A 42,138-nucleotide genomic window follows, 5' to 3' on the forward strand; every position below is an offset into this window, starting at 1 on the left:
CGTCGCTGACGGCGGTGTTGTCGAAGAGCTGCTCCAGTGGCAGCGGCGCCGCCCGGTCGTCGTCCTGCTCGGCCTGCGACAGGAGACACAACCCGCCCTGGGACCACGATTCGGGTACCCGGCGTCAGAAGCTCCAGGAGATCGAGTTGTCCGCCTGCATGAACACGGCCAGGACCACCAGGTCCGCCACGCCGAGGCCGAGGCCCAGGTAGGCGCGGAAGCGGCGCTCGGTGCCGCGCCGGAGGGCGACGGCGGCCAGGACGACGGCGATGGGACCGAGGAAGAGATTGAGGACGAGGAGGCCCAGGAGTCCGAGGACGAAGGACGCGACGGCCATGCCGTCGGTGTCACGGATGCCGGTGCGGCGCTCGGCCGGTGCGGTCAGGTGCATGGTGGGCTCCCGGCGGTCAGTCGGTCGGGGTCCGGCGGCGGCCGTGACGCTCGCGAAGCGTGAAGATGCCGAGCCAGGCGGCGATCACGGCGGCCGTGACGAGGGTGAAGCCGATCGGCGCGTGGGCCACGGTGCCCATCACCACGCCGAGCAGCAGAAGTGCGGCGACCAGGAAGAGCATGGGACGAGTCCCCTCCGCTTCGGTGAACGCTTGTAGTTACAGTTGTTCACTGACTTCTCAGTCTAGCGCGTCCCATGACTTCCCCATTGCAGAGAACAGTTGTTGACTGCATGGCATGAGTCACACCCTCGGCATCCGGCAGGCCCAGAAGCAGAAGACCCGGCAGGCACTGCTGGACGCCGCGTTGGAGCTGCTGGAGGAGCAGAGCCTGAGCAGTCTGGGACTGCGCGAGGTCACCCGCGCGGTCGGTGTCGCCCCGACCGCCTTCTACCGGCACTTCCGCTCCACCGCCGATCTCGGCGTGGCCCTGGTCGAGGAGGCGCTGAGCAGCCTGCACCCGACGATCCGGACGATCGTGGCCACGACCGGCGACAGCGACGAACGCATCACGGACGCGGTGGAGTTGATCCGCCGACACGTGCGGGCGCACCCCGCCCACGTCCGCTTCATCGCCCGGGAGCAACACGGCGGGGTGCAGCCGGTGCGGGAGGCCATCCGCAGCCAACTGACGCTGTTCACCGAGGAGGTGAAGGCCGAACTGGCCAAGGACCGCGCCTCCGGCGGCTGGAGCGACGACGATCTGCTGATGCTCGCGGGCCTCTACGTCGACCAGATGCTCGTCACGGCGTCGCTCTTCCTGGAGGCGCTCGGCGCCGAGGAGGAACAGCAACGGGTCGCCCTGGTGGCGAACCGCCGGCTACGGCTGATCAGCAGGGGCCGCGCGCACTGGCAGGACTGACGGTCCCGCCACCGGCCCTGGCCACCGCGCGAGCGGCCCGGTCAGCGCAGCCGCACCCGCGCCAGCTGCCGGGACTGCGCCACCAGCCGGTCCGCGCTGTCCCAGACCTCGGCGTCCTCCTCCAGGAACCCGCCCGCCAGATTGCGCGTGGTGATGGACACCCGCAGCGGGCCCGGCGCCGGCCGGCACCGGATGTGGGCGGTCAGCTCGACCGTGGGCACCCAGCCGGAGATGCCGAGCTCAAAGGCGGTGGACGGCAGGGCGTCGACGGCCAGCAGCAGCGAGAGGGGGTCGGCGTCCCGGCCGTCCTTGAGGCCGAACCACGCCCGCATCTCCCCCTTGCCGGACGGTGCGCCCAGCGCCCAGCCCAGGGTGGCCGGGTCGAGCTTGAGCATCAGCCGCTCGGTGATCGCCGAACTGCCGTCGACGGGGGCGGGCCCGTCCTCGGGGCCGAAGCACTGCTCCATCGGCGGAATCACGGGCGGCTGCGCGGACGTACGGACGTCGTCAGGGAGGGCGCCGAGGTCGCCATAGGAGGCGAGGACGCGGATCCGCTCGACCTCGCGGCCCTGCTCGTCGTACTGGAGGAGCGAGCCCTGGCCGGTGGAGAGGGTGCGGCCGGAACGGACGACGTCCGTGCGGACGACCGCGGGGCCCGGCTGGGACGCGGTCAGGTAGTGCGCGGAGATCGTGAACGGGTCCGGGTGCGGCAGGGCGTCGGCGAGCGCCCGGCCCAGGACGGCCAGCAGGTAGCCACCGTTGACGGCGCTGATGATGGTCCAGCCCGCGGAGAGGTCGATGTCGTAGACGCCCTCGGAGCGACGGGTGACGGCCGTGTCGCGGTCGAACTCGCTGTTGCCGATGGTCGCCTGGGATGCCTGAGCCATGGCGGTACGGTACAACAACAAACTACTAAGCGGTAGCTTTGGTCGCCGGGCGCGACGGCGGCTCCTCCTCGCGGACCGTGGAGCGCCGGTTCCACGCCCGGGGCGCCCGCCAGTGGAAGCGCATCGCCAGCAGCCGCAGCACGAAGGCGGTGACGGCGGCGAGCGTGCTGGTCAGCGGGTTCAGGGCGTCGTAGCGGATGCACACGGCGACCATGATCGCGCCCACGATCGCGGGGACGGCGTACAGGTCGCGGTCCCAGCGCAGCAGCGACGGCACCTCGTTGGCGAGGACGTCGCGCAGGACGCCGCCGCCGACCGCGGTGGCGAGGCCGAGGGCCGCGGAGGCGTGCAGGCCGAGTCCGTACTCGTACGCCTTGGTGGTGCCCGCGACGCAGAAGAGGCCGAGGCCGGCGGCGTCGAAGACGTTCACGCCGGCCTGGATGCGCTCGACGTGCGGATGGAGGAAGAAGACCAGGAGTGCGGCGAGCAGCGGCGTCAGGAAGTACCCCAGGTCCGTGAAGGCGGCCGGCGGTACGGCGCCGATCATCAGGTCCCGGAACAGTCCGCCGCCCAGCGCGGTGGCCTCGGCGAGGACGGCGATGCCGAAGACGTCGAAGTTCTTGCGTACGGCGAGCAGGGCGCCGGAGATCGCGAAGACGAAGATGCCGACCAGGTCGAGGGTGTGCTGGACGGACGGGGTGAACAGTTGCTGGAGCACCCTGACATTCTTACCCAGCGGCGGGCCCTCGCCTTCCGAAGCAAGGCAAGGGCCCGGCGTGCTCTACGTGTCTTCGGTCTCCTTGGCGGGGGTCTCAGCCGGCGTGTCCTTGTGCGAGGCGGCCTCGACCTCCGCGGCCACCGCCGCGCTCGTCTGCGCGGACTCCGCCAGCACCTCGTCCGCGACCAGCTCCGCGGCCTCCTTCGCGGCGGTCAGCAGCACCGTGTCCTGCGGGGCCTGGTCCGCGAAGTTCTCCGGGTGGTGACAGGCCGCCTGCTGGCCGGGCCGCAGCTCGAGCAGCGGCGGCTCGGTGGTCCTGCAGATCTCTGTCGCCTTCCAGCACCGCGTGTGGAAGCGGCAGCCGGTAGGCGGTGAGATCGGCGAGGGCACGTCGCCCTTGAGCAGGATGCGCTCGCTCTTGGCCGACCTGCGGCCGGGGTCCGGGATCGGCACCGCCGACAGCAGGGCTTTGGTGTACGGGTGCATCGGGGAGCGATACAGCTTGTCCCGGTCGGCGAGTTCCACGATCTTGCCCAGATACATCACGGCGATCCGGTCCGAGACGTGCCGGACGACGGACAGGTCGTGCGCGATGATCACGTATGTCAGACCCAGCTCCTCCTGGAGGTCGTCCAGTAGGTTCACCACCTGGGCCTGGATGGACACGTCCAGTGCGGACACCGGTTCGTCGGCCACGACCAGCTTGGGGTGCAGCGCCAACGCGCGGGCGATGCCGATGCGCTGGCGCTGCCCGCCGGAGAACTCGTGCGGGTAGCGGTTGTAGTGCTCGGGGTTGAGACCGACCACCGACAGCAGGCGCTGGACCTCCTTCTTGACACCGCCCTCGGGCGTGACGCCCTGCAGCCGGAAGGGGGCACCCACGATGGTTCCGATGGTGTGGCGCGGGTTCAACGACGAGTACGGGTCCTGGAAGATCATCTGAACATCACGGCGCAGCGGGCGCATCCTGCCGACGCCGAGGTGCGTGATGTCCTTGCCCTCGAACTCGACCGTGCCTGCGGTCGGTTCGAGCAGCCGGGTGATCAGCCGACCCATGGTCGACTTGCCGCAGCCCGACTCACCCACGACGCCGAGCGTCTCGCCCGCCCGTACCTCGAAGTCGATGCCGTCGACCGCCCGTACCGCCCCGGCCTGCCGCTTGAGCAGGCCCTTGCGGATCGGGAAGTGCTTCTGCAGCCCGGTCACCTTCAGCAGGATCTCACCGGGGGCGGCATCCGCGGTCAGCGTGGCACCGTCGCTCTGCGCAGGGACAGTCACTGCTTTTTCCTCGCTCACAGCTTCGGCGCAATCTCTTCGGTCCAGATGCGCTCCCGCTGTTCCTGCGACATGTGGCAGGCGGCCCAGTGCCGGCTGCCGACTTCTGTCAGCTCCGGGCGGACCGTGCGGGTGACGTCATCTTTAGGAATGTCCGCGTACGGGCAACGCGGGTTGAAAGCGCATCCCGACGGGAGGTTGATCAGGGAGGGCGGGGAACCCTTCACCGGGACGAGGCGCTCCTGCTGCTCGCGGTCCAAGCGCGGCATGGAGCCGAGCAAGCCCCAGGTGTAGGGGTGGCGAGGCTCGTAGAACACCTTCTCGGCCGGCCCGCGTTCGACGCAGCGGCCGCCGTACATGACCAGGAGATCGTCCGCCAGCTCGGCGACCACGCCCAGGTCGTGCGTGATGATGATGACCGCGGAGCCGAACTCGGTCTGCAGATCGCGGATCAGGTCCAGGATCTGTGCCTGCACAGTCACGTCGAGAGCGGTGGTCGGCTCGTCGGCGATGAGCAGTTCGGGGTTGTTGACCAGCGACATGGCGATCATCGCGCGCTGGCGCATGCCGCCGGAGAACTCGTGCGGGTAGTTGTCGACCCGCTTGTCGGGCTGCGGGATGCCGACCCGGTCGAGCATCTCCACGGCGCGCCGCTTGGCGGTCTTCTTGTTGACGTCGTGGTGGATGCGGTACGCCTCCACGATCTGCTGCCCGATCGTGTAATACGGGTGCAGCGCGGACAGCGGATCCTGGAAGATCATCGACATCTCACGGCCGCGCATCCGGCGCACCTGGTCGGCGGGGGCGGACAGCAACTCGGTGCCGTTCAGCCAGATCTCACCGGAGATCTGCGCCTTGCGCTTTCCGTACTGACCGGCGGTGTGCAGGCCCATGATGCCGAGGGACGTCACCGACTTGCCGGACCCCGACTCGCCCACGATGCCGAGGGTCTTGCCCTTCTCCAACTGGAAGCTGAGCCCGTCGACGGACTTGACCAGGCCGTCGTCGGTCGGGAAATGCACCTTAAGATCGCGCACTTCGAGGAAGGCGGTGGGGGCCGCAGCGGTGGCGGGCTCGCCCAGGGCCGCTCCGGTCTTGCTGAGTTCGGTCATGCGAGCCTCACTCGGGGGTCGATCACGGCGTACAGGATGTCCACCACGAGGTTGGCCAGGAGCACCGCAAGGGAAGTGATCAGGGTGACGCCCAGGATGATGGGAAGGTCCTGCGTCTTGATGCCGTTGAGCACCGCCTGGCCAAGGCCGGGAAGGCTGAACGTGGTCTCGGTCAGGATCGCGCCGCCGATGAGGGCGCCGAGGTCCATGCCGAGCATGGTCAGGATGGGCGTCATCGTCGAGCGCATGGCGTGCTTGCCGATGACGACCTGCTCACGCAGGCCCTTCGCGCGCGCGGTGCGGATGTAGTCCTCGCCGAGGATCTCAAGCATCGTGGCGCGGGTGATACGGGCGTACATCGCCGCGTAAAGGAACGCGAGGGTGACCCACGGCAAGATCATGCCACCGAGCCAGCCGGAGAAGCTTTCCTCCAGCGGCACGAACTGCCCGTCGATCCAGCCAAGCCCGTAGGAGAAGATCGCCAGGCTCAGCAGACCGGTGAAGTAGATGGGCAGGGAGACACCGCCCAGCGCGACGACCATCGCGCCGCGGTCCCACAACGTGCCCCGCTTGAGCGCGGAGAGCACGCCGGCGGCGACACCGAAGACCAGCCACAGCAGCGCGGCGCCGAGCGCGAGACCCAGGGTCACCGGGAAGCGGTCGGTCAGTACCGGCCAGATGGCCTGCTCACTGCGGAAGGAGTAGCCGAAGCACGGCGCGGAGCAGTGCGTGACGTCCCCGCCGGCCGCGTAGGTACGGCCCGCGAAGATGCCCTTGAAGAACTCCCACACCTGGACGTAGAGCGGCTCGCCGAGCCCGAGCTTCGTCCGGACGGCCTCGACCGCCGCCGGGTCCGCCTGCTTGCCCACGAAGCTCGTGGCGATGTCGACGCCCACCCACTTGGGGACGAGGAAGAAGATGCTGAAGACCACCACCATGATGACCACAAGCATCACTGCGGCGGCGAACAGCCGCCTGATGAGGTAAGCGAGCACAGCTCTCGGCCCGCCGCGGACCGCGGGCCACCGGAGGTTGTCCGATGGCCCGCGATCACGACGCCGGCCTTCACCTGCCTTTCGTGCCGTTCGGCGGGTGTGCCGGTTACTTCGAGGACTTCAGGCCGAGGTTGACGAAGTCGTACATGCCGCTGTAACCGTCCGACGTGTAGACGTTCGCCAGCCGGCTGGAGCGCCAGTTGATGAACTTCTCGAAGACGAAGGGCAGGTAGTAACCGCCCTCCATGACCTTGTGGTTGATCTCCGCGGAGATCTTGGTCTTCTCGCCGTCCTCCAGCGTGTTGACGTAATCGTCGAACAGGCCGTCGATCGCCTTGTCCTTGATCAGGGCGTAGTTGTTGTTGCCGCTCTCAAGGATGTAGCTGCTGTCCCACAGCGGCAGACCGAAGCCCTGGACGGTCGGGAAGTCCGGACCCCAGCCCATGATGATGATGCCGTAGCCCTTCTTCTCCACGTTGGAGGGGCTGCCGATGATGCCGCTGGTCTGCGAGCCGTCGTACTGGTCGATCTCGGCCTGGATGCCGACCTTCTTCAGGGACGCCTGGAGGGACTCCGCGGTGGCCACCTCGACCGGCTTGTTGTTGCGGACCGCGATGGTGGTCTTGAAGCCGGTGGGCTTGCCGCAGGCCTTCAGCTCTTCCTTGGCCTTGGCGACGTTGCCCTTCTTGTTGGCGCCGGCGAGCTCGTACGGGTCGTACTTCTGCCCCTCGGCACCCGGGACGGACGGCGGCAGCATGTTGGTGCCGATGTCGCCACCGGCGATCGGGCCGCCGCGCGCGGTCTGCAGGGAGACGTGGTCGGCGCCGTAGATCACGGCCTTGCGGCAGTGCTCGTTGTCGAACGGCTTCACGCTCTGGGGGAAGACCGCGTAACGGATGTAACCCGAGACCGGGTTGTCCAGGTTGGCCTTGTGCTGCTTCAGGGCGGTGGTGCGGCCCTGCGGCGACATGCCGGTCTGGTTGATGTCCAGGTCGTAGTCGCCGTTGATCAGACGCTGGTCCATGTCATTGGCGTTGGAGAAGAAGTTGATCGTGATCGCGTCCGGGTAGGCCTTGCGGACGGGGTCCGAGGCCTGCTTCCAGTTCTCGTTGCGGACCAGCTTCAGCGACTTGCCGGGCTCGTAGGACTCGAACTTGTACGGGCCGGAGGAGAACGGGCGCAGGCCGTACTTGGACTTGGTGTCCTTGTCCTGGCGGACCGGCGAGGCCGAGACCAGGGCCAGCATCTCCTCGAAGTCCGAGTTGGCCTTCGGCAGCTTGAAGATGATGGTCTTGTCGTCCGGCGTCTCGATCGCCTTCAGGCCGAGCTTGTCCGGGGACTTGTCCTTGTAGGGGCCCTGGTACTCGCCCTTCGGGTCCAGGACGTCCTTCAGGTAGACCGGACCGCCGGCCAGGACGTCCTGTGCCCAGACGCGCTGGATGCCGTACTTGATGTCCTTGGAGGTGATCGGCTTGCCGTCCTCCCAGGTCACGTTGTCCCGGAGGGTGTAGGTGTAGGTCTTGCCGTCGTCGGACACCTTGGCAAGTCCGGTGGCGAGGTCCGGGGCGAGCTCGGCGCCGGCGGCCCCCGGCTCGGCCTTGTTCGTGACGAGCTGGCGGGCGTAGTAGCGGGAGAAGTTCCACATGAAGCCGTAGTAGCCACGCGTGGTGTCCCACGAGTCGGCGTCCTGGGCGCCCGCGAACTTCAGCGTGCCGCCCTTCTTGGCCTGGTCGGCCTGGGCGATCTTGTTGTTGGCGGCATCGAACCCGGCCGCGCCGTTCTTGGAACCGCCGTCGCCGTTGTCGCCGCCGCCGCCGCACGCCGCCGTGGTCAGCAGCGCGGCGACCACCGCGGCAGCGGCCATGGCCTGCTTGCGCCGCCCTGAGGTGCGTTGGGTAGTCACGATCTCGGATCCTCCGGATTAGATGAGAGACCACGTGCTTCACGGCACGGGTCGCTTGGGGTACGGCAGTTCAGCGGGAGCCCTTCGGGTCCAGCGCGTCACGCACGCCGTCACCGAAGAGGTTGAAGGCAAGAACGGTGATGAAGATCGCCACGCCGGGGACCACCATGTACATGGGATCCGAGTCGTAGTAGTCGATCGCGTTCGAGAGCATCTGCCCCCAGGAGGCCGTGGGCGGCTTGACGCCCACGCCCAGGAAGCTGAGTGCCGCTTCGGTGAGGATGTTGGTGGGGATCATCATCGTCGTGTAGACGATGATCGGCGCGACCAGGTTGGGCAGCAATTCCTTGAAGAGGATGTAGAGCCGCCCGGCGCCCAGCGACCGGGCCGCCTCGACATACTCGCGCTCCCGCAGCGAGAGTGTCTGACCGCGCACCACTCGTCCGATGTAGGGCCAGCCGAAGAAGCCGATGACCAGGATCATCACGAACAGGCGCACGCCCGTGCCGCTCAAGCCCAGCATCTCGTTCGGCATGACGGAGACCAGCGCGATGATGAACAGCAGTTGGGGGAAGGCCAGCAACCCGTCCATCACGCGGCTGATGACGGAGTCGACCCAGCCCCCGAAGAAGCCGGCGAGGATGCCCAGCACGGTGCCGAGCACCACCGCGACCACGGCGGACAGGAATCCGACAAGCAGTGAGATCTGAGCGCCGTAGACGATTCGGGCGAAGATGTCGCGGCCGCTGACCGGTTCCACGCCGAGCAGATGGTCACCGCTGATGCCGCCGAACGAGCCGATCGGAGTACCGAACAGCGGGTCGATCAGATCCTCGTGATGGGCTTCCGGGTCCTGCCCGACGAGGCCGGTGATCACTGGTGCGAGTACGGCGACCAGGATGAGGAAGAGCACCACGATGCCGCCCACCAGGGCGAGCTTGTCCCGCTTGAGACGCTCCCAGGCGATGCGCCCAAGGGACCGTCCCTGAACGGCCTTCGTGTCGCTGCTGACCAACTCCGCTTCCTCAGCCGCACTCGGGGCCGCCTCCACGGTCGGGTCGTGCAATGGTGCCGTCATCTAGCAGGGACCCCTCTCGACCGGCGGTAGCCGGGCCCGCCCTTGCCGCTGTAGCGGCATGTTCGTTCTGTATCAATCCGTCGTGCACAGGGGTGAACACCCCTGGAGCGGGAGTCTTCAACGCTTTGCCGATCTGTCGCCAGACTTGGCCGCGAAAGGATGCGTAACCGTGATGCAAGCTGCAGGAATCCGGTATCCGGACGTAAGGGTGCGGCCACCGAACGTCATGCGAACCGGACCGGAACAGCCTCGGGTCCGTCCGGATCACATGGTTGAGCGCGTCGACCAGCTCGTGCGGCGGGCACGGAGCCTGGGCGTGCTCGGCAGAATGCACCCCGGGGCTGACTTGCTCCCAACCCGGTTCGCGCAGTGGGACAGCGCCGGTTGCTCCGCGAACCCCCCTCAGTGCGGCCGGGGATACCCATACCCGCCGACGGACGGGGCCGGGGCCGCGTGGGCCTCACGGTCGTAGAAGGGCCGGGCGTTGGCACGCAGCCACAACGCGACCGGGTCGAACTCGTCGGACATCGCGACCGTCGACACCGGCAGGCCGTCCGGGACCGCGCCGATGGACTGCTGCATCATCGCGCGTACCGAGTCCACGGCGGGCGGGGAGGTGTCGTACACATCGAGACCGATGGCGAGGTACGGCGCCCCGAGCGCGGGCTGGACCCAGGCGCGGCGCAGGGAGCGGACGGCCGGGGTGCGGTGCGCGTTCTGCGACAGCAGGGCGTAGAACTGCGGGATCTGGATGCCGGGTTCGGACAGCCGCAGGGGTCCGGCGGGCTGGCGGTCGAGGCCGGTGGCGATGCGGCGCAGGTCCAGCCAGGGGATGCCGACGCCGCCGCCGGGGGCGTGCGGGTTCAGCCAGAGGCCGTAGTGGTCGGGGTAGAGGGTGCGGGCCACGTCCAGGCCGTCGACCACCTCGTACGAGCGGTTCCAGCCGCTCGCCGAGAGCTCCTGGGCGGAGGTGACGCAGGGGGCGTACCCGTAGCCGTCGACCTCCATGTTTCCGTACTGGGCGTCGGGGCTGCCGGCCTGGCCGTGCCACAGCAGCATCCAGATCTGGCCGGGGCCGGGGGTCGCGAGGGCCCGCAGGAGTGCTTCGTAGGCGTCGTAGCGCCCCGGCGTCACCTGGCGCAGCATGTGCTCGACCTGGCCGGCCGCGGCGGTGCCGCTCGCGCTCACTTGTTACCGCCCCTTCGTGCAACGCCCTCGTTTTGCGCCCTAGCTTAAGCCCGCCCGCGCTCCTGGTCGGCTGCCCCTCGGGGAGGTCTTACACGGCCCGTTGGTAGAACGGCCGGACCCTGTCCCGCAGCCACGAGACCACCGGGTCCTGGGCGACGTCCATCAGCACCAGGTTGACCGGCCACCTGACCGGGACCCGGCCCAGGGCGCGGCCGAGGGCGTCCAGCGGGGCGGCGCGCAGGTCGCCCTCCCACTGGGAGAGTTCGACGCCCACGAACATCATGGGTTCCCCCGTCTCGATCGCCGCCAGGCAGCGGCGGGCCGTGGTGACGACGCCGACGGCCTCGAACTCCGCGGACGCCGCCGTGAGGAAGTCGACCGGGTCGTCCTGCCAGTCCGGCTCGAAGAGGCGGACCCGGCCGCCGCTCGCGAGACCGTCCAGGGGGGTGCGGCCGGCGCGTCCGAGTTCGGCGACCGCCGCGGGCGGCAGCGGGAGGCCGACCACGCCGCCGGGGTTCACCACGATGCCGGCCTGCGGGGGCAGGCCGCGGGCGAACTCGACGGCGGGGGCGACGGTGAACGACATGTGGGAGCCGGCGACCTGGCGGAACTGCTCCTCGGAGCTGAAGACCGGGACGTAGGCCTGGCCGTCGATCTCCATGCCCGGCAGGTCGAGGGGGCCGCTGTCGGGGCCGCCGCCGTTGGGCAGCGGCACCCAGACGAAGCTGCGGGCGAGCACCTCGACGATGCGGCCACCGGCCGACGGCACGCCGAGGGACGCCGAGAGCACCTCCTCCAGCTCGTTGCCGGGCCATCCGCCGTGCGGATGCGGGTGCGTCTGTGCCGGAAAGTCCCCCGGGAAGTCCATCTGCCTACCGCCTGCTCCGTACCAGTGCTACCGGCTGAAAAGGCTAACCCGCCCTCCCCACCGCCGGTGCCGTCAGCCCGTGAAGCCGATTCTGCGCAGGGTGTTCGCCGCCGCCCGGTCGAGGAGGATCGCGGCGCCGCAGCCGCGCGGCAGGTCGCCGCGCTCGGAACGGCGCAGCAGGCGGGCGGCGGCGCGGCGGTGGCGCAGGAACGCGTACCGCGAGACGCCGCGGCCCCGCTCGCGCTGGCCGGCCAGGGCCTGCTCGGCGGTGACGTCGAGCAGCAGCATGTGAAGGGTGCCGCCCCGGCGGCGGGCCTCGCGGGCCAGCCAGGCGCGCACCCAGGCCTGCGTACCGCAGTCGTGGACGACGACGCCCTCGCCGGTGCGCAGGGCGCGGCGCAGCCCGGCGTAGTGGCCGAGCCGGACGAGCGGGCGGTACACCGCGTACGGCAGCCAGCCCGGGGTGCTGGTGTCCCAGCGGTCGCGGGTGTCCTGGGAGTCGATGCGCCCGGCCCGGACCGCGCGCCGCATGAGGGTGGACTTGCCGCTGCCGGGCAGGCCGGTGATCACGACGAGGTCGCGAGGGCCGAAGAGCAGGGCGTGCGGACTGCGGCCCGCCCGGTCACGCAGGTCGCGGACCACGGGGAACGGCAGCGGGCCGCACGCCTCCCGGGCCGAGGCGGTCGGCTGCTTGGGCAGTGCGAGGCCCGCGGTGGTCGCGTAGGCCGTGGTCCTGTTCACCGTGATCGTCCTCCCCTGGGGCGGTTCACGAGTTCCCGTCCCCGTCGAGTGTAAAGAGAAGGTAATGCGCGGCGTCTCGCGTTTCCGTCCGCTTCCAGCAACAAGCCTGCTACAACACACTGTGCCCGCTCGTGGACACTGCGTGCCCCCACCTGAAGGTCCCCCTGCCGCGGGCGAACGATGCGTGCAATGATGTGCCCGCCAACTGCATACCGGCCGCTTGAATCCGCGCGGGAGAGTTCCCAGGCACGTCGTGACTGGGGCGCCGAAGGAGCAAGTCCCTCCCTTGAATCTCTCAGGCCCCGTTACCGCGCGGGCGAGGCACATCTGAAAAGCGGGCCGCTGCCGCAGTGGCTCCACCCAAGGTGCAAGCCATGGTTCCCCCTTCCTGGGCGGTCATGGCGAACCTCTCAGGTTCCGATGACAGATGGGGAGGAACGACCTCGCCGTCATGCCTTGGGAGACCGACCGATGAGCAGTACCGCACTCCGTCGTACCGCGCTCGATGCGCTGCATCGCTCGCTGGGCGCGACCATGACCGACTTCGCCGGCTGGGACATGCCGCTGCGCTACGGCTCCGAGCGCGACGAGCACCTCGCGGTGCGCACGAAGGCCGGACTGTTCGACCTCTCGCACATGGGTGAGATCACGGTCACCGGACCGCAGGCGGCCCAGCTCCTGAATCACGCGCTCGTCGGCAACATCGCCTCCGTAGGCGTCGGCCGTGCCCGCTACACCATGATCTGCCAGGCCGACGGCGGCATCCTGGACGACCTGATCGTCTACCGGCTCGCCGAGACCGAGTACATGGTCGTGGCCAACGCGAGCAACGCGCAGATCGTGCTGGACGCCCTGACCGAGCGCGCGGAAGGCTTCGACGCCGCCGTCCGCGACGACCGGGACGCCTACGCCCTGCTCGCCGTGCAGGGCCCGGAGTCCCCCGGCATCCTGAGGCAGCTGACCGACGCCGACCTGGACGGGCTGAAGTACTACGCCGGGCTGCCCGGCACCGTCGCGGGCGTCCCGGCACTGATCGCGCGCACCGGGTACACCGGCGAGGACGGCTTCGAGCTGTTCGTGAAGCCGGAGCACGCCGTCGCGCTGTGGGAGGCCCTGACCGAGGCGGGCGCGGGCGTCGGCCTGATCCCGTGCGGGCTGTCCTGCCGGGACACGCTGCGCCTGGAGGCCGGCATGCCGCTGTACGGGCACGAGCTGACCACCTCCCTCACCCCCTTCGACGCCGGGCTCGGCCGGGTGGTGAAGTTCGAGAAGGAGGGCGACTTCGTCGGGCGCGAGGCGCTCACCGAGGCCGCAGCCCGCGCGGAGGCCAGTCCGCCGCGCGTTCTCGTCGGGCTGATCGCCGAGGGCCGGCGGGTGCCGCGCGCCGGGTACGCCGTCGTCGCCGGCGGCGAGGTGATCGGCGAGATCACCTCCGGCGCCCCCTCCCCCACGCTCGGCAAGCCGATCGCGATGGCGTACGTCGACGCCGCCCACGCGGCCGCCGGCACGCCGGGAGTCGGCGTGGACATCCGGGGCACCCACGAGCCGTACGAGGTCGTGGCGCTGCCCTTCTACAAGCGCCAGAAGTAGACACTGAACCCGGGTCCGCCGGGCCCGGCGCACCTTTTGCCTGCTCACACGCAGTCCCAGCGGTCCCCCCTTCAACAGCACTCCCCCGCGTACAGGAGAATTCAGGCCATGAGCAACCCCCAGCAGCTGCGCTACAGCAAGGAGCACGAGTGGCTGTCGGGCGCCGAGGACGGCGTCTCGACGGTCGGCATCACCGAGTTCGCGGCGAACGCGCTCGGCGACGTCGTCTACGCCCAGCTCCCCGAGGTCGGCTCCCAGGTGACCGCGGGCGAGACCTGCGGCGAGCTGGAGTCGACCAAGTCGGTCAGCGACCTGTACTCCCCGGTCAGCGGTGAGATCACCGAGATCAACGAGGACGTGGTGAACGACCCGTCGCTGGTGAACTCCGCGCCCTTCGAGGGCGGCTGGCTGTTCAAGGTGCGGATCGCGGAGGAGCCCGCCGACCTGCTCTCCGCCGACGAGTACGCCGCCCACACCGCCGGCTGAGGAGTCGTAGCCACATGTCCGTCCTGAACACCCCCCTGCACGAGTACGACCCGGCCGTCGCCGCCGCCGTCGACGCCGAGCTGCACCGCCAGCAGTCCACCCTCGAAATGATCGCCTCGGAGAACTTCGCCCCGGTCGCGGTCATGGAGGCCCAGGGCTCGGTCCTGACCAACAAGTACGCCGAGGGCTACCCCGGCCGGCGCTACTACGGCGGCTGCGAGCACGTCGACGTGATCGAGCAGATCGCGATCGACCGCGTCAAGGAGCTGTACGGCGCCGAGCACGCCAACGTGCAGCCGCACTCGGGCGCCCAGGCCAACGCCGCCGCGATGTTCGCGCTGCTCAAGCCCGGCGACACGATCATGGGTCTGAACCTCGCGCACGGCGGGCACCTGACCCACGGCATGAAGATCAATTTCTCCGGCAAGCTCTACGACGTGGTCGCCTACCACGTCGGCGAGGACGGCCTGGTCGACATGGACGAGGTCGAGCGCCTCGCCAAGGAGAACCAGCCGAAGCTGATCGTGGCCGGCTGGTCGGCGTACCCCCGGCAGCTGGACTTCGCGGCCTTCCGGCGGATCGCCGACGAGGTCGGCGCGTACCTCATGGTCGACATGGCCCACTTCGCCGGTCTCGTCGCGGCCGGGCTGCACCCGAACCCGGTGCCGCACGCCCATGTCGTGACCACCACCACCCACAAGACGCTGGGCGGCCCGCGCGGCGGTGTGATCCTCTCCACGGCCGAGCTGGCCAAGAAGATCAACTCTGCCGTCTTCCCCGGTCAGCAGGGTGGCCCGCTGGAGCATGTGATCGCCGCGAAGGCGGTCGCCTTCAAGGTCGCCGCCTCCGAGGACTTCAAGGAGCGCCAGCGGCGTACGCTGGAGGGCGCGCGCATCCTCGCCGAGCGGCTGGTGAAGGACGACGCCAAGGCGGTCGGCGTGGACGTGCTGTCCGGCGGCACGGACGTCCACCTGGTCCTGGTCGACCTGCGCGACTCCGAACTGGACGGCCAACAGGCCGAGGACCGGCTCCACGAGGTCGGCATCACGGTCAACCGCAACGCCGTCCCGAACGACCCTCGCCCGCCGATGGTGACGTCCGGACTGCGGATCGGTACACCCGCGCTTGCCACCCGCGGCTTCACGACCGACGACTTCACCGAGGTCGCGGACGTGATCGCCGAGGCGCTGAAGCCGTCGTACGACGCCGAGTCGCTCAAGGCCCGGGTCAAGGCCCTCGCCGACAAGCACCCGCTGTACCCCGGTCTGACGAAGTAGTTCCACCCCGTGGGCTCCACACCGGCGTGGGGCCCACCGCACCACCCCCTGCCCCAAGGAGTCACCGTGGCCATCTCGGTCTTCGACCTGTTCTCGATCGGCATCGGCCCGTCCAGCTCCCACACGGTCGGCCCCATGCGCGCGGCCCGCATCTTCGCCAGCAGGCTGCGCGGCGAGGAACTGCTGGACTCCGTGACCTCGCTGCGCGTCGAGCTGTACGGCTCCCTGGGCGCGACCGGCCACGGGCACGGCACGCCCAAGGCGGTGCTGCTCGGCCTGGAGGGCGACTCGCCGCGCTCGGTGGACGTCGAGACGGCCGACGAGCGGGTGGAGGCGATCAAGAACACCGGCCGGCTGATGCTCCTCGGCGAGCGCGAGGTCGCCTTCGACTTCGACGCGGACCTGAAACTGCACCGCCGGAAAGCCCTGCCCTACCACGCCAACGGCATGACCCTGTGGGCGTACGACGCCTCCGGGGCGGAGCTGCTGTCCAAGACGTACTACTCGGTGGGCGGCGGATTCGTCGTCGACGAGGACGCGGTCGGCGCGGACCGCATCAAGCTGGACGACACGGTCCTGAAGTACCCCTTCCGCACGGGCGACGAGCTGCTGCGCCTGACGAAGGAGACGGGCCTGTCGATCTCGGCCCTGATGCTGGAGAACGAGCGCGCCTGGCGCACCGAGGAGGAGATCCGCGCCGGACTGCTCGACATCTGGCAGGTCATGCAGGCGTGCGTCGGGCGCGGCATGACCCGGGAGGGCATCCTGCCCGGCGGACTGAAGGTGCGCCGTCGCGCCGCGAACACCGCGCGCAAGCTGCGCTCCGAGGGCGACTCGAAGGCCCTCGCCATGGAGTGGATCACGCTGTACGCGATGGCGGTGAACGAGGAGAACGCGGCCGGCGGACGGGTCGTCACGGCGCCGACCAACGGGGCCGCCGGCATCATCCCCGCGGTGCTCCACTACTACATCAACTTCGTGCCGGGCGCCGACGAGGAAGGCGTGGTCCGCTTCCTGCTGGCCGCGGGCGCGATCGGCATGCTGTTCAAGGAGAACGCCTCCATCTCCGGCGCCGAGGTCGGCTGCCAGGGCGAGGTCGGCTCCGCCTGCTCGATGGCCGCGGGCGCCCTCGCCGAGGTGCTCGGCGGCAGCCCCGAACAGGTCGAGAACGCCGCCGAGATCGGCATGGAGCACAACCTCGGCCTCACCTGCGATCCCGTCGGCGGCCTGGTCCAGATCCCCTGTATCGAGCGCAACGGCATGGCCGCGGTGAAGGCGGTCACGGCGGCCCGGATGGCGATGCGCGGCGACGGCAGCCACAAGGTCTCCCTCGACAAGGTCATCAAGACCATGAAGGACACCGGCGCCGACATGAGCGTCAAGTACAAGGAGACGGCCCGGGGCGGGCTGGCGGTGAACATCATCGAGTGCTGAGGGCGTTCGTCGGCGCCGTCAGGGGGAATCATCAACTCCCGTCCCCCACAGCCACATCCGGGAGTCCCCATGTTGCGTGGCATCGACGTCAGCTCCTACCAGTCCAGCACCTACGACACCGACGGCCTCTCCTTCGTCTTCATCAAGGCGACGGAGGGCCGTTCCTACGTCAACCCCAAACTGGCCGCCCAGACGAAACGCGGCCGGGACGCCGGCCTGGTCGTCGGCTTCTACCACTTCCTGTGGCCAGGCAACCTCACCGCCCAGGCCGAGTACTTCGTCAGCAAGGCCCCGGAACGGGCCGGCGACATCCTCGCCGTCGACTGGGAGACCACGGGCGAGGGGACGCATGCGAGCAACGCGGAGAAGGACAGGTTCATCCGCACGGTGAAGGAACTGCGGCCGAACAACCGCGTCGTGCTGTATGCGAACCGCCACTTCTGGCTGAATGTCGACACCACGTCCTACGCGGGCGACGGCCTGTGGATCGCCGACTACGTCACCGCGGGCAAGCCACGCATCAAGGCGAAGTGGCGATTCCACCAGTACACGGACGACCCGGTCGACACGAACGTGGCCGACTTCGCCGGCAAGGCGGCGTTGCGCAAGTGGGCCGACGACGCTTGAACCCGTCCCGGATCCGGAACGTGCGGGTCGGACGCCGGGCATGTCGAAGGGGTGCCCGCGGCCCCTCAGGGACGCGGGCACCCCCGTACGCCAGGCGTCACTTGTTCAGATGCGCCCAGAACTCGTCGAACGACAGGAGCTTGTCGCCGTCGAGGTCGCGGCTGGCGATGATGGCATCGGCCACCGCCTCGGTGACGTTCCAGTCGCCCCCCTGCGCCAGAGCGGTCTTGAACTCCTTGGAGGTGATCCGGCCGTCACCGTCCGTGTCGATCCGCTCGAACTGCTTGCGCGCTTCCTCGATGTCCGCCACCGATCCGCCCCTCTGTCTCGTGCTGTTCCGTCGTACTGACGCAGGTCAGATTATCCGCCCACCCGAGCCTCCAGTGCGGCGACCACCCATGCGAACTCCTCACGGTGCGCGGCGGCCGGTGCACCGCCCTTCACCACGGCGAGCAACTCGCGGTAACGGGCGACCCCGTCCTCGGTACTGGAGCGCAGCCGTTCCAGTACGTCGGCCGGGTCGGCGTCGCCGAGCAGGTCGCGCAGGACCTGTGCCGCCTCGGGCGACTCCGGGGCGATGCCGCGCCGCCGGGCCTCGGCGCCCAGCTGCACCAGCCGCCGGGCGAACCACAGCGACGCCCCCGCGGGCACGTCGGGCCCCCGGTCGGCCGCGTTGAACTCGGCCACCTTCCGCATCCGGGCCCGGAATCCCGGGTCCTGGAGCATCTCGGCGAGCTCCACCCAGGCGTCCACCTGCTCGGGAGTCGGCTCTTCCGGCAGGTCCACCGCCATGGTGCGCATCCGCTCCCGGATCACCGGGTCCGCCGTGTCCAGCCCCTGGAACATCTCGTCCACGAACTCCTCCAGGATCCGGCTCCGTTCGGCGGCCGACAGCCGCGCCAGCTTGTTCATGAGCGTCATCTCCTCTGCGGTCGAGCCGCGTCGCGCCACGGTCGACAGCACCGCGCGGGTCACCTTCAGCGCCCTGATCCGCGCGTCCAGCGCCACCACGTGAGCCGCGGCCACCTCGGCGACCGTCGTCTCACCGGCCAGCACCCGGCGTACGTCGTCCAGGCCGAGGCCCAGCTCGCGCAGGGTGCGGATCAGTTCCAGACGGGCCACGGACTCGGCGTCGTACAGCCGGTAGCCGCCCGCGGAGCGGGCAACCGGGCGCAGGACGTCCTCGTCGGACCAGTAGCGGATGGTACGGACGGTCAGTCCGGTGACCCGGGCCAGCTCGCCGATGGTGAACGGACCGGTGCTGTCGTCGATCATGTCTGCGAGTCTGGGCCTTCCAGCGGGTGGAGACTCAAGGAGCACCGCGATGGAGACCTTGCGGGACATTCTGGACGCCGCCGCGCGGGGCGTCTTTCCGCCGGCGGACGGCCGTACGACGGTCGTGCCCCAGCCCTCACCCCGGGACGCGGGCGTGATCGCCTTCACCGGCCACTCCGTCGCCCTCACCGACGAGGACCCCGGCTGGGTGCACGCCACCCTGGACGCCCTGGACCGCGACGCGCTCGCGGCGACGATGAACACCCGCTTCCTGGCCGCCTTCATGGAGCGGACGGGACGCACCACGGACACGGTCGACGTGATGACGGTGGGCGCGCCACTGGCGGGCGAGCCGTCCCTCGCATGAGCGAGATCCGCGATCCAGGGCATCCGAGGGTCGCCCGTTCCCGAGGCGCCGTGACGACGTGCGGGTGTGGGCCACCGAGGGCGGCGTGCTGGTGCTGGGGCGCGGCATCGCGGGGCGGCTGGAGGCCGCGGTGGAGGTGGCGGAGGCGGTACGGCACCGGGGGCTGGGGCGGGCCCTGGCGGCGGCGCGGCACCTGGGCGGGGGCGCGCCGGTGTGGGCGCAGATCTCCCCGGGGAACGCCCGCAGTCTGCGGGCGTTCCAGGCGGCCGGCTGCCGGCCGGTGGGGTCGGAGGCGCTGCTCAGTGCCAGGCCTCGTAGTGCGGGTTGCTCTCGCAGTCGCTCATGATCTCGACCTTGGTGGCCTTGTCCACCGGGCAGACGCCGATGATGTACTTCCGGTCGATACCGCCTGGGAAGGCCACCTCGACCTGGTCGGCCCACTTGTGGGTGTCACCGATGGTCCGGTTGACGTCGATGCCGCCGGGGGCGTCGATGTAGTAGTTGTAGCCAGACTTCCACCACTTCTTGTACAGGTCGTGGTCGTACGTCGTGGACACGAACGGCGAGGGCTGGTTGACCAGGACGTAGCTCTCCAGGTCGTACTGGCCGTCGACCGTGTCCCTGGGGCGGAAGCCCTCCTCGAAGACGACCTGGGGGGCGCGGCTGTCGGCGCGGTACAGGGTGCCGCAGGCGGTGCGCCAGGCCGGTTCGGGCGTGATCCGGGCGACGTCGACACGGCGGTCGGCGGCCGCCTTGATCTTGTCGTCGTACTGGACGGGACAGGCGGCCGGGGCAGGGGCGGCGGCCACGGCGGCGGCGGCCGGGACGGGGGCATCGGGGACGGAGGCCTCGGGGACGGCGGCGGCCGAGGTCGTGAAGACGGCCGCGAGGGTCAGGACGGCGGCAGCGGCCCGCCGCCGCAGGCGAGTTGTGATCATGAGTGCACAATTCCCGCCTCACGGCCCAAGGTTGCGGATCGTCACCCGTACGGCGGCGTGTTGGGTGAGGTGCTCCTACCGTTCAGCGGTCCGCGACCCGCATCTCGAACCAGGTGGTCTTGCCACGGGGTAAGAGGTCCACGCCCCAGCGGTCCGCGAGCTTGTCGACGAGGTACAGGCCCCGGCCGCTGACGTCCAGCTCCTGGACCGGCATCAGGCAGGGCAGCCCCCGGGAGGGGTCACGGACCTCGATGCGGATCCAGCCCCGGCGGCGGCGCATCCGGAGGCCGAAGACGCGGGCGCCGGTGTGCCGGACGGCGTTGCCGACGAGCTCCGAGACCAGCAGGACGGCGTCCTCGGTCATCTTGGCGGACAGGCCCCACTGACGGAGGACGACGACCTGGGCGAGCCGGCGCGCCGTGGCCGCGGACTCGGGGCGGGACGGCAGCTGGACCTCCGCCTCCGTGGGGTTGCCGAACAACTCCAGCGCCTTGAGCGCTCGTTCGTCCTCGACCGCCGGCGACCAGCGCGCCGCGGTCGTACGGCCGCGTCCTTGCGGCTGTTCGATGCCCTCCAGCCCCGCCATGCCCCCATCATGGCCGCCCGGCTTGTCCCGCGGGGCCGATCCTGTCGAATACGCCCCCCTCGGGGCATCGTTCCCGGCACTCCGTCCGGCATATGCCGCGGGCAGTTCGGAGGCCTCAACAGCCCCTCTGACCTGCGGAGAAGGGTCGACTGATGGCAATGGACGGACTCCCTCGACAAGGCAGGCTTAAGGCTGCCTTAAGGCTTCCATAAACCGCCCCATCGAGGGACCCGGATCAGACACCGCGTCAATTGCAAGCCCTGACACGGAGATTCAGAGGAACTTGGCCTTGCCCGGCCCCTCCTCGACGAAACTGCGCATCCCGCGCTCGCGGTCCTCCGTGGCGAACAGGCCCGCGAACCAGTTCCGTTCGACGGTGAGGCCCGTGTCGATGTCCGTCTCCAGGCCCGTGTCGATCGACTCCTTCGCCGCGCGCAGCGCCAGCGCCGGGCCCTGTGCCAGCTTCGCCGCCCATGTGTGCGCGGTGTCGTACACCTCGGCGGCGGGGACCACCCGGTCCACCAGGCCGAGGGTCAGCGCCTCGTCCGCCTTGACCATGCGGCCGGTGAAGATCAGGTCCTTGGCCTTGGACGGGCCGACCAGGCGGGCCAGCCGCTGGGTGCCGCCCGCGCCCGGGATCAGGCCGAGCAGGATCTCCGGCTGGCCCAGCTTGGCGTCGTCCGCGGCGATGCGGTAGTCCGCGCAGAGGGCGAGCTCGCAGCCACCGCCGAGCGCGTACCCGGTGACGGCGGCGACGACCGGCTTGGGGATGCGGGCCACGGCCGTGAAGGCGTCCTGCAGGCCGCGGGCGCGCAGGACCATGGCCGTGTGGTCCATGTTCTGCATCTCCTTGATGTCCGCGCCGGCCGCGAACACCTTCTCGCCGCCGTACAGGACGACCGCGCGCACGTCGTCGCGGCGCGTGGCCTCCTCGGCGAGCTCCCTGAGCCGGTCCTGCGTGGCGATGTCCAGCGCGTTCATGGGCGGGCGGTCGAGGCGGAGGGTGCCGACGCCCTCGGCGACTTCGAGATTCACGGTCATGGCAGCAGGTTAACGGGGACTAACGGCAGCCGGGCCGGTGCGGTCGGTCACACTCCGCCGGTGCCAGGAGGTTGCCCCACGACGTCGGGCCCGGCGCGATCCGTCGCACCGGGCCCGCGCGTGGCAGGAGGTCAGGCCTTCCACTTCTCCCAGGACATGTTCCAGCCGTTGAGCCCGTTGTCCGGGTCCACGATCCGGTCGTTGGAGTTCTTCACGACGACCACGTCGCCGACCATCGAGTTGTCGAAGAACCAGGCGGCCGGAGCGCCCTTGTCCCAGCCGCCGCGCGCGTCGCGCAGGCCGATGCAGCCGTGGCTCGCGTTGTAGTTGCCGAAGGCGCCGCCGGCCCAGTAGTTGCCGTGCAGGAAGGTGCCGGAGGTGGTCAGCCGCATGGCGTGCGGGACGTCCTTGATGTCGTACTCGCCGCCGTAGCCGACCGTCTCGCCGTTCATCCGGGTCACCACGTGCTTCTCGCTGATGACCATCTGACCGTTCCAGGTCTCCATGCCGGCCTTGCCGGTGGTGACCGGAATGGTCTTGACGACCTTGCCCTCCCGCATGACCTTCATCGTGAGCTTCTTGGCGTCGACGACGGAGACCTGGTCGCGGCCGATGGTGAAGGAGACGCTCTTGGCCTGCTCGCCGTAGACACCGGGGCGGCCCTCGACACCGTCGAGGTTGAGCTTGACGGTGACCTTGGTGCCGGCCTTCCAGTACTCCTCGGGCCGGAAGTCGAGCCGGTCGTTGCCGAACCAGTGGCCCTCGACGTCGACGGCCGGTTCGGTCTTGATCTCGATGGCCTTCTCGACCTGCTCGGGGTTGGTGATGCCCCGGGTGAAGTTGAGGGAGAAGGGCATTCCGACGCCGACCGTGGAGCCGTCCTCGGGGGTGAAGTGCCCGACGAACGTGTTCTGCGGCGTCAGGGTGGTGAAGCTGGAGGACTCGGCGGCCTCGCGGCCCGCGGAGTCCTTGGCGACCGCGTGCACCTGGTACTTGGTGGCGGCGGCCAGATGGATGGACGGCGTCCAGCTGGCGCCGTCCTCGGCTATCTCACCGGCTATCTCGGTGCCCTTGGCGTCCTTGACGACGACCTCGGTCAGCTTGCCCTTGGCCGCGGTGACCTTCAGCGCCCCGCTGGTGTCGACGGACTTCGCGCCGTCCTTGGGGGCTATGGTCACGGCCGCCTCGGACTGCTTGCTCTCCGCGGTGGCCGAGCCCTTGCCCTTGCCGTCCCCGGCCCCCGCGCCGGAGCCCTCGGAGTCCGAGCCGCCACCGCACGCCGTGACGGTCAGCAGCAGGATCCCGGCGGCCAGTGCCAGGCCCTTGCGTCCGCGCCCGCCGCGCGCGTCAACCGACGCCCCCGATATCGGTCGCACTTTCAACTTGTCTCCCCTCAACGGGCCCCGGACCGGGCCCTCATCGGGCCCCGTCGGGCCCGCTCCCCTGCGCGTCCCGCGCGTTCGGCGCATATTAACCACATGGTCGGCGCGGTCGAGGCCGCGCGATTGTCACCGTTCAGTCCCAACCTCGACCGGCCGCCACGGAACACCCCGCCCCCCGGCAGGCTCACTTCAGAGCACTGCCCGCTTTCCACTCCTTCCACCCCATGTTCCAGCCTCCGAGCCCGTTGTCGGGAGCGACCTGTTTGTCATCGCTGTTGACGACCTCGACGACGTCACCGACCAGACTGCGGTCGAAGAACCAGCCCGCCGGGGTGTCCGAGCTGCCGCCCTTCTCGTCCCGCAGGCCGACGCACCCGTGGCTGACGTTCGCCTCGCCGAAGGTGGCGGCCGACGCCCAGTAGTTGCCGTGCAGGAAGGTGCCGGTCTCGGTGAGGCGCATGGCGTGCGGGACGTCCTTGATGTCGTACTCGCCGCCGAAGCCGACCGTGCTGCCGTTCATCCGGGTCACCTCGTACATCTCGGTGACCACCATCTTCCCGTTGTACGTCGGATGCTTGGGCGCCCCCGCGGTGATCGGCACCGTGCCGAGCAGCTCGCCGTCCCGGCGCACCTGCATGGTGTGCTGCTCCGCGTCGACCAGCGAGACCTGGCTGCGGCCGACGGTGAAGGTGACCGTCCGGTACTGCAGCCCGTAGACCCCGGGCGCGCCCTCGACGTCCCTCAGCCGCAGGTCGACGGTGACCTCGGTGCCGGGTTCCCAGTACGCCTCGGGGCGGAAGTCGAGGCGGTCGCGGCCGAACCAGTGCGGGCGGATCTCCACGGGGGGCTCCGAGGAGACGCGCACGGCCCGTTCGACGGCGGCCCGGTCGGTGATCTCCCGGTTGAAGCCCAGGCTGACGATCATGCCGGTGCCGACCACCGAGCGGTGCTCCGGGGTGACGTACGCGATGAAGCGCTCCTCGGGGACGTAGGTGGTGAAGGTGGTGTGCCGGGCGGAACGGTGGCCGTCGCCGTCCACGGCCACCGCGTCGACCGCGTATCCGGCGGCCAGCGCGAGCCTGCCGTCGTCGGGCCGCCAGCGCCGGCCGTCCGCGGAGATCCGGCCCGGGACCGGCTGTTCCTCCGCGTCCTGGGTCCTGACGACCCGCACCGACTCCAGGCGCCCGCTGGTCACCTGTACGGACAGCGTCCGGCCGGGACGGACACCCTTGTCGCCGTCACCCGGCGAGACCGCGATGACGTCCTCGGGGGCCCGGGGTTTGCCGAGCGAGCCGAGCCCGCTTCCACCGTCCGCGGTGCAGCCGACGGCCCCGGCCAGCAGCCCTGCCCATGTCAGTAGGGCGGCCAGAGCGGCCCCCGCGCGCCGCGCGCGCCCATGTACGTGCCTCACGGACGTGTTCAACGACCGGGCCCGCCCTGGGGAAACGTGAGTGCGACCCAAGCTCTGGGCAGAACAGTGGGGAGGACGACGGGGCGGGCTCCGCGGAAGGGACGCCGCGGGCCACGGCCGACGTCGTCGACACGAGCCGCGGGAGGCTGACAGGTGTCCAGCGCAGCCGAGCAGGAGACGGTGGCCGGGCAGGGCGGACGCCCGGCCGCCGCGTTGAACGGCGCGCCGCGCGCGGCGCCGGCCGCCACGGTGGCCGTGTGGCCGGGTGCGTCGACACCGCTGGGGGCCCGGTTCCGGGTCGGCCCGGACGGGGTGGCGGGCACCAACTTCGCACTGTGGGCGGGTGGGGCGGAGGCGGTGGAGCTGTGCCTGTTCGACGAGGACGGCACGGAGCGACGCCATCGCCTCAGCGAGCTGACCCATGAGATCTGGCACGGCTTCGTGCCGGAGGTGATGCCGGGGCAGCGCTACGGCTACCGGGTGCACGGCCGGTGGGACCCGTGGACCGGCGGCCGGTGGAATCCGGCGAAGCTGCTGCTGGACCCGTACGCGCGCGCGGTCGACGGCGACTTCGGGCTGCCGCCGGAGGTCTACGGACATGTCCGGGACTGGCCGCAGCAGCAGGTCGCGGACACCGTGCGCGACGAGCGGGACTCGGCGCCGTACGTCCCGAAGGGCGTCGTCGTGCATGACGACGACGACTGGGCGGACGACCGCCGGCCGAAGACGCCCTGGGCGGACTCGGTGATCTACGAGCTGCATGTGCGCGGCTTCACCAAGCTGCACCCGGGGATTCCCGAGGAGCTGCGCGGCACGTACGCGGGGCTCGCCCACCCGGCGGCGATCGACCACCTCACGCGGCTCGGCATCACGGCCGTCGAGTTGCTGCCCGTGCACCAGTTCGCGCACGAGGACCATCTGCTGCGCCGGGGCCTGAGGAACTACTGGGGCTACAACTCCATCGGCTACTTCGCCCCGCACGCCACGTACGCCGCGTCCGGCACGCGCGGGCAGCAGGTCGGGGAGTTCAAGCGGATGGTGCGCGCGCTGCACGCGGCCGGGATCGAGGTCATCCTCGACGTGGTCTACAACCACACCGCGGAAGCGGGCGAGCTGGGCCCGACACTGTCCCTGAAGGGCATCGACAACCGCGGCTACTACCGCCTCCAGTCCGACGCCCGCCGCTACGCCGACTACACCGGCTGCGGGAACACGCTGCACGTCGTCCAGCCGCACGTGCTGCGCCTCATCACCGACTCACTGCGCTACTGGGTGACCGAGATGGGCGTGGACGGGTTCCGGTTCGACCTGGCGGCGGCGCTCGCGCGGTCCATGCACGACGTGGACATGCTGTCCCCCTTTCTCGCCGTCATCGCGCAGGACCCGGTGCTGCGGCGGGTCAAGCTGATCGCCGAGCCCTGGGACGTCGGTTCCGGCGGCTACCAGGTGGGGGCCTTCCCACCGCTGTGGACGGAGTGGAACGACCGCTACCGCAACGCCGTGCGGGACTTCTGGCGGCACGCGCTGCCGGACGTACGGGAGATGGGGTACCGGCTGTCGGGCTCCAGCGACCTCTACGCCTGGGGCGGCCGGCGGCCGTACGCGTCGGTCAACTTCATCACCGCGCACGACGGCTTCACGCTGCGGGACCTGGTCTCGTACGAGCGCAAGCACAACGAGGCGAACGGGGAGGGCAACCGGGACGGCACGAACGACAACCGGGCGTGGAACTGCGGGGCGGAGGGCGAGAGCGGCGAGGAGGGGGTGCGGGCCCTGCGGCGCAGGCAGCTGCGCAACCTGCTGACCACCCTGCTGCTGTCGACGGGCGTGCCGATGCTGGTCGCGGGTGACGAGCTGGGGCGCACGCAGCGCGGCAACAACAACGCCTACTGCCAGGACAACGAGATCAGCTGGCTGGACTGGGACCTGCTGCACGAGCCGGGCTGGAAGGCCCTGTTCGACCTGACGGCCCGGTTGATCGAACTGCGCCACCGGCACCCGGTGCTGCGGCGGCGGGCGTTCTTCTCCGGCCGGGCCCACTCGGCGGACGGGCTGCGGGACCTGGCGTGGTTCACCCTGCGGGGCACGGAGATGACGGAACGGGACTGGTACGCGCCCGCGGCCACGCTCGGCATGTATCTGTCGGGCAGGGACATCCCAGGCCGCGACGAGCGGGGGGCGCCGATCGTCGACGACAGCTTCCTCGCCGTGCTGCACGCCGGGGAACGGCCGGTGAGCTTCGTCCTGCCGGGGCCGCCGTGGGCGGAGCGCTACGAGGTCGTCGTCGACACGTCGCAGGAGGAACAGGCGGCGGCGCCCGGGGTGACGTACCCCGCGGGGCAGGCGATCACGGTGGCGGGACGGTCGGTGCTGCTGCTGAAGGTCGGCTGAGGCGACGCCCCTCGAACGCGCAGGTCGTAGGTCCATCGACGGACGGTGGTCCGGTCAAAACTCGGTGGGCGTTGTCAGTGCCGATCCGTAGGCTCGCTCCTGATGCCCACGACACGTGCCACCTCGCCCGGAGACCGCTCCGCCGTCCGCTCGCTGCTGCGCCTGTGGCCCTATGTCAGGCCGGTGCGGGCCCGTCTGTTCACCGCCGCGTTCGTCGCGATAGTCGCGTCCTGCGTCGGGTTGGTGATCCCGCTCGTGCTCAAGTGGCTCGTGGACGGGCCGATCGCCGGGCGGGACCCGGCGGGCGTGTGGCTCGGCGCGCTGTTCCTGCTGCTGCTCGGGCTGGGCGAGGCCGTGCTGTTCGGGCTTCGGCGGTGGCTGGTGGCGCGCCCGCTGGCGGGGGTCGAGGCGGCGATGCGGGCGGATCTGTACGGGCGTCTTCAGCGGCTGCCGGTGGCGTTCCACGACCGGTGGGCCTCGGGCCAGTTGCTCTCCCGGGGAACGACCGATCTGATGCTGCTGCGCATGTTCCTGGCCTTCCCCCTGACGTTCTTGCTGGTCAACGGGGTGACAATTCTCGTCGGCGTGATCATCATGCTGGTGCAGGACCTCACGCTGGGGCTGGTGATCCTCGGGCCCGCGGTGCCCGTGATCGTCAGCTGCGCGATCTTCGAGAAGCGGTACGCCGAGGTGGCGCGGCGCGCGCAGGACCAGGTCGGTGATCTGACGACGGTGGTCGAGGAGGGCGTGCTCGGCATCCGCATCATCAAGGGGTTCGGGCGGCACCGCACTCAGGCGCGGGCGTTCCGGGAGCTGGCGCGGACGCTGCGGGGGACGGAGCTGACGAAGGCCCGGCTGCTCGCGGCGATCCTGAGCGTCATCGTGACGCTCCCGGAGGTGGCGATCGGGGCGGCGCTGGTGCTGGGGGCCGTGCAGGTGGCGGACGGAGATCTGTCGGCGGGGACGCTCGTGGCCTTCCTGTCCACGGCGCTCGCCCTGCGGTGGCCGGTCGACTCGATCGGCTTCCTGCTGGCGATGAGCCAGGAGGCGGCGACGGCCACCGAGCGGTACTTCGAGGTGATGGACGCGGAACCGGAGACGGCCACCGCACCGGCGAGCACGGTGAAGGACGCGCCCGAGAGGGGGCTTCGCTTCCACGCCGTCAGCTTCCGCTATCCCGACGCCCCCACCGGCTCCCCACCCGTCCTCGCCCACATCGACCTGCACATCCGTCCCGGCGAGTCCATGGCTCTCGTCGGCGCGACCGGCAGCGGCAAGACCACCCTCACCGCGCTCGTCCCCAGGCTGCACGAGGTGACCGGGGGCCGGATCACGCTCAACGGCGCCGACATCGCCACCATGTCCCGCGAGGAGCTGCGCACCAGGGTCGCCATCGCCTTCGAGGAGCCGACGCTGTTCTCCGCGAGCGTCGGGGAGAACGTCCTCATGGGCGCCCCCGACGGGGCCGGGGACGCCGATCTGGACCGCGCCCTCGCGGTCGCCCAGGCCGAGTTCACCCACGGGTTGCCACAGGGCACGGACACCCAGGTCGGCGAGCAGGGCCTGAGCCTGTCCGGCGGTCAGCGGCAGCGGCTCGCGCTGGCCAGAGCGGTGGTGGGACGGCCGGAGTTCCTGGTCCTGGACGACCCGCTGTCGGCGCTGGACGTGCACACCGAGGCCGCCGTGGAGGCGGCGCTGCGCGAGGTGCTGGCCGGCACCACCGCCCTGATCGTGGCGCACCGCCCGTCCACGGTGCTGCTCGCCGACCGGGTCGCCCTGCTGTCCGGCGGCCGGATCACGGCCGTCGGCACCCACCACGAACTGCTCCGCGACAACGCCGAGTACGCCCATCTGATGTCCGGGACGGAACTGGAGGCAGCCCGGTGACCGCGTCCACATCCACCCCCGCCCCCGTCACCGACGAGGAGCCGCGGGATGCGCCCAAGGCGGGCGACCCGTTCGACAAGGACGTCCTGCCCGCCCCGCCCGGCGCCACCGGGACGCTGCTGAGGTCCCTGCTCGCGCCGATGAAGGCCCGGGTCGCCCTGACCACCCTCCTGCTGTTCCTGCAACAGGCGGCCGTGCAGGCGGGCCCGCTGCTGGTGGCGTACGCCATCGACCACGCCGTGCCCGCGTTCCGCGCCCACGACCAGGGGCCGCTGATCGCGGTGGCGGTCGGCTATCTGCTGTGCGCGGCCGCCTCCGGCGGGCTCCAGTACGCCTTCGTCGTGACCTCCGCCCGGGTCAGCCAGGACGTGCTCCTCGATCTGCGCGGCCGGATCTTCCGGCACGCGCAGGCGCTGAGCGTCGACTTCCACGAGCGCTACACCTCGGGCCGGCTGATCTCCCGTTCCACCACCGACGTCGAGTCGCTGCGCGAGCTGCTGGAGGAGGGCCTCCAGGAGCTGGTGATGGTGATCCTGTCCTGTGTCTACGTCGCGGCGATCCTGCTCTGGCTCGACCTGGGCCTGGGCACGGTGGCGGTGGCGTCGTTCGTGCCGCTGTGGTGGCTCGTACGGCTGTACCAGCGGCGGGCGCGGAAGGTGTACACGACGCGTTCGACGGCGATCGCCGCGGTGATCGTGAAGTTCGTGGAGACGATGAACGGCATCCGCCCGGTGCGCGCGTTCCGCCGGGAGGCCGCCAACGACGCCGAGTTCCGGGTGCTGAACCGGCGGCACGAGCGGACGAACGGCGACGCGCTGCTGGAGATGGCCCGCTACGTCGTCGGCTCACGGATCGTCGGCAACACGGCGGTCGCGCTGATCGTCCTGTGGGGCGCGTACCGCGTCGCGGACGGCACGCTGGCCCTCGGCGTGCTCGCGGCGGCGGTGCTGTACCTGCGGCGGATGTACGACCCGATCGACCGGTTCGGCATGTTCCTCAACTCCTACCAGTCGGCGGCGGCCTCGCTGGAGAAGATCGCCGGGCTGCTCGCCCAGACGCCGTCGGTGCCGGAGCCGTCCGCCCCCAGGGAGCTCCCGCCGCTCGCCTCCGAGCACCCCGGCCGCGAGGTCGTCTTCGACGGCGTGCGGTTCGCCTACCGCACCGGCGGCGAGGTGCTGCCCCGCTTCGACCTCACGATCCCGGCCGGGCAGACGGTCGCGGTCGTCGGCTCGACCGGCGCCGGCAAGTCGACGCTGGCCAAGCTGCTGGCCCGGTTCTACGACCCGACCGACGGGCGGGTGCTCCTCGACGGGGTCGACCTGCGCGAGCTGGCCGTGCCGGAGCTGCGGCGCGGGGTCGTGATGGTGACGCAGGAGTCGTTCCTGTTCTCCGGCACGGTCGCCGAGAACATCGCCATCGGGCGGCCCGACGCGAGCCGTACGGAGATCGAGGGCGCCGCCAAGGCGATCGGCGCGCACGACTTCATCGCCGCGCTGCCCGACGGGTACGACACGGACGTCCGCAAGCGCGGCGGCCGCATCTCGGCCGGTCAGCGCCAGCTCGTGGCGTTCGCGCGGGCGTTGCTCGCGGACCCGGCGGTGCTGATCCTCGACGAGGCGACCAGTTCGCTGGACATCCCGGGCGAGCGGGCGGTGCAGCGGGCGATGGCTACCGTGCTCAGGGGGCGTACGGCCGTCGTGATCGCGCACCGGCTGTCCACGGTGGAGATCGCGGACCGGGTGCTGGTGATGGAGCACGGCCGGATCGTGGAGGACGGCAGCCCGGCCGAACTGGTCGCGGGGGCGGGCCGGTTCGCGGGGCTGCACCGGGCGTGGCAGGACAGCCTGGCGTGAAGAGGGGCACAGGGCACGGGAAGCGAGCAGTGCGGTGATCGACGCGTACGAGGACCCCGGCACACCCGACAGCCGGGGTCCCGCCCGCTACCTGTGGTGGCTGGTGCGCAGCCAGCCGGGCCGCTCGGCCGCGGGGGCGCTGTTCGGGATCGTGTCGCTGGCACTGCCCGCGGTGGTGCCGTACCTGCTGGCCCGCGCGATCGACGACGGCCTGGAGCCCGGTGACCGGGCCGCGCTGCTGGGCTGGGCGGCGGCCGTGCTGGCGGCCGGGGCGCTCGACGCCTGGCTGAACATCGCCCGGCACCGCACGATGACCCGGGTCCGGATGGACGCCAACTTCCGCACGGTCAAGGTCGTCGTGGGGCAGGCGGTCCGGCTCGGCGCCTCGCTGCGCCGACAGGTCGCGGCCGGGGAGGTCGTCACGATCGGCGTGGGCGACGTGCAGACCGTCGCCACCTCCCTGACGGTCGTCGGCCCTGGCGTCGGCGCGGTCGTCGCGTACGGCGTCGTCGCCGCGCTGCTGCTCGCGGTGTCGCCGCTGCTGGCCGCGGTGGTGCTGCTGGGCGTGCCGGTGACCGGCGTCCTGGCCGGGCCGCTGATGGGCCGTCTCCAGGGCACCGAGACGGCGTACCGGGAAGCGCAGGGCGCGCTGACCGCGCGCATCGGCGACATGGCGGGCGGGCTGCGCGTGCTGGGCGGGCTCGGCGGCAAGGAACTGGTCGCCGGTGCCTTCCGCCGGGACTCACGGCGGCTGCGCGACGAGGGGTACCGGGTCGGCGCGGTGACCAGCTGGATCCAGGCGCTCGGCCTCGGCGTGCCGCCGGTGTTCCTGGCCGTGGTGACCTGGCTCGCGGCCCGGCTGGTGGCCCAAGGATCGATCACCGTGGGCGAGTTGGTGTCGGTCTACGGCTATGTCGCGGTGCTGGTGGTGCCGGTGGCGTACTTCCTGGAGTTCGGCCAGCAGGTCAGCCGGGGGCTGGTGGCCGCCCGCCGGATCGTACGGTTCCTGCGCCTCGACCCGCTGGACGGTGACGGGGGGCACGACGCCCCGGCCGAGCCGTCCGCGCTGCACGACCCGGAGTCGGGCGTGCGGGTGCTGCCGGGGCGGCTCACCGCGCTGGCCTGCGAACGCCCGGCCGACGCGGCGGAGATCGTCGACCGGCTCGGGCGGTACACGCCCTCTGACGCGATCTGGGGCGAGGTACGGCTGGACGCGATCGCGCTCGCCCAGGTGCGGGAACGGATCCTGGTCGCGGACCACGAGGCCGACCTGTTCGCGGGAACCCTGCGCGAGGTGGTCCTCGGGCGGCGGGCCGACGCCGGCGACGCGGCCGTCGCGCGGGCCGTGCGGGCCGCCGCGGCCGACGACATCGTGCGCGGGCTGCCGGACGGGCTCGACGCGCGGATCGACGCCCAGGGCCGGAACCTCTCCGGCGGTCAGCGCCAGCGGGTGCGGCTGGCGCGGGCGCTGCTCGCCGATCCCGAGGTGCTGCTCGCCGTGGAACCCACTTCCGCGCTCGACGCGCACACCGAGGCGGCGGTGGCGCAGCGGCTGCGGGACGCCCGCGAGGGCCGTACGACCGTCGTCACCACCACCTCGCCGCTGGTGCTGCACCGGGCGGACACCGTGCACTTCCTGGTGGACGGCAAGGTCGAGGCCAGTGGGACCCACGAGGGACTGCTGGCGTACGCGCCCGGGTACCGGGCGCTGGTGGCCCGCGACACGGAGGCCGACACGGACACCGGGTCCGGCATCGGCGCCGAGGAGGCCGTGCGATGACTTCCGGGCATGCGTCGAGTGCCACGGCCGAGCGCGCGGGCCGGTTGCCGATCGCCGGGCCCGCCGAGGTGCGGCGGGCCCTGACCGGGCTGGTCCGGGCCGACGGGCGGGTCTTCGCCGCCGTGCTGACGCTGAACGCGCTGGCCGCCGGGGCGGGGCTGGCCGGGCCGTGGCTGCTGGGTCTGATCATCAACGAGGTCCGGGCGGGCGGCGGCGTCGATGTCGTCGACCGGCTGGCGCTGGCGCTCGTCGGGTGCGCGCTGGCGCAGTTGCTGCTGTCGCGGTGGGCGCGGTACGCCGGGCACCGCTTCGGGGAGCGGACGCTGGCGCGGATCCGTGAGCGGTTCGTCGACCGGGCGCTGTCGCTGCCCGCGTCGGTGGTGGAGCGGGCCGGCACCGGTGATCTGACGGCCCGGGGCACCGCCGATGTCACCGCCGTCGGCACGACGTTGCGGGACGCCGGTCCGGCACTGCTCATCGCCTCGTTGCAGGTGCTCTTCCTGTTCGGCGCGGTCGTCGCGCTGGACCCGCTGCTGGGTTGCTGCGCGCTGCTGGGCTGGCTGGGCATCTGGTTCCCGCTGCGCTGGTACCTGCGCCGGGCGCGCTCCGCCTACCTCGACGAGGGTGCGGCCACCTCGGAGGTCGCCGAGGTCCTCGCGGCCACGGCGGCCGGCGCCCGCACGATCGAGGCGTTCGGGCTGCAGAAGCACCGGATCGCGGCGAGCCGGGACGCGCTGGCTCAGGCGCGGCGCACCCGGCTGCACACCCTCCGGCTGCGCAGCGTGTTCTTCCCGGCGGCGGACTTCGCGTACGCCTTCCCCGTGGTGGCCGTGCTGCTGGTCGGGGGCTTCCTGCACGAGCGGGGGACGGTGACCCTGGGGGCGGTGGTGGCGGCCGCGCTGTATCTGCGGCAGGTCACCGAGCCGCTGGACACGATCCTGGTCCGGGTCGAGCAGTTGCAGATGAGCAACGCCTCCTTCGCCCGGGTGGAGGGCCTGGCGCTGGCGCCCCGGACGGCTCCGGCCGACTCCCCCGACCCGGACGGCAACCGTATCGACGTGACCGGCGTGCGCTACTCGTACGACCGGGGCGGCGAGGTACTGCGCGGCGTCGACCTGACGATCCGGCCCGGCGAGCGGCTCGCGGTCGTCGGACCGTCGGGTGCGGGCAAGTCCACGCTGGGCAGACTGCTGGCCGGCGTCGACGCGCCCGGCGCGGGCAGTGTGACGGTGGGCGGGGTGCCGGTCGCCCGTCTGGGGCCGGAGCGGCTGCGCCGCCAGGTCGCGCTGGTGACGCAGGAGCACCACGTGTTCCTGGGCACGGTCCGCGACAACCTGCTGATCGCCGAACCGGCGGCCACGGAGGCGCGGTTGTGGACCGCCCTCACCGCGGTCGGTGCCGACGCCTGGGTGCGCGAGCTGCCCGGCGGGCTCGACGCCGAGCTGGGCACGGGAGGGATGCGCACCGACGGCTCGCAGGCCCAGCAACTCGCCCTCGCCCGCGTCGTGCTGGCCGACCCGCACACGCTGATCCTCGACGAGGCCACCGCGCTGCTCGACCCGGCGACCGCCCGGCACACCGAGCGCGCCCTGGCCGCCGTGCTGCGGGGCCGTACGGTCGTCGCCATCGCGCACCGGCTGCACACCGCGCACGACGCGGACCGGGTGGCGGTGATGGAGTCGGGACGGATCACCGAACTCGGCACGCACGACGAGCTGGTGGCGGCGGACGGAGCGTACGCGCGGCTGTGGCGGACCTGGCACGGGGAACGGACCGGGTAGAAAGCCGTCCCGTTCGCATACCGAACGCGAACTCCCGGACAACGAACCGATTCCGGCCAAATTCTTGACGCGCTCCTGACAGGTCTGGCGCGTGGTGTCACGCTTCTCACGGCCACTCCACAGCAACCCCACCTCCATGCCGCTGTGTTGTTCCCGTGGTCCGTGCACCTGGTTTCGCGTTCTGCCCGGACGGCCTGTTCGCCGCCCGGATCTCCCCTGGCCGCGTGACCCGCGGCCACGCAGAAGGAGTCAGTGTTGAGAAGCAGTTCCTCATCGAGCAACGGTTCCTCCCACAGACGCACCCCCCGCGTTGCGGCCGTCGCCCTTGTCGGCGTCGCCGCCTTCCTCGCCGCCGCCGTGCAGTCCGGCGCCGCGGCGGCCACCCCGGACAAGGCGCCGTCGGCGTCGGCGAAGGCCGACCCGGGCTCCCTGCCCGTCAAGCTCACTCCGGCCCAGCGCGCGGCGCTGATCCGCGAGGCCGACGCCGGCAAGGCGGACACGGCGCGGGAGCTGAGCCTGGGTCCCCAGGAGAAGCTCCTCGTCCGGGACGTCACCAAGGACGCCGACGGCACGGTCCACACCCGCTACGAGCGGACCTACGCCGGCCTGCCGGTCCTCGGTGGTGATCTGGTCGTCGAGACGTCGAAGGCCGGCGCCACCGAGAGCGTCACCAAGGCCACCCGCGCCACCATCGAGGTGCCCTCGCTCAAGCCCGCGATCGCCGGGGCGCAGGCCGAGCGGCAGGCGCTCGGCGCAGCCCGCGCCGAGGACGCCAGGAGCCCCGAGGTCAGCGGTGAGCCCCGCAAGGTCGTCTGGGCCGCGAACGGTGAGCCGACGCTCGCCTACGAGACCGTCGTCGGCGGCCTCCAGCACGACGGCACCCCGCAGGAACTGCACGTCGTCACCGACGCCACCACCGGCGAGAAGCTCTTCGAGTGGCAGGCGGTCAGGAACGGCACCGGGCACACGGTCTACAGCGGCACGGTGCCGCTCACCACGACCCAGTCCGGGTCGACGTACAACCTCACCGACGGCGCCCGCGGCAACCACCGCACGTACAACCTGAACCGCGGCACCTCCGGCACCGGCACGCTCTTCTCCGGACCGGACGACGTCTGGGGCAACGGCACCGCGTCCAACGCGGAGTCGGCCGGCGCGGACGCCCACTACGGGGCCGCGCTGACCTGGGACTACTACAAGAACGTGCACAGCCGCAACGGCATCCGCGGCGACGGCGTCGGCGCCTACTCGCGGGTCCACTACGGCAACAACTACGTCAACGCGTTCTGGTCCGACAGCTGCTTCTGCATGACCTACGGCGACGGGTCGGGCAACGCCAACCCGCTCACGTCGATCGACGTGGCCGCCCACGAGATGACCCACGGCCTGACCTCGGCCACCGCGGGCCTCATCTACAGCGGCGAGTCCGGCGGCCTCAACGAGGCGACCAGCGACATCTTCGGCTCGACCGTCGAGTTCTACGCCAACAACTCCTCCGACGTCGGTGACTACCTCATCGGCGAGGAGATCAACATCAACGGCGACGGCACGCCGCTGCGTTACATGGACAAGCCGAGCAAGGACGGCGCGTCGAAGGACAACTGGTACTCGGGCATCGGCTCGATCGACGTGCACTACTCGTCCGGTCCCGCGAACCACTTCTTCTACCTGCTGAGCGAGGGCAGCGGCGCCAAGGTCGTGGGCGGCGTCAGCTACGACTCGCCGACCGCGGACGGCCTCCCGGTGACCGGCATCGGCCGGGCCAAGGCCGAGCAGATCTGGTTCAAGGCGCTCACCACCAAGTTCACCTCCACCACCAACTACGCGGCTGCGCGCACCGGCACGCTGGCGGTCGCCGGTGAGCTGTACGGCACGACGGGCGCCGAGTACAAGGCGGTGCAGGACGCCTGGGCGGGTGTCGCGGTCGGTTCGCGTCCCGGCGGCCCGGGCGGCGGAACCTCCTTCGAGAACACCGCCGACGTGTCCATCCCTGACAACGGGGCGGCCGTGACCTCCCCGATCGCCGTGACCGGGCGGGCGGGCAACGCCCCGGCCAACCTCCAGGTCGCCGTGGACATCGTGCACACCTGGCGCGGTGACCTGGTGATCGACCTGCTGGCCCCGGACGGGACGGCGTACCGCCTGAAGAACTTCAGTTCCTCGGACTCGGCGGACAACGTCAACGCCACCTACACCGTCAACGCCTCCTCCGAGGTCGCCAACGGCACCTGGCGGCTGCGGGTGCAGGACCAGGCGGCACGGGACACCGGCTACATCAACAGCTGGAAGGTGACGTTCCCGTAAGCCAGTTCGTGACGGCGGCACCCGGCGGGCAGTCGACGCCGGGTGCCGCCCTACTCTTGGCCGCATGTCGTTCACGTACGAGGATGTCGGCGCGACCCGCGAGACGGGTTTCTGCCCACCCGGCTTCCACCTCCTGCATGTGCGCACCCGCATCGGCGAGGGCGAGCGGGTGTTCCGCCGGGCCGCCGACGCCGTGAGCACCTGGGAGATGCACCGCGCGGCGGGGCTGGGCGTCGAGACCGCCGCGGACCGCGCCGCCCCCGGCGTCGACGTCACCCTCACCCTCGCCGGCGTGATCAAGGCTCCCTGCCGCGTCGTCTGGACGGTCGCCGAGTACCGCCGCGCGGGCTGGGCCTACGGCACGCTGACCGGCCACCCGGAGTGCGGCGAGGAGGCGTTCGTGGTGGAGCGGACGGGGGACGGCACGGTGTGGCTGACGGTGTCGGCGTTCAGCCGCGCCGCGAAGTGGTACGTCCGGGCGGGCGGCCCGGCGAACCGGGGGTTCCAGACGGCGTACGCGCGGCGGTGCGGGAAGGTACTCCGCCAGCTGTGTGAGCCGGAGAACGAGTACTGAGTACCGGGAGCCCCTCCCGCACCGCGCGGCGCGTCAGCGCAGCAGCACCCCCGCCCCCTCGACCACGTCCTGCGACGGCACCGCCACCAGTCCCAGCTCCGCGCCGGTCGCCAGCAGCCGGTGCGCGGGCAGGATCCGCACCGTGTAGCCGTACGGCCCCGTCCGGTCCAGGGCCAGCGGGCCCTCGTACATCCAGCGCCCTTCGAGGTCCGGTCCGCCCGCCGGTTTCAGCGGGACCGCGGTGGCGTCGGCGATGTGGTCCTCGGGGTCCACGCGGCCGGAGACCGCCTGGACCTCCACGTCGTCGGGGGCGAGGTCACCGAGGGCGACCCGGACGCGGAGGGTGAGGGTGGAGCCGAGCTCGGCCGTCGCCGTTGTCGCGGACGTCTCGACGTGGTCGACCCGCACGCCGTGCCAGGACCGGCGCACCCGGTCCTTCCACTCGGCCAGTTCGCGGGCCGCCTCCGCCGCCATCGTGCGGTGGGCGCGGGCCGCGGGGGCGTACAGCCGCTCGACGTACTCGCCGACCATGCGGCCCGCCAGCACCTTCGGGCCGAGCAGCATGAGCGTCTGACGGACCATCTCGATCCAGCGGTCGGGCAGTCCGCCGGTGCCACGCTCGTAGAAGCGGGGGGTGATCCGCTGTTCGAGCAGGTCGTACAGCGCCGCCGCCTCGATGGCGTCACGGCGGTCGGGGTCCGTGCCGGCGCCGTCCGCGGTCGGGATCGCCCAGCCGAAGTCGGGCTGGAACCACTCGTCCCACCAGCCGTCCAGCACGGAGAGGTTGAGGCAGCCGTTGAGGGCCGCCTTCATGCCGCTGGTGCCGCAGGCCTCCAGGGGGCGCAGGGGGTTGTTCAGCCAGATGTCGCATCCGGGGTAGAGCTTCTGCGCCATCGCCATGCCGTAGTCGGGCAGGAAGACGATCCGGTGCCGTACCCGCGGGTCGTCCGCGAACCGGACCAGCTCCTGGATGAGCCGCTTGCCGCCGTCGTCGGCCGGGTGCGCCTTGCCCGCGACGACGATCTGGATCGGCCGCTCCGGGTGCAGCATCAGATCCATCAGCCGGTCACGGTCACGCAGCATCAGCGTCAGACGCTTGTACGAAGGGACGCGCCGCGCGAACCCGATGGTGAGGACGTCGGGGTCGAGCACCCCGTCGATCCAGCCCAGCTCGGCCGTCCCCGCCCCGCGCTGCCGCCAGGAGGCCCGCAGCCGCTCGCGTACCTCGGTCACCAGCTGTTCGCGCAGCTCTCGGCGGAGCTCCCAGATGTCCTGGGCGGGGATGTCCGCGACGGCGTCCCAGCGGTCCCCGCCGGCGCCGGTGAAGGCGTCCTCGGCGCGCTGGGCGCCGACCTGCCGGGCACCGAGCCGGAACACCTCGGGGGCGATCCAGGTCGGCGCGTGCACTCCGTTGGTGACGGAGGTGATCGGCACCTCGTCGGAATCGAACCCGGGCCAGAGCCCGGAGAACATCCCGCGGCTGACGTTGCCGTGCAGCAGGGAGACACCGTTGGCGCGCTGGGCCAGGCGCAGCCCCATCACGGCCATGTTGAACAGGTTGGGCTCCCCGCCCGGGTACGTCTCCATGCCGAGCCGCAGGATGCGCTCGACGTCGATGCGCGCGAGCTCGGCGTCGGGCCCGAAGTGCCGGGCGACCAGCTCGCGGTCGAAGCGGTCGATGCCGGCGGGGACCGGGGTGTGGGTGGTGAAGACCGTACCGGCGCGGACGGCCTCAAGACCGGAGTCGAAGTCGAGCCCGGCGTCGCAGAGTTCGGCGATCCGCTCCAGCCCGAGGAACCCGGCGTGCCCCTCGTTGGTGTGGAAGACCTCTGGCTCGGGATGCCCGGTGAGCCGGCAGTACGTCCGCACGGCCCGCACACCTCCTATGCCCAGCAGCATCTCCTGCAGCAGCCGGTGCTCACTGCCGCCGCCGTACAGCCGGTCGGTCACGCCCCGCTCGCCGAGGTCGTTCTCCTCGACGTCCGAGTCGAGCATCAGCAGCGGGACCCGGCCGACCTGGGCCAGCCAGATCCGGGCGCGCAGCTGTCGCCCGCCGGGAAGGGCGAGGGTGACCTGGGCGGGCGGGCCGTCCTCCTCCTTGAGCAGGACGACGGGCAGCTCGTTGGGGTCGAGGACGGGGTAGTGCTCCTGCTGCCAGCCGTCCCGGGAGAGGGTCTGCCGGAAGTAGCCGTGCCGGTAGAGCAACCCCACCCCGATCAGCGGTACGCCGAGGTCGCTGGCCGCCTTGAGGTGGTCTCCGGCGAGGATGCCGAGTCCGCCGGAGTACTGCGGCAAGGCCGCCGTGATGCCGAACTCCGGGGAGAAGTAGGCGACGGCGGCGGGCAGGTCACCGGGCTGCGCCTGGTACCAGCGGTCGCCCGTGACGTAGTCGCCGAGGTCACCGGCGACGGTGGTCAGCCGGCGCAGGAAGCGGCGGTCCTCGGCCAGCTCGGCGAGCCGCGCGGGCGGGACGCTGCCCAGCAGCCGCACCGGGTCGCCGCCCGAGGCGGCCCACCGCTCCGGATCGACGGACTGGAACAGCTCGCGCGTCTCCGTGTGCCAGGACCAGCGCAGATTCCGCGCGAGATCACTGAGCGGCCGAAGGGGTTCGGGGAGAACGGGTCGGACGGTGAATCGACGGATCGCCTTCACATTCCACCTCGTCAGCGTGCGGAGAAGGACGCACAGCGGTGTGCGTCCCGTCATCGATGTCGACGGTAGTGGCTACCCGGCGCCGCCGTGGCCGACTCCGGGCGCGCCCCTGGAACGACCTTCATCCGCCCCTGATGGGCGATATGGCCGATTCCGCACGCACACGCGTCCTTGTAGTGGTTCCGCCCGCACGAGAAGCTGCCGAACGGCGTACCGCCGGCGCGTCCACGCGGCGGCGGGCGACGGGTCCGGGAGGGGGAACGCAGAGGATGACATGGACGCGATCATGGCGTCTGCGCCGAGCGGGAGGCCTGACCGCGGTGGCGTGCGCCGTGGTCCTCTCGGCCGGGGTCCCACCCGCGCAGGCCGCACCCCAGGGGCGGACAGCCGGTGCCGGAGCACCCGGTTCCGTCAGCGGCAGTTATGTGGTGACGCTCAAGGGGGGTACGACGGCCTCCTCGGCGGATGGAAGGGGGATCGCCGGGGAGTACGGGGTGAGAATCAGCCATATTTACGACACTGTGCTGAACGGGTTCGCCGTACGGGCCGACGAGGGGCAGGCGAGGCGGCTCGCGGCCGATCCGCGGGTCGCGTCCGTGGTCCAGGACACCCGGGTGGCCGCCGGGTACACCCAGAAGGACCCGCCGTCCTGGGGGCTGGACCGCGTCGACCAGCCGAGTCGGCGGCTCAACCGGCGTTACACCGCGCCGGACTCGGCGGGGAGCGGCGTCACGGTGTACGTGATCGACACCGGGATACGCATCACCCACAAGGAGTTCGGCGGGCGGGCCGGCTACGGCTGGGACTTCGTCGGCGGGGACAGGTCCGCAGGTGACGGCAACGGACACGGCACGCACGTCGCCGCCACCGTCGCCGGCCGCAGCCTCGGCGTCGCCAGGAGGGCCAGGGTCGTCGCCGTCCGCGTGCTCGACAACGCGGGCGAAGGGACGACCGCCCAGGTCATCGCCGGGATCGACTGGGTGACCAGGCACGCCCGCAAGCCGGCCGTCGCCAACCTCAGCCTGGGCGGCTCGCACCACGCCCAACTGGACGCCGCCGTACGCAAGTCCATCGCCTCCGGCGTGACCTACACCGTCGCCGCGGGCAACGACGGAGCCCCGGCCGGGCGCTACTCGCCGGCGGGCGTCCGTGAGGCGATCACCGTCGGCGCCACGAACCGCACCGACACCCGGCCCTCCTTCTCGAACCACGGCCCGGCACTGGACCTCTTCGCGCCGGGCGTGTCGATAACCTCCGCTAGCCATCGGAGCGACACCGCCAGGGCCGCCCTCTCCGGTACGTCGACGGCGTCACCGCACGTGGCGGGCGCCGCAGCCCTTTATCTGGCGGGTCACCCGAAGGCCTCGCCGGCGCAGGTCTCCAGGGCGCTGGTGGCGGGCGCCGTCTCAGGAAAGGTCTCCGCGCCGGGCCCCGGTTCACCGAACGAACTTCTTCAAGTACCGCGGCCGTAGCGGCACATTCGAGACCTGGTGCAAGCATCGGCCCCGTTCGTCCGGAACGGGGCCGGTCTTGTGCGTAGACATACGCGTGAGTAGTTAACAAAGTGCCGGATTGCCCACCCGAATAGGGTGGGAAGGCTCCTGCGGTACGCCCCACAGGCACACCCGCGCACGACCACCTCCCCACCAGCCATCCGCCACCCAGTTGACGCGGAACGGAGCGGTGATGCCCGCAACGCACCACTCGTCAGCACCTCCGACAACCAGTACCGAGAGCACGCAAGCACCACCCGTGCGCCCGGCCGACGCCGGTCCGCCGGCCGCGGAGCCACCCTCCGCGGACGAGAGCACCGCCGTCGGGCGCATACCGGTCCTCGACGTCCGCCCGGTCGTCCAGCACGGGCGCCGGCCCGCGAAGGCGGTGACCGGCGAGACGTTCGAGATCTCGGCCACCGTCTTCCGTGAGGGTCATGACGCGGTCGCCGCCAACGTCGTGCTGAGGGATCCGGACGGTCTGCCCGGCCCATGGACGCCGATGCGCGAACTCGCCCCCGGCACCGACCGCTGGGGCGCCACCGTCACCGCCGGCCGGGCCGGCCTGTGGACGTACACCGTGGAGGCGTGGGGCGACCCGGTCAGCACCTGGCGCCACCACGCCCAGATCAAGATCCCCGCGGGGATCGACACGGAACTGGTCCTGGAGGAGGGCGCGCGGCTGCACGAGCGCGCCGCCGAAGGAACGCGCGACGCCGAGCGGTCCGTGCTGCTCACCGCCGTCGCCGCCCTGCGCGACGAGGCCCGCCCCGCCGCCTCCCGGCTGGCCGCCGCGCTGACGCCGGAGGTGGACGCGGTGCTCGCGCGGTATCCGCTACGGGAGTTGGTGACCGCGTCGCAGCCGCTGCCGCTGCTGGTGGAGCGGGAGCGGGCACTGTTCGGGTCCTGGTACGAGTTCTTCCCCCGCTCCGA

General features: G+C 71.1%; 35 protein-coding genes, 1 pseudogene and 1 riboswitch. Of the genes and pseudogenes, 16 read left to right on the forward strand and 20 right to left on the reverse strand.

Annotated features, from left to right (window positions below):
- Positions 1 to 124: 124 nt before the first annotated feature.
- Entirely contained in the window at positions 125 to 391 is a 267-nt protein-coding gene (locus tag AB0O67_RS19115) for a DUF4190 domain-containing protein (protein ID WP_365451487.1), read from the reverse strand.
- A gap of 16 nt (positions 392 to 407) precedes the next feature.
- Positions 408 to 572, reverse strand: a complete 165-nt coding sequence (locus tag AB0O67_RS19120) for a hypothetical protein (RefSeq protein ID WP_365451489.1) — start codon at positions 570 to 572, stop codon at positions 408 to 410.
- A 115-nt stretch (positions 573 to 687) separates the two neighbouring features.
- On the opposite strand from AB0O67_RS19120, the gene AB0O67_RS19125 reads away from it, so the two are divergent.
- The gene (locus tag AB0O67_RS19125) at positions 688 to 1,311 is read left to right on the forward strand and encodes a TetR family transcriptional regulator (protein WP_365451491.1); all 624 of its coding nucleotides are present in this window, start codon (positions 688 to 690) and stop codon (positions 1,309 to 1,311) included.
- 41 nt (positions 1,312 to 1,352) lie between these two features.
- Here the strand turns inward: AB0O67_RS19125 and AB0O67_RS19130 are convergent, their stop codons facing one another.
- The 10 genes from AB0O67_RS19130 to AB0O67_RS19175 all read right to left on the reverse strand — a co-directional run bounded on the left by AB0O67_RS19130 (position 1,353) and on the right by AB0O67_RS19175 (position 12,076).
- Positions 1,353 to 2,198 carry a thioesterase family protein gene (locus tag AB0O67_RS19130; protein ID WP_365451493.1) on the reverse strand — a complete coding sequence of 282 codons (846 nt, stop codon included), beginning with the start codon at positions 2,196 to 2,198 and terminating at the stop codon, positions 1,353 to 1,355.
- 25 nt (positions 2,199 to 2,223) lie between these two features.
- Positions 2,224 to 2,916: a trimeric intracellular cation channel family protein gene (locus AB0O67_RS19135; protein ID WP_365451495.1), complete on the reverse strand. Its 693-nt coding sequence runs from the start codon at positions 2,914 to 2,916 to the stop codon at positions 2,224 to 2,226.
- A gap of 63 nt (positions 2,917 to 2,979) precedes the next feature.
- Positions 2,980 to 4,212 carry a dipeptide ABC transporter ATP-binding protein gene (locus tag AB0O67_RS19140; RefSeq protein ID WP_365451497.1) on the reverse strand — a complete coding sequence of 411 codons (1,233 nt, stop codon included), beginning with the start codon at positions 4,210 to 4,212 and terminating at the stop codon, positions 2,980 to 2,982.
- Positions 4,209 to 5,303: an ABC transporter ATP-binding protein gene (locus tag AB0O67_RS19145; RefSeq protein ID WP_365451499.1), complete on the reverse strand. Its 1,095-nt coding sequence runs from the start codon at positions 5,301 to 5,303 to the stop codon at positions 4,209 to 4,211. The genes AB0O67_RS19140 and AB0O67_RS19145 overlap by 4 nt, the downstream gene beginning before the upstream one ends.
- Complete coding sequence (locus AB0O67_RS19150) at positions 5,300 to 6,298, reverse strand: ABC transporter permease (RefSeq protein WP_365451501.1); 999 nt, start codon at positions 6,296 to 6,298, stop codon at positions 5,300 to 5,302. The genes AB0O67_RS19145 and AB0O67_RS19150 overlap by 4 nt, the downstream gene beginning before the upstream one ends.
- A gap of 106 nt (positions 6,299 to 6,404) precedes the next feature.
- Positions 6,405 to 8,201 (reverse strand): ABC transporter substrate-binding protein, encoded by a 1,797-nt coding sequence (locus tag AB0O67_RS19155; protein WP_365451503.1) that lies wholly within the window; start codon positions 8,199 to 8,201, stop codon positions 6,405 to 6,407.
- A 70-nt stretch (positions 8,202 to 8,271) separates the two neighbouring features.
- Positions 8,272 to 9,279, reverse strand: coding sequence for an ABC transporter permease (locus AB0O67_RS19160; RefSeq protein WP_365451505.1), 1,008 nt, complete (start codon positions 9,277 to 9,279; stop codon positions 8,272 to 8,274).
- Between the two features lie 402 nt (positions 9,280 to 9,681).
- Positions 9,682 to 10,467 carry an enhanced serine sensitivity protein SseB C-terminal domain-containing protein gene (locus tag AB0O67_RS19165; RefSeq protein WP_365451507.1) on the reverse strand — a complete coding sequence of 262 codons (786 nt, stop codon included), beginning with the start codon at positions 10,465 to 10,467 and terminating at the stop codon, positions 9,682 to 9,684.
- Positions 10,468 to 10,555: 88 nt separating this feature from the next.
- Complete coding sequence (locus AB0O67_RS19170; protein WP_365451509.1) at positions 10,556 to 11,335, reverse strand: enhanced serine sensitivity protein SseB; 780 nt, start codon at positions 11,333 to 11,335, stop codon at positions 10,556 to 10,558.
- A gap of 72 nt (positions 11,336 to 11,407) precedes the next feature.
- Positions 11,408 to 12,076, reverse strand: coding sequence for an AAA family ATPase (locus AB0O67_RS19175; protein WP_365451511.1), 669 nt, complete (start codon positions 12,074 to 12,076; stop codon positions 11,408 to 11,410).
- Positions 12,077 to 12,297: 221 nt separating this feature from the next.
- A riboswitch (glycine riboswitch) is annotated at positions 12,298 to 12,397 on the forward strand.
- A gap of 150 nt (positions 12,398 to 12,547) precedes the next feature.
- On the opposite strand from AB0O67_RS19175, the gene gcvT reads away from it, so the two are divergent.
- The 5 genes from gcvT (at position 12,548) to AB0O67_RS19200 (ending at position 17,490) form a co-directional block, all read left to right on the forward strand.
- Complete coding sequence (gene gcvT / locus AB0O67_RS19180; RefSeq protein ID WP_365451513.1) at positions 12,548 to 13,666, forward strand: glycine cleavage system aminomethyltransferase GcvT; 1,119 nt, start codon at positions 12,548 to 12,550, stop codon at positions 13,664 to 13,666.
- Between the two features lie 108 nt (positions 13,667 to 13,774).
- Complete coding sequence (gcvH, locus tag AB0O67_RS19185; RefSeq protein ID WP_365451515.1) at positions 13,775 to 14,152, forward strand: glycine cleavage system protein GcvH; 378 nt, start codon at positions 13,775 to 13,777, stop codon at positions 14,150 to 14,152.
- A gap of 14 nt (positions 14,153 to 14,166) precedes the next feature.
- A complete protein-coding gene (gene glyA, locus AB0O67_RS19190) occupies positions 14,167 to 15,429 on the forward strand; it encodes a serine hydroxymethyltransferase (protein WP_365451517.1) in 1,263 nt (420 codons plus the stop codon).
- Between the two features lie 66 nt (positions 15,430 to 15,495).
- Positions 15,496 to 16,863, forward strand: coding sequence for an L-serine ammonia-lyase (locus AB0O67_RS19195; protein WP_365451519.1), 1,368 nt, complete (start codon positions 15,496 to 15,498; stop codon positions 16,861 to 16,863).
- 69 nt (positions 16,864 to 16,932) lie between these two features.
- Positions 16,933 to 17,490 (forward strand): glycoside hydrolase family 25 protein, encoded by a 558-nt coding sequence (locus AB0O67_RS19200; protein WP_365451521.1) that lies wholly within the window; start codon positions 16,933 to 16,935, stop codon positions 17,488 to 17,490.
- A 97-nt stretch (positions 17,491 to 17,587) separates the two neighbouring features.
- Here the strand turns inward: AB0O67_RS19200 and AB0O67_RS19205 are convergent, their stop codons facing one another.
- Both AB0O67_RS19205 and AB0O67_RS19210 read right to left on the reverse strand, forming a co-directional pair.
- The gene (locus AB0O67_RS19205) at positions 17,588 to 17,800 is read right to left on the reverse strand and encodes an EF-hand domain-containing protein (RefSeq protein ID WP_365451523.1); all 213 of its coding nucleotides are present in this window, start codon (positions 17,798 to 17,800) and stop codon (positions 17,588 to 17,590) included.
- A 50-nt stretch (positions 17,801 to 17,850) separates the two neighbouring features.
- Positions 17,851 to 18,765, reverse strand: coding sequence for a MerR family transcriptional regulator (locus tag AB0O67_RS19210; protein WP_365451525.1), 915 nt, complete (start codon positions 18,763 to 18,765; stop codon positions 17,851 to 17,853).
- A gap of 49 nt (positions 18,766 to 18,814) precedes the next feature.
- On the opposite strand from AB0O67_RS19210, the pseudogene AB0O67_RS19215 reads away from it, so the two are divergent.
- Positions 18,815 to 19,478 (forward strand): annotated as a pseudogene (locus AB0O67_RS19215) (GNAT family N-acetyltransferase).
- Here AB0O67_RS19215 and AB0O67_RS19220 read toward each other — a convergent pair.
- The 5 genes from AB0O67_RS19220 to AB0O67_RS19240 form a co-directional block, all read right to left on the reverse strand.
- The gene (locus AB0O67_RS19220) at positions 19,432 to 20,070 is read right to left on the reverse strand and encodes an ADP-ribosyltransferase (RefSeq protein WP_365451526.1); all 639 of its coding nucleotides are present in this window, start codon (positions 20,068 to 20,070) and stop codon (positions 19,432 to 19,434) included. The pseudogene AB0O67_RS19215 and the gene AB0O67_RS19220 sit on opposite strands and share 47 nt — an antisense overlap.
- 82 nt (positions 20,071 to 20,152) lie before the next feature.
- Positions 20,153 to 20,656, reverse strand: a complete 504-nt coding sequence (locus AB0O67_RS19225; protein WP_365451528.1) for an ATP-binding protein — start codon at positions 20,654 to 20,656, stop codon at positions 20,153 to 20,155.
- A 273-nt stretch (positions 20,657 to 20,929) separates the two neighbouring features.
- Positions 20,930 to 21,697 (reverse strand): enoyl-CoA hydratase-related protein, encoded by a 768-nt coding sequence (locus AB0O67_RS19230; protein ID WP_365451530.1) that lies wholly within the window; start codon positions 21,695 to 21,697, stop codon positions 20,930 to 20,932.
- Between the two features lie 131 nt (positions 21,698 to 21,828).
- Positions 21,829 to 23,079, reverse strand: coding sequence for an Ig-like domain-containing protein (locus AB0O67_RS19235; RefSeq protein ID WP_365451532.1), 1,251 nt, complete (start codon positions 23,077 to 23,079; stop codon positions 21,829 to 21,831).
- A gap of 184 nt (positions 23,080 to 23,263) precedes the next feature.
- Positions 23,264 to 24,490, reverse strand: a complete 1,227-nt coding sequence (locus AB0O67_RS19240; protein ID WP_365451534.1) for an Ig-like domain-containing protein — start codon at positions 24,488 to 24,490, stop codon at positions 23,264 to 23,266.
- 153 nt (positions 24,491 to 24,643) lie between these two features.
- On the opposite strand from AB0O67_RS19240, the gene glgX reads away from it, so the two are divergent.
- The 7 genes from glgX to AB0O67_RS19275 all read left to right on the forward strand — a co-directional run bounded on the left by glgX (position 24,644) and on the right by AB0O67_RS19275 (position 37,060).
- Positions 24,644 to 26,881, forward strand: coding sequence for a glycogen debranching protein GlgX (gene glgX, locus AB0O67_RS19245; protein ID WP_365451536.1), 2,238 nt, complete (start codon positions 24,644 to 24,646; stop codon positions 26,879 to 26,881).
- A 102-nt stretch (positions 26,882 to 26,983) separates the two neighbouring features.
- A complete protein-coding gene (locus AB0O67_RS19250; RefSeq protein WP_365451538.1) occupies positions 26,984 to 28,768 on the forward strand; it encodes an ABC transporter ATP-binding protein in 1,785 nt (594 codons plus the stop codon).
- Complete coding sequence (locus tag AB0O67_RS19255) at positions 28,765 to 30,621, forward strand: ABC transporter ATP-binding protein (RefSeq protein WP_365451540.1); 1,857 nt, start codon at positions 28,765 to 28,767, stop codon at positions 30,619 to 30,621. Before AB0O67_RS19250 ends, AB0O67_RS19255 begins: the two co-directional genes overlap by 4 nt.
- A 34-nt stretch (positions 30,622 to 30,655) precedes the next feature.
- A complete protein-coding gene (locus AB0O67_RS19260; RefSeq protein ID WP_365451542.1) occupies positions 30,656 to 32,401 on the forward strand; it encodes an ABC transporter ATP-binding protein in 1,746 nt (581 codons plus the stop codon).
- Entirely contained in the window at positions 32,398 to 34,182 is a 1,785-nt protein-coding gene (locus AB0O67_RS19265; RefSeq protein WP_365451544.1) for an ABC transporter ATP-binding protein, read from the forward strand. Before AB0O67_RS19260 ends, AB0O67_RS19265 begins: the two co-directional genes overlap by 4 nt.
- Positions 34,183 to 34,437: 255 nt before the next feature.
- Positions 34,438 to 36,486, forward strand: a complete 2,049-nt coding sequence (locus tag AB0O67_RS19270) for a M4 family metallopeptidase (RefSeq protein WP_365451546.1) — start codon at positions 34,438 to 34,440, stop codon at positions 36,484 to 36,486.
- Between the two features lie 64 nt (positions 36,487 to 36,550).
- Positions 36,551 to 37,060 (forward strand): DUF1990 domain-containing protein, encoded by a 510-nt coding sequence (locus tag AB0O67_RS19275; RefSeq protein WP_365451548.1) that lies wholly within the window; start codon positions 36,551 to 36,553, stop codon positions 37,058 to 37,060.
- Between the two features lie 33 nt (positions 37,061 to 37,093).
- Here AB0O67_RS19275 and AB0O67_RS19280 read toward each other — a convergent pair whose 3' ends face one another.
- Positions 37,094 to 39,712, reverse strand: coding sequence for a glycosyltransferase family 1 protein (locus tag AB0O67_RS19280; protein ID WP_365451554.1), 2,619 nt, complete (start codon positions 39,710 to 39,712; stop codon positions 37,094 to 37,096).
- A 269-nt stretch (positions 39,713 to 39,981) separates the two neighbouring features.
- Between AB0O67_RS19280 and AB0O67_RS19285 the strand changes: the two genes are divergently transcribed.
- Both AB0O67_RS19285 and AB0O67_RS19290 read left to right on the forward strand, forming a co-directional pair.
- A complete protein-coding gene (locus AB0O67_RS19285; RefSeq protein ID WP_365451550.1) occupies positions 39,982 to 41,184 on the forward strand; it encodes a S8 family peptidase in 1,203 nt (400 codons plus the stop codon).
- Between the two features lie 214 nt (positions 41,185 to 41,398).
- Positions 41,399 to 42,138, forward strand: a 740-nt coding sequence (locus AB0O67_RS19290; RefSeq protein WP_365451552.1) for a maltotransferase domain-containing protein, incomplete at its 3' end; no start/stop codon positions are given.

The sequence above is a fragment of the Streptomyces sp. NPDC086077 genome (genome assembly GCF_040686175.1).
GTDB lineage: Bacteria > Actinomycetota > Actinomycetes > Streptomycetales > Streptomycetaceae > Streptomyces.

Excerpts from the sequence above, each read along its gene's own strand:
- AB0O67_RS19115 (WP_365451487.1), bottom strand. The coding sequence starts at position 391 with ATGCACCTGACCGCACCGGCCGAGCGCCGCACCGGCATCCGTGACACC.
- AB0O67_RS19285 (WP_365451550.1), top strand. The coding sequence starts at position 39,982 with ATGACATGGACGCGATCATGGCGTCTGCGCCGAGCGGGAGGCCTGACC.
- AB0O67_RS19220 (WP_365451526.1), bottom strand. The coding sequence starts at position 20,070 with ATGATCACAACTCGCCTGCGGCGGCGGGCCGCTGCCGCCGTCCTGACC.
- AB0O67_RS19250 (WP_365451538.1), top strand. The coding sequence starts at position 26,984 with ATGCCCACGACACGTGCCACCTCGCCCGGAGACCGCTCCGCCGTCCGC.
- AB0O67_RS19145 (WP_365451499.1), bottom strand. The coding sequence starts at position 5,303 with ATGACCGAACTCAGCAAGACCGGAGCGGCCCTGGGCGAGCCCGCCACC.
- AB0O67_RS19160 (WP_365451505.1), bottom strand. The coding sequence starts at position 9,279 with ATGACGGCACCATTGCACGACCCGACCGTGGAGGCGGCCCCGAGTGCG.
- AB0O67_RS19120 (WP_365451489.1), bottom strand. The coding sequence starts at position 572 with ATGCTCTTCCTGGTCGCCGCACTTCTGCTGCTCGGCGTGGTGATGGGC.
- AB0O67_RS19170 (WP_365451509.1), bottom strand. The coding sequence starts at position 11,335 with ATGGACTTCCCGGGGGACTTTCCGGCACAGACGCACCCGCATCCGCAC.
- AB0O67_RS19275 (WP_365451548.1), top strand. The coding sequence starts at position 36,551 with ATGTCGTTCACGTACGAGGATGTCGGCGCGACCCGCGAGACGGGTTTC.
- AB0O67_RS19125 (WP_365451491.1), top strand. The coding sequence starts at position 688 with ATGAGTCACACCCTCGGCATCCGGCAGGCCCAGAAGCAGAAGACCCGG.
- AB0O67_RS19265 (WP_365451544.1), top strand. The coding sequence starts at position 32,398 with ATGACTTCCGGGCATGCGTCGAGTGCCACGGCCGAGCGCGCGGGCCGG.
- glyA (WP_365451517.1), top strand. The coding sequence starts at position 14,167 with ATGTCCGTCCTGAACACCCCCCTGCACGAGTACGACCCGGCCGTCGCC.
- gcvH (WP_365451515.1), top strand. The coding sequence starts at position 13,775 with ATGAGCAACCCCCAGCAGCTGCGCTACAGCAAGGAGCACGAGTGGCTG.
- AB0O67_RS19200 (WP_365451521.1), top strand. The coding sequence starts at position 16,933 with ATGTTGCGTGGCATCGACGTCAGCTCCTACCAGTCCAGCACCTACGAC.
- AB0O67_RS19225 (WP_365451528.1), bottom strand. The coding sequence starts at position 20,656 with ATGGCGGGGCTGGAGGGCATCGAACAGCCGCAAGGACGCGGCCGTACG.
- AB0O67_RS19130 (WP_365451493.1), bottom strand. The coding sequence starts at position 2,198 with ATGGCTCAGGCATCCCAGGCGACCATCGGCAACAGCGAGTTCGACCGC.
- AB0O67_RS19230 (WP_365451530.1), bottom strand. The coding sequence starts at position 21,697 with ATGACCGTGAATCTCGAAGTCGCCGAGGGCGTCGGCACCCTCCGCCTC.
- gcvT (WP_365451513.1), top strand. The coding sequence starts at position 12,548 with ATGAGCAGTACCGCACTCCGTCGTACCGCGCTCGATGCGCTGCATCGC.
- AB0O67_RS19210 (WP_365451525.1), bottom strand. The coding sequence starts at position 18,765 with ATGATCGACGACAGCACCGGTCCGTTCACCATCGGCGAGCTGGCCCGG.